The 57,671-nt window shown below is 61.3% G+C and carries 47 protein-coding genes, 1 tRNA gene and 2 pseudogenes (1 of these 50 only partly in view); 25 read left to right on the top strand and 25 right to left on the bottom strand.

All coding sequences use genetic code 11. From position 1 onward, the window contains the following. The first annotated feature begins 58 nt into the window (after positions 1-58). Both HYG82_RS36420 and HYG82_RS36415 read left to right on the top strand, forming a co-directional pair. On the top strand, positions 59-832 hold the full coding sequence (locus HYG82_RS36420) for an IclR family transcriptional regulator (RefSeq protein WP_179262386.1): 774 nt from the start codon (positions 59-61) through the stop codon (positions 830-832). A gap of 1,477 nt (positions 833-2,309) precedes the next feature. Then, positions 2,310-3,071, top strand: a complete 762-nt coding sequence (locus tag HYG82_RS36415; RefSeq protein ID WP_179262384.1) for an SDR family NAD(P)-dependent oxidoreductase — start codon at positions 2,310-2,312, stop codon at positions 3,069-3,071. 71 nt (positions 3,072-3,142) lie between these two features. Here HYG82_RS36415 and HYG82_RS36410 read toward each other — a convergent pair whose 3' ends face one another. Next, positions 3,143-4,114 (bottom strand): succinylglutamate desuccinylase/aspartoacylase family protein, encoded by a 972-nt coding sequence (locus HYG82_RS36410; RefSeq protein ID WP_179262382.1) that lies wholly within the window; start codon positions 4,112-4,114, stop codon positions 3,143-3,145. Positions 4,115-4,274: 160 nt separating this feature from the next. Between HYG82_RS36410 and HYG82_RS36405 the strand changes: the two genes are divergently transcribed. The 6 genes from HYG82_RS36405 to HYG82_RS36380 all read left to right on the top strand — a co-directional run bounded on the left by HYG82_RS36405 (position 4,275) and on the right by HYG82_RS36380 (position 11,983). Further along, the gene (locus tag HYG82_RS36405; protein WP_179262380.1) at positions 4,275-4,793 is read left to right on the top strand and encodes a peptidylprolyl isomerase; all 519 of its coding nucleotides are present in this window, start codon (positions 4,275-4,277) and stop codon (positions 4,791-4,793) included. A gap of 121 nt (positions 4,794-4,914) precedes the next feature. Next, on the top strand, positions 4,915-9,102 hold the full coding sequence (locus tag HYG82_RS36400) for a PAS domain-containing protein (RefSeq protein ID WP_179262378.1): 4,188 nt from the start codon (positions 4,915-4,917) through the stop codon (positions 9,100-9,102). Between the two features lie 73 nt (positions 9,103-9,175). After that, a complete protein-coding gene (locus HYG82_RS36395; RefSeq protein WP_179262376.1) occupies positions 9,176-10,126 on the top strand; it encodes an oxidoreductase in 951 nt (316 codons plus the stop codon). 262 nt (positions 10,127-10,388) lie between these two features. Further along, positions 10,389-11,147 (top strand): hypothetical protein, encoded by a 759-nt coding sequence (locus HYG82_RS36390; RefSeq protein ID WP_179262374.1) that lies wholly within the window; start codon positions 10,389-10,391, stop codon positions 11,145-11,147. A 195-nt stretch (positions 11,148-11,342) separates the two neighbouring features. Continuing rightward, positions 11,343-11,681 carry a ferredoxin gene (locus HYG82_RS36385; protein ID WP_179262372.1) on the top strand — a complete coding sequence of 113 codons (339 nt, stop codon included), beginning with the start codon at positions 11,343-11,345 and terminating at the stop codon, positions 11,679-11,681. 218 nt (positions 11,682-11,899) lie between these two features. Further along, a tRNA-Leu gene (locus HYG82_RS36380) sits at positions 11,900-11,983 on the top strand. Positions 11,984-12,320: 337 nt separating this feature from the next. Here HYG82_RS36380 and HYG82_RS36375 read toward each other — a convergent pair. The 5 genes from HYG82_RS36375 to HYG82_RS36355 all read right to left on the bottom strand — a co-directional run bounded on the left by HYG82_RS36375 (position 12,321) and on the right by HYG82_RS36355 (position 17,882). Beyond that, on the bottom strand, positions 12,321-12,494 hold the full coding sequence (locus tag HYG82_RS36375; RefSeq protein WP_235217721.1) for a hypothetical protein: 174 nt from the start codon (positions 12,492-12,494) through the stop codon (positions 12,321-12,323). Positions 12,495-12,690: 196 nt separating this feature from the next. Continuing rightward, positions 12,691-14,163, bottom strand: coding sequence for an aldehyde dehydrogenase family protein (locus HYG82_RS36370; RefSeq protein WP_179262370.1), 1,473 nt, complete (start codon positions 14,161-14,163; stop codon positions 12,691-12,693). A 103-nt stretch (positions 14,164-14,266) separates the two neighbouring features. Further along, positions 14,267-14,698: a hypothetical protein gene (locus tag HYG82_RS36365; protein WP_179262368.1), complete on the bottom strand. Its 432-nt coding sequence runs from the start codon at positions 14,696-14,698 to the stop codon at positions 14,267-14,269. A 220-nt stretch (positions 14,699-14,918) separates the two neighbouring features. Beyond that, a complete protein-coding gene (locus tag HYG82_RS36360) occupies positions 14,919-15,707 on the bottom strand; it encodes a DUF5806 family protein (RefSeq protein WP_179262366.1) in 789 nt (262 codons plus the stop codon). Positions 15,708-15,911: 204 nt separating this feature from the next. Then, a complete protein-coding gene (locus HYG82_RS36355) occupies positions 15,912-17,882 on the bottom strand; it encodes a beta-propeller domain-containing protein (RefSeq protein WP_179262364.1) in 1,971 nt (656 codons plus the stop codon). A 148-nt stretch (positions 17,883-18,030) separates the two neighbouring features. On the opposite strand from HYG82_RS36355, the gene HYG82_RS36350 reads away from it, so the two are divergent. Continuing rightward, positions 18,031-19,167: a thiolase family protein gene (locus HYG82_RS36350; protein WP_179262362.1), complete on the top strand. Its 1,137-nt coding sequence runs from the start codon at positions 18,031-18,033 to the stop codon at positions 19,165-19,167. Positions 19,168-19,418: 251 nt separating this feature from the next. On the opposite strand, the gene HYG82_RS36345 is transcribed toward HYG82_RS36350, so the two are convergent. Continuing rightward, entirely contained in the window at positions 19,419-19,736 is a 318-nt protein-coding gene (locus HYG82_RS36345) for a hypothetical protein (RefSeq protein WP_179262360.1), read from the bottom strand. A gap of 329 nt (positions 19,737-20,065) precedes the next feature. Here HYG82_RS36345 and HYG82_RS36340 point away from each other — a divergent pair, with 329 nt between their 5' ends. Together HYG82_RS36340 and HYG82_RS36335 are read left to right on the top strand one after the other, a co-directional pair. Further along, positions 20,066-20,392, top strand: coding sequence for a hypothetical protein (locus HYG82_RS36340; protein ID WP_179262358.1), 327 nt, complete (start codon positions 20,066-20,068; stop codon positions 20,390-20,392). 162 nt (positions 20,393-20,554) lie between these two features. Beyond that, positions 20,555-21,313: a TraB domain-containing protein gene (locus tag HYG82_RS36335; protein ID WP_179264568.1), complete on the top strand. Its 759-nt coding sequence runs from the start codon at positions 20,555-20,557 to the stop codon at positions 21,311-21,313. 36 nt (positions 21,314-21,349) lie between these two features. Here the strand turns inward: HYG82_RS36335 and HYG82_RS36330 are convergent, their stop codons facing one another. The 4 genes from HYG82_RS36330 to HYG82_RS36315 all read right to left on the bottom strand — a co-directional run bounded on the left by HYG82_RS36330 (position 21,350) and on the right by HYG82_RS36315 (position 28,534). Next, entirely contained in the window at positions 21,350-23,035 is a 1,686-nt protein-coding gene (locus HYG82_RS36330) for an aldehyde ferredoxin oxidoreductase family protein (RefSeq protein ID WP_179262356.1), read from the bottom strand. Positions 23,036-23,355: 320 nt separating this feature from the next. Beyond that, positions 23,356-25,242 (bottom strand): cation:proton antiporter domain-containing protein, encoded by a 1,887-nt coding sequence (locus HYG82_RS36325; protein WP_179262354.1) that lies wholly within the window; start codon positions 25,240-25,242, stop codon positions 23,356-23,358. 206 nt (positions 25,243-25,448) lie between these two features. Beyond that, positions 25,449-27,395, bottom strand: coding sequence for an AMP-dependent synthetase/ligase (locus tag HYG82_RS36320; RefSeq protein ID WP_179262352.1), 1,947 nt, complete (start codon positions 27,393-27,395; stop codon positions 25,449-25,451). A gap of 218 nt (positions 27,396-27,613) precedes the next feature. Further along, the gene (locus HYG82_RS36315; RefSeq protein WP_179262350.1) at positions 27,614-28,534 is read right to left on the bottom strand and encodes an MBL fold metallo-hydrolase; all 921 of its coding nucleotides are present in this window, start codon (positions 28,532-28,534) and stop codon (positions 27,614-27,616) included. Positions 28,535-28,689: 155 nt separating this feature from the next. On the opposite strand from HYG82_RS36315, the gene HYG82_RS36310 reads away from it, so the two are divergent. After that, positions 28,690-29,838, top strand: a complete 1,149-nt coding sequence (locus tag HYG82_RS36310) for a sensor histidine kinase (RefSeq protein WP_179262348.1) — start codon at positions 28,690-28,692, stop codon at positions 29,836-29,838. A gap of 9 nt (positions 29,839-29,847) precedes the next feature. Here the strand turns inward: HYG82_RS36310 and HYG82_RS36305 are convergent, their stop codons facing one another. Continuing rightward, entirely contained in the window at positions 29,848-30,765 is a 918-nt protein-coding gene (locus HYG82_RS36305) for a cation diffusion facilitator family transporter (RefSeq protein WP_179262346.1), read from the bottom strand. Positions 30,766-31,028: 263 nt separating this feature from the next. Between HYG82_RS36305 and HYG82_RS36300 the strand changes: the two genes are divergently transcribed. The 4 genes from HYG82_RS36300 to HYG82_RS36285 all read left to right on the top strand — a co-directional run bounded on the left by HYG82_RS36300 (position 31,029) and on the right by HYG82_RS36285 (position 33,342). Then, a complete protein-coding gene (locus tag HYG82_RS36300; protein WP_179262344.1) occupies positions 31,029-31,436 on the top strand; it encodes a CrcB family protein in 408 nt (135 codons plus the stop codon). Beyond that, the gene (gene crcB, locus HYG82_RS36295) at positions 31,433-31,873 is read left to right on the top strand and encodes a fluoride efflux transporter CrcB (protein ID WP_179262342.1); all 441 of its coding nucleotides are present in this window, start codon (positions 31,433-31,435) and stop codon (positions 31,871-31,873) included. The genes HYG82_RS36300 and crcB overlap by 4 nt, the downstream gene beginning before the upstream one ends. A 258-nt stretch (positions 31,874-32,131) precedes the next feature. Beyond that, positions 32,132-32,707, top strand: a complete 576-nt coding sequence (locus tag HYG82_RS36290; protein WP_179262340.1) for a magnesium transporter — start codon at positions 32,132-32,134, stop codon at positions 32,705-32,707. A 116-nt stretch (positions 32,708-32,823) separates the two neighbouring features. Beyond that, complete coding sequence (locus HYG82_RS36285) at positions 32,824-33,342, top strand: magnesium transporter (protein WP_235217907.1); 519 nt, start codon at positions 32,824-32,826, stop codon at positions 33,340-33,342. Positions 33,343-33,440: 98 nt separating this feature from the next. On the opposite strand, the gene HYG82_RS36280 is transcribed toward HYG82_RS36285, so the two are convergent. Continuing rightward, the gene (locus HYG82_RS36280; RefSeq protein WP_179262336.1) at positions 33,441-34,130 is read right to left on the bottom strand and encodes a hypothetical protein; all 690 of its coding nucleotides are present in this window, start codon (positions 34,128-34,130) and stop codon (positions 33,441-33,443) included. A gap of 503 nt (positions 34,131-34,633) precedes the next feature. On the opposite strand from HYG82_RS36280, the gene HYG82_RS36275 reads away from it, so the two are divergent. The 3 genes and pseudogenes from HYG82_RS36275 to HYG82_RS36265 form a co-directional block, all read left to right on the top strand. After that, positions 34,634-34,858: a magnesium transporter gene (locus tag HYG82_RS36275; protein WP_425495424.1), complete on the top strand. Its 225-nt coding sequence runs from the start codon at positions 34,634-34,636 to the stop codon at positions 34,856-34,858. A gap of 90 nt (positions 34,859-34,948) precedes the next feature. Further along, complete coding sequence (locus tag HYG82_RS36270) at positions 34,949-35,161, top strand: AbrB/MazE/SpoVT family DNA-binding domain-containing protein (protein ID WP_235217720.1); 213 nt, start codon at positions 34,949-34,951, stop codon at positions 35,159-35,161. Continuing rightward, positions 35,162-35,487: pseudogene (locus HYG82_RS36265) on the top strand (type II toxin-antitoxin system VapC family toxin); the annotation flags it as partial. 51 nt (positions 35,488-35,538) lie between these two features. Here HYG82_RS36265 and HYG82_RS36260 read toward each other — a convergent pair. Then, positions 35,539-36,919, bottom strand: a pseudogene (locus HYG82_RS36260) (RNA-guided endonuclease TnpB family protein). Beyond that, a complete protein-coding gene (locus HYG82_RS36255; RefSeq protein ID WP_179262332.1) occupies positions 36,894-37,055 on the bottom strand; it encodes a hypothetical protein in 162 nt (53 codons plus the stop codon). Before HYG82_RS36255 ends, HYG82_RS36260 begins: the two are co-directional and overlap by 26 nt. Before the next feature lie 56 nt (positions 37,056-37,111). Between HYG82_RS36255 and HYG82_RS36250 the strand changes: the two genes are divergently transcribed. After that, complete coding sequence (locus HYG82_RS36250) at positions 37,112-37,288, top strand: hypothetical protein (protein ID WP_179262330.1); 177 nt, start codon at positions 37,112-37,114, stop codon at positions 37,286-37,288. Between the two features lie 21 nt (positions 37,289-37,309). Here HYG82_RS36250 and HYG82_RS36245 read toward each other — a convergent pair whose 3' ends face one another. Continuing rightward, positions 37,310-38,524: a potassium channel family protein gene (locus tag HYG82_RS36245; RefSeq protein WP_179262328.1), complete on the bottom strand. Its 1,215-nt coding sequence runs from the start codon at positions 38,522-38,524 to the stop codon at positions 37,310-37,312. A gap of 121 nt (positions 38,525-38,645) precedes the next feature. Here HYG82_RS36245 and serS point away from each other — a divergent pair, with 121 nt between their 5' ends. Beyond that, a complete protein-coding gene (serS, locus tag HYG82_RS36240) occupies positions 38,646-40,025 on the top strand; it encodes a serine--tRNA ligase (RefSeq protein WP_179262326.1) in 1,380 nt (459 codons plus the stop codon). Positions 40,026-40,053: 28 nt separating this feature from the next. On the opposite strand, the gene HYG82_RS36235 is transcribed toward serS, so the two are convergent. Both HYG82_RS36235 and HYG82_RS36230 read right to left on the bottom strand, forming a co-directional pair. Further along, on the bottom strand, positions 40,054-40,191 hold the full coding sequence (locus HYG82_RS36235) for a hypothetical protein (protein WP_179262324.1): 138 nt from the start codon (positions 40,189-40,191) through the stop codon (positions 40,054-40,056). A 167-nt stretch (positions 40,192-40,358) separates the two neighbouring features. After that, a complete protein-coding gene (locus HYG82_RS36230) occupies positions 40,359-42,545 on the bottom strand; it encodes an elongation factor EF-2 (RefSeq protein ID WP_179262322.1) in 2,187 nt (728 codons plus the stop codon). A gap of 395 nt (positions 42,546-42,940) precedes the next feature. Between HYG82_RS36230 and HYG82_RS36225 the strand changes: the two genes are divergently transcribed. The 4 genes from HYG82_RS36225 (at position 42,941) to HYG82_RS36210 (ending at position 49,404) form a co-directional block, all read left to right on the top strand. Continuing rightward, positions 42,941-45,412, top strand: a complete 2,472-nt coding sequence (locus HYG82_RS36225; RefSeq protein WP_179262320.1) for a hypothetical protein — start codon at positions 42,941-42,943, stop codon at positions 45,410-45,412. Positions 45,413-45,627: 215 nt separating this feature from the next. After that, positions 45,628-46,383 (top strand): DUF5781 family protein, encoded by a 756-nt coding sequence (locus HYG82_RS36220; protein ID WP_179262318.1) that lies wholly within the window; start codon positions 45,628-45,630, stop codon positions 46,381-46,383. Positions 46,384-46,527: 144 nt separating this feature from the next. Further along, the gene (locus HYG82_RS36215) at positions 46,528-47,223 is read left to right on the top strand and encodes a DUF7504 family protein (protein ID WP_179262316.1); all 696 of its coding nucleotides are present in this window, start codon (positions 46,528-46,530) and stop codon (positions 47,221-47,223) included. Between the two features lie 252 nt (positions 47,224-47,475). After that, the gene (locus tag HYG82_RS36210) at positions 47,476-49,404 is read left to right on the top strand and encodes a CHAT domain-containing protein (RefSeq protein ID WP_343233065.1); all 1,929 of its coding nucleotides are present in this window, start codon (positions 47,476-47,478) and stop codon (positions 49,402-49,404) included. A gap of 423 nt (positions 49,405-49,827) precedes the next feature. Here HYG82_RS36210 and HYG82_RS36205 read toward each other — a convergent pair whose 3' ends face one another. The 7 genes from HYG82_RS36205 to HYG82_RS36175 all read right to left on the bottom strand — a co-directional run. Next, positions 49,828-50,436 carry a 30S ribosomal protein S7 gene (locus tag HYG82_RS36205; protein WP_179262312.1) on the bottom strand — a complete coding sequence of 203 codons (609 nt, stop codon included), beginning with the start codon at positions 50,434-50,436 and terminating at the stop codon, positions 49,828-49,830. 2 nt (positions 50,437-50,438) lie between these two features. Then, positions 50,439-50,867, bottom strand: a complete 429-nt coding sequence (locus HYG82_RS36200; RefSeq protein ID WP_049951550.1) for a 30S ribosomal protein S12 — start codon at positions 50,865-50,867, stop codon at positions 50,439-50,441. Between the two features lie 416 nt (positions 50,868-51,283). Continuing rightward, on the bottom strand, positions 51,284-51,709 hold the full coding sequence (locus HYG82_RS36195) for a NusA-like transcription termination signal-binding factor (protein WP_179262310.1): 426 nt from the start codon (positions 51,707-51,709) through the stop codon (positions 51,284-51,286). Positions 51,710-51,712: 3 nt separating this feature from the next. Continuing rightward, positions 51,713-52,906, bottom strand: coding sequence for a DNA-directed RNA polymerase subunit A'' (rpoA2, locus tag HYG82_RS36190; protein ID WP_179262308.1), 1,194 nt, complete (start codon positions 52,904-52,906; stop codon positions 51,713-51,715). Continuing rightward, complete coding sequence (locus HYG82_RS36185) at positions 52,899-55,826, bottom strand: DNA-directed RNA polymerase subunit A' (protein WP_179262306.1); 2,928 nt, start codon at positions 55,824-55,826, stop codon at positions 52,899-52,901. Before HYG82_RS36185 ends, rpoA2 begins: the two co-directional genes overlap by 8 nt. Positions 55,827-55,829: 3 nt before the next feature. After that, complete coding sequence (rpoB, locus tag HYG82_RS36180) at positions 55,830-57,659, bottom strand: DNA-directed RNA polymerase subunit B (protein WP_179262303.1); 1,830 nt, start codon at positions 57,657-57,659, stop codon at positions 55,830-55,832. Between the two features lie 6 nt (positions 57,660-57,665). Further along, positions 57,666-57,671, bottom strand: partial view of a DNA-directed RNA polymerase subunit B'' gene (locus HYG82_RS36175; protein ID WP_179262301.1) — the 3' end only. The gene runs 1,575 nt beyond the window's last position; the window shows 6 of its 1,581 coding nt (coding positions 1,576-1,581); its start codon lies beyond the right edge, outside the window; its stop codon occupies positions 57,666-57,668.

Here is a 57,671-nt window from a genome sequence, read left to right as displayed (position 1 = left end):
GAATTAACAGCGTTCAACAGAGCGAAACAATTTTATTTCATGTAAGAGAATTTGAAGTATGGCAACATCGGGAACGAACGGGAGGAAGCGGGTCGAGGCAGTGGTTAAAACGCTCGACGTTCTCGAAGCGTTGTGGCAGGCTGAAGGGGCCGGCGTCACGGAACTGGCCGACCGAACAGATCTCGCAAAGAGTACGGTTCACACCCATCTGATGACGCTCCACTCGAAGGGGTACGTCGTCCAGGACGAGGAGGAATACCGGCTCAGTCTTCGATTTCTCTCCTTCGGTGAGCACGTCAAACACGCTGAGCCGCTATACGAAGCATCGGACGGTCCTATCACCGAACTCTCGGAGGAAACCGGTGAGCGAGTGCTGTGTTCGACACATCAGAACGGGCTCGGGGCGATCATCAACGTCCGCAAAGGGACCCGGTCGTTTACGAGCGACATCGGCATCGGTACGCACACGTATCTCCACAATTCGGCCGGTGGAAAGGCCATGCTTGCTCATTTCTCCAAACAGCGGGTCGACGAGATAATCGAAGACTGGGGACTTCCAGCGTTCACCGAGGAGACGATTACCGATCGAGCGACCCTCCACGACGAACTCGAGGCGATTCGAGACGACGGCGTCGCATACAGTACCGGGGAGTACTTACCCGGCATCAGCGCGATCGGTGTCCCGATACTGGACACGGACGGAACAGTGTACGGGGCAGTTACCGTTGCCGGCCCCGAACACCGACTCGAAAACGAGTGGGAAGAAAATAACCTCCGTAATCAGTTGCTGTCGACAGCGAACACGATCGAAGTGAACATCATGTTCTCGTAGCCGTTCAATCAGTAAGAACGGCGGTCGAACGGCCACAATCGGGACGATCAATCCGTGAATCAGCGAGTCCGTCGCGGCGGCCAGTGCGTGACGACCAGGTGACCGAGGAGAGGCGGCCCCTCACTGACGAGCGGTATGAGTTACAGCCATACGTTTGTAATTGGGAGAGGGCGGCTACCCGGCGACCGATTTCGGACTCGCGTCGAGGGCCACTGGCGCATTCCCGGACTGCAGTCGGAACACAGGTCATACACTCCGCAATCACGGGACGGCTATATGACACAGGTAGTGAACCGCCTCGGGGCTTGACCCCGAGGCACTCGGCCTGCTCCGCCTGTAGAAACGAGGATAGAACGGATTGCATCGGCAGGGAACTCTATAGTAGTCGTTGAACAGAGATACCCCTCCCTCACATTGCTGCGGCCAGCGACTGCTCGCTGGCCGCGAATTCGCGAGCAGGGTGTGCAATGACCGTCAACGACTACTATAGCTGGAAGAAGAGAAACAAAGACAACGACTCGTCCGATCGATTCGTCTGCCCGTAGCCGGCTTTTCGTTCGGGGTAGCAAGACGAAAGCAGCACGAATTCGGATCGAAAACGGCACGATGCGTGGCTCACCCGACTGAACAAGCGGGACGACCCGACGGTTGTCGGCGATCCGTTGGAGACGTGCTAACAGTCGACGGTGAGAACGACCAGGTGACGGAAACGGTAGTCACTACAGTATCGGGTCGAACGGCTGGTAACCCGCGGCCACCGAGTTCGGGAGCGCACCACTCCGAAGACGACGTTACGGGACGCACCGGGATACCGGTGGTTCGAATCCGATAACCGGTCGGATCGGCGCGTTGATAGCGGCCACGGGAGATCTATCAACTGCAACATGGTGTTTTTACATATAACTACTAAACCAAACATGTATTATATTCTATATCTTTGGGGAGATTTCAATTACCCACATATTTCCCTTGTTGATTTCAACAATAATCCTCCAGAGGCCCTCTAGACGGTAAATATGGGTCAGAGGACGAGTTTCTGTCTTCGCGTCCCGTTTCACCGACAGATGCTTCGAGCAAGGGGACAGTTTGCTGCCCTCCAGGCATGCCGAACGTACAGCGCCGTCTTCCTGTGGGAGAACCGATCTCAGCAGTAACCGGCGACTGAGATGCCGAAGTAGCGCCCACTCACCCCAATAGTAACAGTACTATTATGTTTAGCCATAATTGTAAGTTTTCTAGAAAAATTTGGCGTACCCGTTACTCCGATATCGTACGTTCAGCGGAAACGGATCGATCCGTCGACGCTCGAGCAGGGGAAATGGAGAGGGTAATGGTGACGACCAGTGCGAAAAACGGAGGGGCTCAGAGAGGGGGAGTTTACCAGTGGTCGATCATAGCGGTCGTATCGGAAACAACGTCGATAATTGGCCGTCGAGTGATGAACGAATTTATGGGGTTGTTGTCCGATAGTGGACGTATGCGACTCGAACGGAAGACGGTAGTTATCACGGGTGCAGCCTCGGGAATCGGGCAAGCGACAGCCGAACGCTGCGCCGAGGAGGGTGCACGGGTCATCGTTACCGATGTCGACACCGAGGGCGGTCGTGCAGTCGCTGAGACCATTGAAGATGCCGGAGGAGAAGCCGAGTTTCACGAACTCGACGTTACTGACAGCGATCAGTGCCACGCAGTCGTCGATGCCGTCGCCGACGATTATGGTCTGGACGTGATGGTCAACAACGCCGGCACCGGTCATCCGGGCGGTAGTTTGGAGGAACTGGACGACGAAATCCGTGACTTCGTCATCGACATCAACATCAAAGGAGTCTGGAACGGCTGTCACGCGGCGCTGCCACACATGAAAGAGCAAGAAAGCGGCGCGATAGTCAACGTCGGCTCGCTGGCGAGTATTCTCGGACTCCCCAAGCAAGCGGCCTACTCGACGAGCAAAGCCGCGGTATTGAACATGACCCGAACCATCGCCGCCGAAGCGGGACCATACGGTATCCGCGCAAACGCCATCTGTCCCGGCTTTACCGACACGCAGATGCTCGAGGGGTATCTCGAACAACAGGACGATCCTGACGCGGCCCGCGAACGGATGGCAGCGCAATACCCGCTCAAGCGATTCGGCGAACCCGAGGAAATCGCGGACGCGATTCTATTCCTCGCAAGCGACGAGTCGTCGTTCGTCAGCGGCCATGGACTGGTCGTCGACGGCGGGTTCTCGACCAACTGAACCGGACTCGGCGTCTCCTCGATGACTTCCTACTCTGTATCACGCTCGCGAGCGTGGTGCCCGAGGGTCCGTTATTCATCGCGAATCAGTGCGACACTCGCGAGCTGGTCACCAGCGGTTACCGTCGCCTCTTGCGTGAGCGCATAGATGATTCCATCTCGATCCGCCGATGCCTCGTCCAACGGCTCGTAGCGCGTCGGGTGGTAAACCGTTCCAATCGCCGTCCCTTCCGGGACGAACTCGCCGACCTCGATCGAGGGGTTCGGCCGGAAAAGCCCGGACTCGCCGGCTGTGACCTGTCCGAGATGGTTTCGGGCGATGTGCTGATCACGGTCGGGAACGTCTCCGGGGAGGACATCGATGTACCGGCAAACGTCGATTAGCCCCTCGACGCCCTCCTTGACGACCGTCTCGAGGATCTGTTTGTTGTAGGCGAGTTCGGGCGTGATCGACGGGATTCCCTCGTCAGCGGCGGCGACGCGGAGTTTGCCCGCGAAGCCACGGCGGTGCCACTCGTCGGGGGCGTCCTCGTCGGCCTGTTCGGACAGCAAGAGGTCGGTTCCGAAGGCTTCGGCAAGTGATCGGGACCGCTCGTCGCCCTCGCGGTAGACGACGTGCGGAAGCATATTCGGACTGCCCGTGTGGAGGTCGACGATAGCGTCGGCCCCCGTGACGTACTCCCAGAGGCGAGCGGCCATGCGCTGGTGAAGACTACCGTCGCAATCACCCGGCCAGATACGGTTCATGTTCGGGTTGACGCTGTCGAGTTGTTCCGGTGTCGTGTAGGACACGCGGTCGAACGTCAGCGGGTTTGCGACGGGAACGGCGATTACGGTTCCCGACAGCGACTCGAGCGACAGGCGCTCGTGGAACCGTCGAAGCACCTCGGTGCCGTTTATTTCGCGGCCGTGCTGGGCCGCCTGCACGTACAGTGTCGGCCCCGGCTCGTCGCCACGATAGGTGTGGACGGTCGTCGTCAGTTCCACGCCCGACGGTAACCGCGCAAGTGTTACCTGTTCCCCCGTGTGCGTGCCGTCGCTCATGATCTAACGTTTCACGTCCGTCGGTATGTAGCTGCGGCCGGCCGTTACTTTCGACGCTCGAACCGGTCACGGCGACCGCATTCCGGGTGAATTAGTGCAAACGCCTGCCGTCACGACTCGAGACCACTATCGTTTTCAGTCGCCCCGTCGACGCCGACGTATGGGAGACGTTACTGCTACCCTGCATACGACCGAGGGCGACATCGAAGTCGAACTCTACGACGACCGCGCACCGCGAACCGTCGATAACTTCGTCGGACTCGCAACCGGCGGGAAGACCTGGACCGATCCAGAGTCGGGCGAAGAAGTCGAGGGCGAACCCCTGTACGATGACGTCGCCTTCCACCGGGTCATCGAGGGCTTCATGATTCAGGGCGGCGACCCGACCGAAACCGGACGAGGCGGCCCAGGCTACCAGTTCGACGACGAGTTCCACGATGAACTCCGTCACGACGACGAGGGGGTCCTGAGCATGGCCAACTCCGGCCCCGACACCAACGGTTCGCAGTTCTTCATCACGCTCGACGCCCAACCCCATCTCGACGATCGACATTCCGTCTTCGGACAGGTCGTCGACGGGATGGACGTCGTCCGCGAAATCGGAAGCGTCGACACCGACGCCAACGACCGGCCGCGAGAGGACGTCGTCCTCGAGTCAGTTTCAGTCGACTACGAGTAACCAGTCGGCCGTCGCCCCGAGTCGCCGGGGCCATTATTCTACGTTATGAACGGCAGACGAGTCGTGCCGAAAGGATACTGAACCAAGACGTTTTACACCCGCGCAACTGTGTTCGGGTAGAATGGGACCGCCTTCATCCACTGACGCGAACTGCCAAATGCGACTCCGCCAACAGGAGGTGGTGATGGAACTCTACCAGCAGGCGATGAAGACGGACGACGTCGACCGACTTCGACGCGATGCAGTCAGCGCCGTCGCGGAAACGATTGAGGCCGAGTACTGTGCCATACTCGAGTTATTACCCGGCGATGACGAAAGCGTTCTGACGGCGGGAATCGGGTGGGATGAGGAGATCGTCGGCACGACGGTGCCGATGAAAGACGACTCGCAGATTGGACAGACGGTCTCGGCCGCTGGGGCAGTCGTCGTCGACAACCGACGAGACGACGGTCGGTTCGCTGACTCGACGTTGCTCGCCGACAGTAACGTTCGCAGCGGAATCAACGTCCGTATCGGACCGACGGACGAACCACAGGGGGTTCTGGGAGTATATTCGACCGAGAAACGGGCGTTTGCCGAGTCGAGCGTCGAATTCGTCGAACGCGTCGCGGAACTCCTCGCGTCTGCCATCGAGACGAAGCCGAATCAGGGCGAACTCAAGGAAGTGTACGGACGCATTTCTGATGCGTTCTTCGCCCTCGACGAAGACTGGAAATTTACCTATCTCAACGAACGCGCACACGAACTGATCAACCCCGACGATCGATCGCTGCTCGGGAACAGTATCTGGGAGGAGTTCCCCGAGGGGCCGACCCGCGCATTCAAATCGAAGTACGAACGCGCGATGCGCGAGCAAGAGACCGTCGAATTCGAGGAGTATTACCCGGAACCGCTCGACGCCTGGTTCGAAATACGAACCTATCCGTCGGAAACGGGGCTTTCAATCTACTTCCGCGACGTCACCGAACGCAAGGGACGTGAACGCGAACTCGAGTTGTTTCGGACGCTCCTCGACCAGTCGACCGATAGCGTGCTGGTCATCGATCCGGACACCGGCCGGTATCTGGACGTCAATGAAACCGCCTGTCAGCGCCGCGGCTATTCACGAGACGAGTTACTGGACCTGACGGTCCCAGATATCGACGTCGAAATCGACGATCGGACGGCGTGGCAATCGTTCGTCGACGACCTGCAAACGAGTGGGTCGGTTACGTTCGATAGTCATCATCGGCGGCACGACGGGACGACGTATCCGGTCGAAGTCAACGCCACACACATCGAACACGACAGGGAATACGTCCTCGCGGTCGCCCGGGACGTGACCGAACGCCGAGAGCGAGAACGTGACCTCCGGCGGACCGAGCGTCGATTCGAAGCGATTTTCGAGGACCCGAACATCCTCGTCGGCCTCCTCGAGCCCGACGGAACGGTCATCGATATCAACCGGACCGCGATGGAGTACATCGACGCTGATCTGTCGGCGGTGACCGGCGAACTGTTCTGGGAGACGCCCTGGTGGGGAGCGGGGAGGGAAATTCAGGCCGACGTCAAAGAATGGGTCGAACGAGCCGCAAGCGGTGAGTACGTCAACTTCGAGGCGGAACTCACGCGACCGGGCGGACAACGGTACGTCCTGAACGGCGTTTTCAGACCCGTTACGAACGACGACGGCGACGTCGTTTCGATCATCGTCTCGGACAGCGATATCACCGAGCGTGTCGAGCGCGAGCGAGAACTGGAGGAGTCGGAACGGCGCTACCGGACGCTCATCGAACAGTTTCCGAACGGGGCCGTCACCCTGGTCGACGAGGAGATGCGATACCAGGCTGTCGGCGGAAGCCCCCTGAGCAGAGCGGGTGCGACGAGCGACGAGCTCGAGGGGAAACCGGTTCGAGAAGCCCTTCCACCGGCGTTGGCTGACAAACTCGTTCCCCACTACGAAGCCGCGCTGGACGGCGAAGGAACCGAGTTCGAGCTCTCGTCCGGCGACCACGTCTTCGACGCGCGCATCGTGCCGGTCCGCGACGACGACGGCACGGTGTTTGCCGCGCTCGGACTGTCCCAGGAGATCACCGAGCGCCGCGAATACGAGCGCCAGCTCGAGCAATCAGAGCAGCGCTATCGAACCCTCGTGGAGTACTTCCCCAACGGGCTGGTTACGCTGTTCGACCACGACCTCGAGTACACGCTGGCCGCGGGTCAGGGCTTCGCCCAGATTCCCGTCGATCCCGACGATCTCGAGGGCCGGAAGTTCCACGACGTCTGGCCCGAGGAGACCGTCGACGCACTCCAGCCGGCGTTCCAAGCCGCTCTCGCGGGCAGAGAACGGGCGGTCGAACTCGAGTACGCCGACCGTGAATGGGTACTACACGCGGTCCCGATCACCGACGAGCGCGGCGAGGTCTTCGCCGGAATGACGATGGCACAGGACATCACCGAGCAGAAGAGACGGGAACGCTACCTGCACGACGCCAAGTCGCAACTGGAAGCGGCGACAGAAGCCGGTGCGGTTGGGACCTGGGAGTGGGACGTTCAAGCCGACCAGATGGTCGTCGGTCCGTCGTTCGCCCGGACGTTCGGGGTCGATCCGGATGCGGCTCGTGAGGGCGTGTCGCTCGACCGATTCATCGAAGCGATCCACGAGGACGATCGCGAACGGGTCGTCGACGAAATCACGGATGCCGTCGAAACCTGCGACGAGTACGAAACGGAGTATCGCGTCCGAAACGTCGACGGCGAGATCCGATGGGTCTTCTCCCGCGGACACGTCGAATGCGACGACGAGGGCAACCCGACGACCTTCCCCGGCGCGCTCACAGACATCACTGAGCGCAAGCGGGCTGAACTCGAGCGCAAGCGTAACCAGGAGCAACTCGAGACGCTGTTCGAGGTCCTCCCGGTCGGCGTCGTGGTCGCCGACGCCGACGGCGAACTCGTCGAGGCCAACGACGCCGCACGAGAAATCTGGGGCGGAGACGTGTTCGACGCTGGCTCCATCACCGAATACGAAAAATACTCGATATGGTGGGCGGATTCGGGCGAGCTCGTCGAACCCGAAGAAACGACGATGAGTCGAGTCCTCGACGGTGAAAAGGTTCGGGAGCCGGATATCTTCGAAATCGAAGCCGTCGACGGGGAGCGTCGAATTATCAGGGTCGAGGGGATGCCGGTACGCGAGACAGCGGGCGACGTCACTCGCGGCGTCATTACGATCACGGACATCACCAAACGCCGCGAGTATCAGCAGAAACTCGCCGAAAGCGAACACCGCTATCGGACGCTCGTCGAGAACTTCCCCGAGGGATCGGTGGGGCTATTCGACGAGGACCTGACGTATACGGCCGTGGGCGGACAGCTCCTCGAAGAGATCGGCATCGATGCGAAAGACCGCGTCGGGAACAAGGTCGACGACATCCATCCCGATCCGCTGGTCGACAAATACGAGCCACACTTTCGGGCGGCGCTCGAGGGGGAGCACCACTCGTTCGAACTCGAACTGTACGACCGGCACCTGTACGCCAATACGCTACCCGTCAAAAACGCCAACGGCGATATCTTCGCCGGCATGGTCGTCGTCCAGGACGTCACCGAGCGCCGGGAGTACCAGCGAAAGCTCGAGGAATCGAACGAGCGCTTAGAGCAGTTCGCCTACGCCGCCTCCCACGACCTGCAGGAACCGCTGCGGATGGTCACGAGCTACCTGCAACTGCTCGAGAACCGGTACGAAGACGCCTTCGATGAGGACGGCCAGGAGTTCCTCGAATTCGCCGTCGACGGGGCCGAGCGGATGCGCGAGATGATCGACGCCCTGCTCGAATACTCGCGGATCGAAACGCGGGGCGATCCGTTCGAGCCGACCGATCTGGGCGAGATTCTCGACGACGTCATCGCGGACCTGCAGCTGCAAATCGAGGAGACCGATGCGGAAATTACGGCCGAAGATCTCCCCCAGGTCGAGGGCGATACCAGTCAGCTGCGTCAGGTGTTGCAGAACCTCCTCGGCAACGCGATAACCTACAGCGGCGACGGAGCGCCGCGAGTCCACATCGAGGCCGAACGGCGTGGCAGAGACTGGGTTATCTCAGTCTGCGACGAAGGGATCGGCATCGACCCCGAGGATCAGGAACGAGTGTTCACCATCTTCGATCGACTCCACAGTCGCGAGGAGTACGACGGAATGGGGATCGGCCTGGCCCTGTGCGAGCGGATCGTCGAGCGCCACGGCGGCGACATCTGGGTCGAATCCGAGCGCGGCGAGGGCGCAACCTTCTCGTTTTCCCTTCCCGCCTCAGACGACCACGAACGATGATGGACGCCCGCGGAACCAACTCGAACGCCGCGTACAGGGCGGTCATTTAGGAGTCGGCCGACGTAGGGCCCGTATGGGATGGACAGCCGCCGATATACCTGATCAGCACGGGCAAACGATCGTCGTCACCGGCGCGAACAGCGGGATCGGTTTCGAGGCGACCCGCGACCTCGCACGCAACGGCGCCACGGTGATCATGGCGTGCCGGAGTCTCGACCGCGGCGAGGACGCGGCACGGACCATCCGCGAAAACGGTTCCGACGTCGACCTCCGCGTCGAAGCGTGTGATCTGGGGTCCCTCGAGTCGATCCGAACGTTCGCGGGCCGGCTGGGGGACGAACCCGTCGACGTCCTGATCAACAACGCGGGAGTAATGGCGATCCCACGCTCGGAGACCGAGGACGGCTTCGAAACCCAGTTCGGCGTCAACCACCTCGGCCACTTCGCACTGACGGGGTTACTGCTCGACAATTTGGCCCTCGACGAGGACCCCGACTCTCGGATCGTCACCGTTTCGAGCGGCGTCCACGAGCGCGGTGAGATCGACTTCGACGACCTCCAGCACGAGCAGTCCTACGACAAGTGGGACGCCTACGCGCAGTCGAAACTGGCGAACGTCCTCTTCGCGTACGAACTCGAGCGACGGTTGCTCACGGCGAACGCGAATGCAAAGAGCATCGCCGTCCACCCGGGCTACGCCGACACGCGACTGCAGTACCGCGGCCCGGAGCAAAGCGGCAGCCGCCTCCGGAAAGCCGGGATGTGGATCTTGAACACCGTTCTCGCACAATCGGCCGAGAAAGGCGCGCTCCCGACGCTCTACGCCGCAACCGATCCGGACGCCGAGGGCGGCGCGTACTACGGCCCCGGCGGCTTCCAGAACATGCGCGGGACTCCCGAGCGGCAGGCTTCGTCGGATCGCTCCTACGACGAGGAGACGGCCCAGCGATTGTGGGCCGTCTCGAGCGAGTTGACGGGCGTCACGTACGACCTCCCGGAGCCGGAGGTCGAAATGCAGGCCTAACTGGCCCGCGACGACCGTCGTTCGTCGCGTCGCGATTTCAGTCCGGTGGCCACGTGTAAGCACCGGCGTATCACCGGCAACGCTGTCGACGAGCGATGGTCGAGTTCGGATTCGGGTCGGAACGATCGACATGGCGGCCGCGGTGACCGCTACAGCGGCGGCCGTACCCGCTCGCTGCCCTTTCGGCCGTCAACTAGCAACTCCTATACCCGATCGGGCGGATACCATCCATCCACACGCTGTACCGAGGTCGACCCCATCGATGAGCCATTCCACGTTTCGACCGACCCATACGGTCGTCTTCGGCGCGATCGACAGAGGGAGCGAGCGCGCAGCCACAGCTGACGCGATCACGGGGGCCGCCGCCCACGCGGGCCGCGTCTGTCTGCGGATCGACTGCGACTGCTTCGTCGAGGAATATCCGGACCGTATCGATCGATTGCGAACCACCTGCGATCGCGTCACATCGGCTGACGCGAACTACGACGATTATTGCACGCGCGAAGTGAACGAGACACCCGTCGTCCACGATATTCTCACCGTCGAAAGCTGGCATCTGTACGCGTGCGTCCAGCACGTCCGTCTCGATCGTGACGGAGAGACCGTCCTCCTGTATAACGCCGATCACCGACAGTTCGATATCGACGGCGATGCCGTGCCGGGGGCGCTGACCGAAATCGAGACCGCGTTCGACGGCGTCGCCGCCGGCGTCCTTCCGAAGCGTCCCCTCTGCGAGTGGGTGGTCGACGGCACACGCTACGTGCTGTCTCCACCGAGTCTTTGCGTCGGAAGCGCGTGTTTCGGGCTCGAGAATCTCCGAAACGTCACGATCGATCCCGGGACGATGACGATATCTCTCGAGTGGGCGTCGTCGCGGCCGTCGAACGCGATTCTCGCCGCGATCACCGGCTTGGTCGAGAGGATCGGTCCTGATCGCCCGACGAAGATCGAGTTCAACTCTCGGGAAACGTTCGAAGCAGCCGAGGATGGGTTCGAAACAATCCTCGCCGCGATCGGATAGTATTCGCACGGCGCATGGAGTGGTGTTCTCATCCGCGAACACCACGGACGACGCGGCGGTCGCTCGGTTGTCGAATTCATCGCGGACGTAAACGGGCGTCCGGTTACCACCGAGACCGCTCAATCGAGGCCGGATTCGGTTCCGTCGTTCGCGCCAACCGTAAGGCGAAAGACCGGTCGGCCGAAGTATAACGCAATGAGCGACGACGGCATTCAGCGTGCCAGCGACGTCGGCTCGGCCGACGCCCCGCCGGTCGAAGAAAAGCCCTACAAGATAATTTTCGAGGCGAACAAGTGCTTCGGCGCGGGCAAGTGCGCCGAAGTCAGCGACAACTGGGAGATGTCCATCGTCTCGGGCATAGCCCAGCCCACGGAGTATTTCTTCGACGAGGACGACCTCGAGCACAACGTTCGCGCCGCCGAAGTCTGCCCGGCAAAGAAAGACGACGGCTGCATCCACGTCATCGACCGGCGGACCGACGAGGAAATCGCGCCCGATCCGAACGGCGACGGGACGCTGAGCGTCGACTGGTAGCACTGCCGACGGACGCGATCCGGAGCTGTGATGGCGGGCACAAACGAGACGAATCGACAGCCGTTGCTGGGACGGCGCTTTTCCATCAGCGGTCTGGAGTTTTAGACGGTAACAGCCCCGATTAGGGGTTCTCAAACCGAACGCCCACTGCATTCTCCGTGACGCGGACATCGAAACGCACATTCCAACCCGGCGACAACCATCGAGTGCGCTTCTGTGCGAGGGTAGCCAAGCAGGCCAACGGCGGTGGGCTTAAGACCCGCTCCCGTAGGGGTCCTTGGGTTCGAATCCCAACCCTCGCATATCGACGCGGTCGATTCGTGAGTGGCGACTGGGGTAGTCGTGATTTGTAGCACGTCAGCCGCAGCGTCAGAATAGCGTGAGGGGGAGCGTCTGAAGGTGGTTCGAATCGGACGACCGTCACATCGCTGTCGAACGTATTCCACGAGCGACGGCGAACGAAACGTCGGCGTCCTGTTCGGCGCGAGGGTCCGCGATTGACGTGAACAGATACTCGGCGGCGGTGAACTGGATCGGGACTCGTCCCCGAGACACTCGGCTTACCCCGCCTGTAGAGAGCGACTCGTCAGTACCACTTTCTGGCTTCGTCGCTCGAGACGACCACCGCAGACTGGCTTCTTACTGCATGTCTTCGACCGATCGGACGGTATCCGACATGATCCATGCCGTGTCACTATCCGGATCCTCGAGACAGATCGCGAAAAACGAGTCACGTCCATCGTCGACAGTAATACGGTACCCACGACTTGTTAGCGTTCGACCCTCGTCGGAGACGGATTCAGGGGAGTTCACATTTGCCCTCAGAGACAACAGCGGATAACGAACACGATTTGGAACGACCACGGCGCGACCCACGATCACGGCGCAACCGACGACTACGACGCGACGCAAAAACACGGCTAACACGAGAACGGGCAGACATCGAGTAACGGAAGCGACGTTCGTTTCTCGTTGCTGTTTTCTCCGTCGACTCCTCGCGAGTAGCCCCTCAGAACGGATACTCGCGCGGCTCGTGTTGAATCGAGATCCACTTCGTCGTCGTCACTTCCTCGAGGATCTGCTCGCCGTTGTAGCGGCCGATCCCGGACTGTTTCATCCCGCCGAACGGAACGTGGGGTTCGTCGTTGACCGGCTGATCGTTGATGTGGATCATTCCCGTCTCGATCCCGTCTGCGACCCGGCGAGCCTGCTCCATATCCTCACTGTGGACCGATCCCGAGAGCCCGTGGATCGTGTCGTTGGCGAGTTCGATCGCCTCCTCGTCGCTCGCGTAGGAGATCACGGGTGCGAGAGGGCCGAAGTGCTCGTTGCAGGCCGCGGCCATGTCGTTGTCGACGTTCGAGAGGACCGTCGGTTCCACGACGAGGCCGTCGTGTTCGCCGCCAGACTCGAGCGTCGCTCCCGCGTCGACTGTCCGCTCGACGTACTCTATGATCTGGTCGCGCTGGCTCTCGTCGATGATGGGGCCGACAACCGTGTCGTCTTCGGTCGGATCGCCGGTCGGCAACGACGCGGCCCGATCGGCGAGCGCGTCGACGTAGTCGTCGTACAGCGATTCGTGGACGAGGTGACGATTGGTCGAGATGCAGATCTGGCCCTGATGGAGAAACGAGCCGAAAACGCCGCCGTCGACGGCCTGCTCGAGGGCTGCGTTCTCTGTCACGACGTGGACGTTGTTCCCGCCGAGCTCGAGGGCGGGGAGCGCAGCAGTACCGGCTGCCTGCTCGCCGACGCGCTCGCCGATCTCGGTCGAGCCGGTAAATGCGAGGACGCTCGGGATTTCGTGACCGGCGATCGCGTCGCCGATTTCGGAGCCGCGACCGGGAACCACGTTGATAATCCCCGCCGGAACGCCGGCTGCCTCGAAAATTCGCGCGAGTAGCAAGCCGCCCGTAATGGGGGTGTTCGAAGCTGGTTTGAGGACGACGGCGTTGCCCGCTGCGATCGCCGGTGCGACCGCCCGCATCGAGAGATGAAGCGGGAAGTTCCACGGTGAAATAACGCCGACGACGCCAACGGGTATCCGTTCGGCGATGTTCTCTTTCCCCGGCGTGATCGAGTCCGCGTGCTGACCATCCATCCGAAACGGGTAGCTGGCCGCCTGCTGCATCATCCCGCGGGCGGTCTCCAGTTCAGCCTCGCACTTGACCTGCGTGCTGCCGGCCTCGAGCGCGAGCAACTCGGCGATTTCTTCGCGGTGATCGCCGAGGAACTCGAGAGCGGCGTTGATCACACCAGCTCGCGCTTGCGGCGGCTGGTCGGCCCACGCCGCCTGGGCCTCGGCGGCGATCTCGTAGGCTCGGTCGACGTCGTCTTCGGTACCCGCCGGGACGGTCGTGATCTCCGTGCGCGTGTACGGGTTCTCGACGGGGATCCCGTCTCTCTCGCCGCTATCGATCCAGTCACCGGCGATGTACAGCGAATTCCAGCCGTCATCGGGCGCCAGAGGCAGGTCGGTCATACGAGACGGTATCCTTCGAGTCGGCAAAAGGAGCACACTCGCAGGTGCAACGAGCCTCGAATCGGGATCGAACGCGCGTCGACCTCGGACTGGCTCCGCGGTCTCAGGAGAGGCGTCTCGGAAGCAACACTGCGAGCGGGAAGTATATCGCGACTGCGATCACGAGCGCCACGAGGATGCCGAGGAGAAGATTCTCGGAGACGAACCGCCACCCGAATAGCGCGATGCCCGCCGGCGGGAGCGCGAGTCCGGCGGCCGCTCGGTGGAAGCCGCGGAGGCGAGTCCCGACGTTCGTCGGTTCGAGGTCGTCGACATCGCGTTCGTCGTCGTCCGTGATCACTGCGGGGAGAAACAGGAACGTTCCGAGACCGACCACGAGACCAACGAACGCGCCGAACGACGGGTTGTCGAACAGCTCGAGGCTAACGTATGCGAACACCGGAACGTCCACGATACCGGCACCGAGCGCGATCAGTCGTGGCGACACTCCCCCTTCGTCGAGAGAATCCGACTGTGCGTCGCGTGAGTCGTTCATCGTATTCCGACCGATTCGCCACAGACATATTATAGTTCTCTGTCTCTCTGTCCGCTGTTGACGCTCACGGCGGATCAATACGCTCACTCGACCGAAAACGCGCCGTCGTCTTCGCAAGCTCGAACGGGCTCGGTCGCGGTCGAGGCGACACGCTCGGACAGGCGATTCGTCCGACAAACCGGAAACACCACCGTCGACGGACAGAGGGACGGAATCGGCGCTAGTCCTCGCTCTCGGCGATGTCCTCCGCGCGGAGTTCCTCGCTGGCCTCGCGGACCTCCCGCATCACGCTCGAGATGCGCTCCTCGGCCTCGAGTTCGTCCTCGACCGAGAGATCGACGCCCTCGACCTCGAGGAGGAACTTTGCGACTTCCGTGGCTTCGTACATCACGTCGTCGAGTTCTTCGGCGGTAAAGAAGTCGCACATCGCGCCGTAGAGGAAGGTTGCGCCGGCAGTCCGGACTTTCTCCTCGAACGAGGAGCGGGCCTGATTGACGGCCTGTGGCGTGTATGTATCGGTCATGAAGGGGATGAGTTCGGGCAGATTCTCCCCGATTTTGGTCATCTCGACGCCGGTTTCGGTCCGGAAGTCCGAACAGAGCCGCGCGATCGCCCACTCGCGGGCGGTGATGTATGTCCGTTCCCGCAGGAACTCGTTGACCCGCTCGTACTCCGCGCCGTCCATTTTCTTGAACCGAGCGTATTTCTGGACGTCTTCGGGGACGTCGTTCTCTTGTGGATCGGGATCGGGGACGGCCGGCATCGACGAGTCGGCGTCACTCGTGGACGACTGCTCGTGGTCGTCCGCCGCGGAAGACGTATCGTCTGCGGAGGGACTCGTTTCGTTTGCCGTTTCAGCGTCCGTCTCGGGTACCGCCCCGTCCGACGGTTCCGCGTCCGTCGAGGCGTCCACCGCAGTACCGCTCGAGTCGTCGTCCGTTCCGTTCGGTCGATCGGTCCGTTCCGGGCGGTCGGAGTCGGGTCGATCGACCGTCTCGTTGCCGTCCATGAGGTGGCATTGCCAAACGGCGGGCAAAAGGGTTCCCCTCCCCGCGGTCGACCGCGACGACCCGATCGCCGGTCGGACGGCCGGGACCGATAGCGGGCCGGGACCGATAGCGGGCCGGGACCGATAGCGAGGCTGATCCGATAGCGGGCCGGGACCGATAGCGAGGCTGATCCGATGCCGCCGCGACGGTTGGAAACGCGTCCGTTACAGTTCGAGTCGCTGCTCCACCGTCCAGGTCGTCTCGTCTAAGACGACCGCCCGGTTCTCGCCGAAGACGTAGAGGTAATCGTCGACGTACATCGCTCGCGTCCCGGGACCGCCCAGATCGACGCGGGCGACCTCCTCGAGTTCGCCGCCTGTGTAGTCGAACACGTAGCTCTGCTCGCCGCCGGGCATGAAGAAGACCCCGTGGGCCTCGTCCTGCAGGAATGCGGTGTGCGTTCGGCTCACGGCGCTGTAGCGCTCTCCGGTGAGAACCTGAGAGTCCAGTTCGAGCGGGTTTTCGGGATCGCTCACGTCGAAGAGGGTGGCCTTGGGTCTGCGGTCTTCCTGCCCGATCCCGAGGACGAGGTTGTCCTCGAGCGGGTGAAGGTACGACGAGAAGCCCGGGAGCTTGAGCTCTCCGTCAACGGACGGGTCCGTGGGGTCGGAGAGATCGAGCGTGTAAAACGGATCGATCTCCCGGTACGTGACGACGTAGCCCTCGTCGCCCTCGAAGCGGACGGAGTAGATGCGCTGATCGACGCCCAGTCCCGTCACGGAGCCGACGGTCTCGAGGTCGGAATCGAGGACGTAGACGTCGTTCTCGGAGTCGATTCCGTGGGTTCGCGGAATCGTCGTCGCGATGCGGAGGTGGTCGTCGTGTTCGTCCATCGAAAACTGGTTGAGCGGCGTTCCGGGGACTTCGCCGTTGGCCTCGGCTGACAGTTCGCCGTCGATGCCGATCCTGACGATCCCGGTCGTCGTCAGTTCGCGGTGATGAGCCGCGATGTAGTCACGCAGTCCGTTCTCGAACGCCTGACGGGCCGCTCGACGTTCGTCGTCGTCCATCCGGGCGTACCAGTCCTCGAGAATCGCCTGCAGTTCGACGGCTTTGGCGCGCTTCGAGATGTCGAGATCGTCGAGGGCGGCGACGCGAGCGCGGGCGTCTGTGTCGAGCAGGTCGGAGCCGTTCTCGCTGTCGAGGAAGGCTCGCCGTAGTTCGTACCCGTCGGTCGAGCGCGTATAGGAGAGGTAGATGCCGTTTTCGGAGACGTACGTCGCCGACAGAGAACTCGAGCCGACGACGCTCGCTTCGCTCTCGAGCGATCCCGTCTCGGGATCGACGCGGGCGGCGGTGTAGACGGCATCGGCATCGGCGGGCGCGGCCGGGCGAACCACGTCGGTGCACTCGATAGCCGTGTCGCCGTACGGAACTATCGGACACGGGTCGCTGTCGGGCCGATCGACGAGAACGAGATAGAGGTCGCCGTCGTACAGACGGGCGGTGTCGATCGACGCCTCGAGGTCCTTGCGCCACGTCTCAGTTGGGTTTTCGGGGTCGCTCACGTCGTAGCCGGCCGCCTGCTCGTCGCCGAGGACGACGAGAGTATCGTTCGTGAGGAGGAGGTCGCCGGAGATCGGAATCGACCCCACGGCTCGTGGCGTTGCGGGATCGCTCACGTCGACGATCGACGTCTCGTCCCACTTTGACGTGTATCGATAGGAGGCGTAGTAGACCGACTCGCCGTCGGTCTTCAGAACGTCCGGTTCGTCGAGTGCAGCCTCCTGAACGTTCGTCTCGGAGTGTCGTGGTGCGTCGCTGTAATCCCCCGCTGTCGCTTCGTCTCCGCCGGGGGCCGATCCAGCAGGGGACCCGGGATCGCTAACCGGTCCATCCTCGCGTGCCATATCGGTTCCATCCCCTGCACCGACGCCATCCGTGGGAACGACGTCAGTCGGTCCGCCCCGACGGACGCTGCTCGAGTGGTCGCGGAAGAACTCGTCGAACGCCTCGTCGGACGCGAAGGTCGTCAGTTCGGGTTCAGTCATCCCAGCGAGGGAACTACGATCCCGCTCGAGGTCGGCATCGACGGGACGGTCGTCGGCGAACAGCCCGGCGACGCCAGCACCGACGACCGAGCCCACAAGCAATGCTGTGAGAGCGACCGCGATCAGCTTCGTTCGATCGGACATATGCCTGTCAATGGCATGCTATACTAAGGCGGCTCCGCTAGGTAAAATGGTACTTTCACCCAGTAACGGTCGCAGTCATTCTGTAAACGATTTGCCCGCCTCCTCGAGTTCGACCGGACTTAAGTTCGTGTGGGACATTCGATAGTACATGTCACAGACACCAGTCGTTGTGAAGGCAGTTCGGACGCCACAGGGGAAAGAAGACGGCGCATTCGCCGACGTCCGAAGCGAGGATCTCTCGGTACCACTGATCGACGAAATCCTGGCCGAAACCAGCCTCTCCGGCGAGGAGATCGACGATCTGATGTGGGGCTGTGCCCAGCAGCGCGGCGAACAGGACAACAACCTCGCCCGCGTCATCGCCGTGCTCTCGGAACTCGGGGAAGACGTCCCGGCGACGACGATCAACCGCTGGTGTGCCTCCTCGATGCAGTCGGTTATCTCCGCGTCTGACGCCATTGCGGCCGGCAACCGCGACGCCATCATCGCCGGTGGCGTCGAGAACATGAGCCGCGTTCCGATGGGCGAGAGCTACGGCAGCATTCACCCGCGGCTGGCCGAACTGTACGACCTCGGCGACCTCCAGATGGGAATGACCGCCGAGAAGGTCGCCGAGGAGTACGACATCTCCCGCGAGGAACAGGACGAGTACGCCGCCCAGAGCCAGCAACGTGCGGTCGAAGCCACCGAAGAGGGCCGGTTCGACGACGAAATCATTCCGATCGAGACCGACGAGGGTACCGTCGACGAAGACGAGGGAATTCGTCCCGGCACCACCGCCGAGAAACTCGCCGAACTGCCGACCGTTTTCAAGGATGACGGCACCGTTACGCCCGGTAACGCCTCGCAGATTTCCGACGGCGCATCTGCCCTGCTCGTTACGAGCGAGGCCTTCGCGGACGAACACGACCTCGAAATCATGGCCGAAGTCGGTCGGAACAACGTGGCCGGCGTCGATCCGACCGTCATGGGCATCGGCCCGGTCCCGGCGACTCGCGGCCTGCTCGAGCGAAACGGACGCGACATCGACGAGTACGACCTGGTCGAACTCAACGAAGCCTTCGCCAGTCAGACGCTGTACTCGCGCGACGAACTCGGCATCGACCCCGAGATATTCAACGTCAACGGCGGTGCGATCGCGATCGGTCACCCGCTGGGTGCATCGGGTGCTCGCCTGCCTGTCACGCTGATCAACGAACTCCAGAAGCGCGGCGGCGGCCTCGGTCTGGCGACGCTTTGCGTCGGCTTCGGCCAGGGTGCGGCGATAGAGTTCGACGTGAACTGAGCCGGACGGGTGCCTTTTTGGTCCAGGTTTTGCGAGACCGCTCGCGAACGTAGTGAGCGACGCGGTCGAGACAAAAGGTGGTCGCGCCAGGGTGCGGCGATAGAGTTCGACGTGAACTGAGCCGGACGGGTGCCTTTTTGGTCCAGGTTTTGCGAGGGAAACACGGTTCGAAGGGGCCGAGAATCGGGATGAAACGGTGATACCGTAAACGGGGCTGCGACGCAGCCGACCGAGATGATCGTCGGACGGGTCTATCCGAGCCGGTCGAGCCACCCGAGACCGGCCGCGAACGGGTCTTCGAGTGGGGCCACTGGGTCCTCGGGGAGCGCTGTAAACGCGTCCTCGAGTGCGTCGCTCTGCGCGCCGTCCGGATCGACCTGCTCGGTAATCTCGGTCGAGTCCTGTGTGGCTTCGTTGGCCGACTCTTCGACGACGGTCATCGAGTCGTTTTCCGTGGTCGACTGCTCCTCGGCGGCCGCTACCGCACCCGTCCCGACGACCGCTGCGAGCAGACCGGCCGTGATCACGACGATAAGTATCGTTCCGAATCGATTTCGTCTCCGAATCATGATATGACTGCCCATCGAGGGCAACGTGTCTGGTTATTTCTATTGGAAATAAACCGTGCAGACCGTTCGCCGCCGGAACGACTGATTACGACGACGAAAACGGGTTCAGGATGCCATACACGACCGGGGACGAACCCGGCGCAACCACGACCGATCCGAACGGAGACGATACGGCGGCCATAGCGTTCGCCTAACGAGCGTTGGCGGTCCGAAAGCCGTAGTGTCGCTCGAAAGAATGCGTCTATCGCCCCTCCCGAACAGGCCCTGTCGAACCGAGCCCCCACTCCGCATGTCTGCCCGTTTTATACTCTCGAGCCGTACGCTCGCACATGAACACGGGCCCCCTCGCGATCGTCGTCGGGATCCCGCTCGCCTGGCACCTCGGCCTGACCGCCGTCGCATACTACGACGCTGGTCGTGTCGGTCTCGAGCCGCCGAGGAAGTGGGCGGCAATCACGTTCTGTCTTCCGATGATCGGCTTTTTCATCTATCTGTTCGAGCGCAGCGAGCTCTCCTACGAGCCGGAAAACGACCCCTACCGAGGGAACAACTTCAACATCCATCCCTCACGGGCCGACGACAGTCCGCTCCCGTCGCGAGGCGACGACAGGCTCTCGCCAGCGGATGACGAAGACGACGAGCATAGTAGACGGTGAAACGATGTACCCACCGCTCGTAGTGGGGCGGTCAGCGAAGACTCGCTGGTCGCGAATTCGCGGGCGGGACGTGCACTGACTTTTACCGACGACTATACCACCGGCCGTCGATCCGGCACGGGTCGTGGCTTCAAGCCGGTGGCCGACGAACGATCGACCGAGATGTCCGACGACGGCACCATCACCCTCGTCCCCAGCGTTCACTTTTCGGAAACGCACCGCCGCCGCGTTCGAGCGACGATCCGCGAGACTGACCCCGACCTCGTCGCCGTCGAACTCGACGAAACCCGCTTTGACCGCCTCGAACAGAACGATCGCCCAAAACCAAAGGAACTGGCCCAAGAGTTGCCGCCGGCGACCGCTGTCGCCTACAGGGCCATGCAGGCGATTCAGCGAACCGTCGTCCGGCTCTACGGGCTCGATCCCGGACAGACCGACATGGAAGCAGCCATCGAAACGGCTGCCGAACGGGACACCGACGTCGCGCTGATCGACGAACCGATCGTGGAAACCATAACCGAACTCTCGAGCCGACTTGGGCCGGAGACGCTCCCGAAGATCGCACTCCGAATGGGAGCGATGGGACCCGAAGAGTACGTCAATCAGGTCGACATGCTGGCGCTGCCGCTCAAAGACGTGCACCACGGCGACGACGTGCAACCGGCGATCGACCATCTTCGGTGGCTCCTTCCGGAGGTCGCAACCGTGCTGATCGACCGGCGCGACCGCGCCATGGCGGAGCGACTCGACGTGCTTCGGCGTGACGGCTACGACGTGGTTGCGGTCATCGGTGCCGGGCACCACAACGGCGTCGAGCGAATCCTCGACGAACTCGAAATGAGGGCCGCAGACGGATCGCCGGCAACGACGGTCCCGATTCGATCACCTGCGCGATCAGTGACCCGAATTCCGATCCAGTGACAAGGTGGAAACCGAAGGGCCGGTTATCCGCCTCGCTCAGTCGTCAGCCGGCGCACCGTGATCGCCGTCGAACGCCGCCGACGGAACTGTTCCATCGTCGTTCCACCCGCGCTCGTCGTAATACTCGGTGAGACCCTGTTCGAATTCCGGAATTTCGTAGGGAAGCCGGTCGTCGTCTCGGTCGAAGCCGCGCTGGTTGTTGAAATGACGCTCGAGCGTGACGACCTCCGCGCCGACGCGAAGCAGTTCCTCGTAGTCGGCGTCCAGTAACGTCTCCATTCGCTCTTCGGTCATGAAGTCCCGCGAGAACTTACAGAACACGGCGCTGTCCTTGATCGCGTTTGCGTTCTCGAGTTCCACGAGTTTCGGCGGTTTGTCCTCGAGGCCTTCCTTGTCGAAGGCGTCGTCGGCGTCTACCAGCGGGTACTCGTAGGGATAAAACTCGGCGTACATGTGGTCCGCGCCGCGATTGGAGGTGGCGAAGGCCAGTCCCTGACCGTTCAACGTGCGGCCGTCGTGGGCGGAGAATTCCATCCCCTTGACCGACCAGTTTTCGACGCCGAGTTCGTCGTGGATGCGATCGACGCCCTCGGCGAGTGTGTCGCCGATACCTTCCCTGTGAGCGATCTTCTCGACGAGGTCGTGGATGAGGTCGGCGTTGCCGAACTCGTCTTCGCTCTCGAGGTACGCCGAGACGACATCGCCGGCAGAGATCGTATCGAGCCCGTACTCGTCGCAGAGTTTGTTCGACTGCATCACGTCGACGATGTCGTCGATGCCGGCGTTCGAGCCGAAGGCCATGACCGTCTCGTACTCAGGCCCTTCGGTCTCGAGGCCCGACTCCTCGTCACGGGTCGGCAGCTTGCAGGCGAACGCACACGCCGAGCAGGTCCCCTTCTTGTACTTTTTCTCCTCGACGCGGTCGCCGCTGATTCCCTCGACGCCTTCGAAGGAGAGGGCAGAAAAGTACCGCGTCGGCAGTGCTTCGACCATGTTCGCGTACTCCGTGACCGAAGTCGTCCCCTGGGCTTTCATCGGATGTTCCGCCTGGGCGGCTTCGCCGTGAATCTCCATCTGAAGCGGCGGGATCTCGACCTCGCGAGTCGAGTCGCCATCGAAGGTGATCGCCTTGACGTTCTTCGATCCCAGAACGGCACCGAGTCCGCCGCGACCGAAGGCCCGCTCCTTCGAGGTCATGATCGAGGCGAAGCGAACTCGGTTCTCACCCGCGGGGCCGATGACCGTCGTGTGATCGGAGCCGAGTCCGTGTTCGTCCTCGATGTATTCGCAGGTCTCGGAGACGGTCGCCTCGGCGAGGTCCGGCACCGCTTCGAACTCGACCCCGTCGTCGGTGACGTGGACGACGACGAGTTCGTCGCTCGATCCGGTGATCTCGACGGCGCTGTAGCCCGTGCCGGTGAAGTTCCGCGAGAGGAACCCGCCCGCGTTCGACGAAAGCAGGCCGTTGGTCAACGGCGAGACGCCGGTCGCCGACATCCGGCCCGTAAAGCTCATCGTCGAGTGTTGCATCGGCCCCGTCGCGAAGTACAGTCGGTTCTCCGGCCCCAGCGGGTCGGCGTCGAACGGAACCCGGTCGTGGGCGAGTTTCGTCCCCAGCGCCCGTCCACCGATGAACGACTCGAGGACGTCGTCGATCTCCTCGGTTTCAGCCGTCCGATTGCCGACGTCGATCGAACACAGCGGTCCCCGTGCGTGATTCATGGTACGACAGTTTAAGACACGTGCGCAAAACGGTACCGGTTTTTCCGGCCTCGTGACCGCCTGTATCGAACGGCCGCGAACCGACTGCGGTGACCGTCTCCACGAGCGTTAATCCCCCTGTGGAATCTGCTCTCGCCCATGTCCCGCTCGGCAGAGCGACACGAGAAGACGAGTCATGACGACATCTCCGAGTAACTCGAGACGCTCGAAACGACGGTCGATACTGTCGACGAACGGACTCTCAGTCGCCGGACCGTCGCGGTCGCTGCCAGCCCCGATCGAGCCACAGCGCGAACAATCGCCGCCGAGCCGACCCTACCCTACACCGGTTTTCCGCACTGCTTGATGGCCTCGTGAACCGCCTCTGTCCGGCCGATGAGGGTGATGTGATCTCCCTCCTGAAGTTCGACCTCGGCGGACGGGACCTCGTTGGTTCCGTTCCGGCTCACGAGCGCGATAAGGACGCCGTTGGGCAATTCGCTTCCCACATCGACGATCCGCTCGCCGATGAGGTTTTCGTCGGTGACTTCGATCTCCTGGACGTCGCCGGAGCGGCCGAGTTCTGACATCCAGTTCGAGAGCGCGGGCCGTTCGATCACATTGTCGATCGCCCACGCTGTGGACTCCGCCGCCGAAATGGTCTCGACACCGAGATCCTCGAACGCGGCCGCATTCGATGGATTGTTCGCGCGAGCGATCACCGTCTGAACGTCGAAGTGCGACTGTGCGAGCTGTGCCACGAGGAGGTTTACGTCGTCGTCGCCGGTCGCCGCGACGACGATACGGGCGTTGTCAGCCCCCGCCTCGCGTAACACGTCGACATCGGTTCCGTCGCCCTCGCGGGCGGTGAACCCGTCGTTGCGGAGTTGCTTGAGGGTCGTCCGTTCCTCGTCGATCAGGACTACGTTTTCACCGCGCGCTTCGAGTCGTTCTGCCAGCGAGCGACCGACGCGGCCGCCGCCGATGATGAGTACACGCATGGGTATCACGTCGAGTTTCTCTGCGATCTGGCGGGCGAATCCACCCTCGAGGACGACCGTCACGAGGATGACGAGAAAGACCGTCCCGACGAGCAGGTCCGCACCGGCCTGATTTGTCGGTGCCTCGGACGTCTGCAACCGGATGGCAAAGAGCGTCGCGACCGACGCCGGAATGATGCCACGCGGCCCGACGAAGCTCATGAACAGCGTCTCCCGGAACGTAAATCGATCGCCCCGTGTCGTAAGAAAGACAAGCAGCGGTCGCAAGACGAACATCACGACCACGACGACGGCCACGCCGCCGAGCCCGAGCGCGAACAGCTGATCGAACTCGAGCAACGCGGCGAGGGTGATGAAGACGAACGAGAGAACGAGCAGCGTAATGTCGCCTTTAAACGCCGCAATGTCTTCCTCGTAGGGGAGGCCGGCATTGCCCAGTATGAGTCCGGCCGTCGCCGCAGCCGCGACGCCCGCTTCGGAAAAGATGTAGTCGGCCGAACCGAAGGCGATGATCGCTCCAGCCAGCGTGAGTAGCCGCGCGTTTTGGGGTGCGTTGTCTGGAGAGAGATCGACGTACTGGAGGACCGCCCAGACGACCGCCGCGACCACGACACCGACGAGCAGCCCCGTTCCGAGTCGCTCGGCGAATAGTTGGAGATAGACGTCGGCGGTCAGTTCGCGAACGGTCATCGCCTTGAACAACACGACAGCCAGAATCGCCGCCGTCACGTCGTTGACGATTCCTTCCGTCTCGAGGGTTGCCGCGACTCGATCGCGGACGGGGACCACCTTCAAGATCGGGGTGACGACCGTCGGCCCCGTCGCGACAAGAAGCGCGCCGATCAGCAGCGCGATGTCCCAGTTAGCCTCGAGGAACACGTGAACCGCGACGGCGGTCCCGGCAAGTGCGATCGCCGCACCGATCGTCGTCAATCGCAACACGGCCGACGGTGCCTGTTTGATTTTTTCGATCTTGAGGTGGAACGCACCCTCGAAAACGATAATCGCGACCGAGAGGCCCACGATCGTGGAGAGACCGCTGCTTCCGCCGAGGGCGTCGACGGTCAATACGCCGAGTCCTTCCGGACCGATCAGGACGCCGGCGGTGATGAGAAAGAGGACACTCGGGACGCGAAATCGGGCCGAGAGGAGCTGCGAAACGACGCCGAGTCCGACGATCGCAGCGACCAGTATGAGTAGATTTCCGCCCGCCTCTGCACCCGTCATAATCGAAACTGTCGGTCTGCGAACGATCGACACGACGATACTGATGACGCGTCCATTCGTGTCAGCAGAAACAGTCCAGACGGTTAACTCCTGCGAGAATCGGCGGACAACTTGCGAGAATACCACACACGATACACGGTACGCCAAACCGGTCGTAACCGCCGTCGTTCGATCGACTCGAACGTCTCGACTTCGATTCTCGGAGATCAGGCATCCGCGTAAATCCGGTCGACGCGGTCCTCGAACCGCTCGAGGATGACGCGACGTTTCTTCTTCATCGTCGGCGTGAGCATGTCATTTTCTTCCGTAAACTCCTGTGGGACGAGTTCGAACTGTTTGATCGTCTCGTGTTTCTCGAATTTCTCGTTGACCCGATCGACTTCCTGCTGGATGTGTTCGCGAACCCGTTCGTCGTCGCACATCGCCTGCGGATCGTCGGGAAGGTCGATATCCTCCTTCTCGGCCCACGAACGAACGTGATCGGTGTTCGGGACCAGCAACGCTCCGATGAACTTCTCGTCATTCCCGACGACCATCGCCTGTTCGACCACCTCGCTCGCCGCGAACGCATCCTCGAGCGGACCCGGTGCGACGTTCTTCCCCGTCGAGAGGACGATGATCTGCTTGACGCGGTCGCGGAACTCGAGGTAGCCGTCGGGACGGATGTGGATGATGTCTCCCGTGCGGAACCATCCGTCTTCCGTGAAGGCGCCCTGAGTCGCACCGGGTTTGTTCCAGTACCCCTGCGTAACGTTCGGTCCGTTTACGAGGAGTTCTCCGACCTCGCCAGGGTCGCCGGCGAACGCCTCCTGGTCGGCGACGGTTTCGTCGACTTTCACGTCGACGTTGACGAGCGGCGGTCCGATCGTCCCGACCCCCACCGCCTCGGGTGGGTTCGTCGAAACGACGGGAGCGGTCTCGGTCAATCCGTATCCCTCGTAGATCGGCAGTCCCATCGCGTGGTACAGTCGACAGAGTTCCGGCGAGAGACTCCCGCCGCCGCTGATGAGCATTTCGATCTCGCCGCCCAGGGCTTCCCGAACGGACGAAAAGACGAGTTTGTCGGCGAGTGCCTGCTTCGCTTTCAACATCGGTCCGGGTGAGTCAGCCTGCTGGTACTCGACGCCGACGTCGGTAGCCCACCCGAAAATCCGTTCCGAGACTCCCGACCCGCTGGCTTCCTCTCGGATGGCGTCGTAGATTTTCTCGTAGACGCGCGGGACGCTCGTGGCCGCCGTCGGCTGGACGACGCTGAAATCGTCCTGGAGCGTATCCGGACTCTCCGCGTACGCGACGCACGCGCCGCTTGCAAACAGGACGAAGTGTCCGGCCGTTCGCTCGAAGACGTGGGACAACGGCAGATACGACATCGCCAGCGTCTCTTCGTCGATTACCGGAATATCGTCGTCCTTGTCCGGACGTGGCCCGAAGCGCTTCCGAACGCCGTTGACGTTCGACCGGAAGTTGCCGTGAGTCAACTGGACGCCTTTCGGCTGGCCCGTCGTCCCGCTCGTATAGATCATGCTCGCCAGATCGTCCAGTTCCGTCGCGTCAATTCGATCCTCGTACGCATCGAGATCGAACGTCTCCTCGCCGCGCGCGTAAACCTCGTCGAGGGTCAATACGTCGTCCCGGTCGTCGTAGCCGGCGACATCGTCTATCGAGACGACGAACTCGAGATCGAGATCGTCCTCGACTTCGAGGACCCGCTCGAGGAGGGTCTCGTTTTCGACGACGACACCGTCGGCGTCGGGATCGTCGAGCAGGTACCGGACCTGATCGGGCGACGAACTCGGGTAGACCGTCGTGATGACCGCGCCGGCCCCGAGCAAGGCGAAATCACACTGTGCCCACTCCATCCGCGTGTTCGAGAAGAGACCGATTCTGTCCGCCGTGTCGACTCCCAGATCGAGAAAGCCGGCGGAGAGTTTCCGGACGATGTCTCGCATCTCGGCGTAGGAAATCGTTCGGTACTCGCCGGATGCCGCGGCAGACAGGACTGAGTCGGTCAACGAGCGATCGTAGATTCCGCCCTTGTATTGCTGTGCTGGACGATTCGAATTTCGCTCGGCCGACTCCTCGAATAACCGTGCGAGCGTCGTTTCCCCGATGACCTCGTCCTCGTGCTCCCGTTCAGCATCCCTCCAGTCCATATTGGTGTGGGAGTTGCCCCCATGGTATAAAATGTGAGGAAATGGAATTCATCTATCCATGTGTTTATTAATTTCAATACGGTCAACAAAAAATGACTCAGCGGCTCGCTGGCGGTCAATTTGAGTGCACTGGATAGTTACCAATACGCTAAATGGATGTGTAATTATGTACAGCGTATCTTCGAGAACCGCCTCGGATTCGTCCGGTGAGACGCCGCTCAACTTCGGTGCTCGAGGTATCCGAGTACACCGCGCGCGTTCATCGCCGCTTCCGCGCTCGATTTTTCTTCGCCCCAGACGTCGTCCATCGCGCCCGAGGTAGCGAAGTGGTCGATGACCGCCTCGTCGTCCGCAAGTTCGTCGCGTTTCGCCTCGACAGCCGCGACCCACTCAGTCAGAACGGTGGCGTACTCCTCGAGCGCCTGTTCGGCGTCGTCGCCGACGAAACGCGGGCCGAAGTGCGGATAGAGAAATACGTCTGGGTCGAGTTCTTTGAGGGTCTCGAGGTCGTCGAGACACTGCTCGAGGTCGAACTGAGACGGCGGGGAGGTTTCCCGAATCATCTCGACCTCGGGCACCCAGATGCCGGCGGCGTCGGCGACGAAGACCGCATCGTTCGTCGGGTCTTCGAAAACGACCTGATGAGGAGCGTGGCCGGGAGCGGCATGGACGACCAGTTCGTGGGCGCCGAGGTCGATGACGTCACCATCCTCGATCGGGACGACACGTTCCGCCGGAATCGACAGTGGTTCGACGTAGTACTCCCACTGGTCGCCGACAGCGTTTTTCGTTCCCGCGACCAGCTGCGACGGGTCGACCAGATGATCGACACCGATACCGTGAACGTAGACGTCGGCGTTCGGATGCTCACGGGCGAGAAAGCCCGCACCGCCGGCGTGATCGAGGTGAATATGAGTGACGGCGATCACCTCGAGGTCGTCCCGCTCGATACCGACTTCCGCCAGTGCGTCCTCGAGCAAGTCGAGGTTAGTTCCGATACCAGTGTCGACGACGGCGGGACGCTCGTCGTCGATAATGTAGACGGCGCCGTACTCGCTCGTTTCGTACATCCCCGTGTCCAAATAGTAGATGTCCGAACAGGAACCGGTTGTAACTTCACGGACGTCTCCGACTTCCATATCGGTACCCGGATAGCGAACGGGATAAAAGCTCCCGTCGCAGTCTGCCGAATCTATCACGTTGATGCGAGCCGTTACAGACTTTACACACCGTACTCTTGCACATAGTAGATGCTTCGAACCGTCGCGAAACCAACTCCGCCCCCGGCCACGAGATGAGCCACGATACGTCGGACCGTATCACCGTACGGCCATCTTCTCGGTGGCTCCAGCAGGAACACCGTCTTCGACTCGTAAGCTGGTTCAGCGCCCTCTCGTTTTTCGTCCTCGTCGGCTGGTGGATCGCATTTCTGGACGTGGTCGACGTAACGCTCTTTCTGGTCAGCTTCATTTCGGCTGGCGTTCCTGCGCTCGGGCTAATCTGGGGTTGCCATAGAGTCGAGCGAAGCGACATCGAGACACGTCGATATCCCCGGATCGCCCAGTGGTGTATCGGCGGGGGAATCGGCTTTCTGGCTCTCAATTTGCTGACGATGGTCTTTTTCCCGTGGTATACGCTCGTCGGAAACATCTACTGGGCTCACTTCTCGGTGAACGTGGGTGCAGTCGGCGGCTTCGCCATCGGCTACGTCGAAGCGCGCGCCATCCGACGAGAGGTAAAAGCGACGGCCGCCACCGTTCGAACCGAGCAACTCGAGGACGAACGTGAACTCCTGACCTACCTGAACGACCTCCTTCGACACGAGGTGCTCAATTCGTCCCAGATCATCGGCGGCCACGCGTCGCTCGTACGGACGGACTGCGACGACGAGCAACAGCGTGACCGCCTCGAAACGATCGAACGCGAGAGCGAAAATCTCGTCGAAGTCATCAGGGACGTGCGAGCGATGTTAGACGCCAATCGAGGGTCCGAAACCGGCACCCGTGTCGACCTCGCCGCGGTGCTCGAGGCGCAACTTGTCGACTTCCGTGCCCGGTTCGACGACGCCGTCTTCGAGACGGACATCCCGAGCGAGGTGCACGCCAGTGGCAATCAGGGCGTGCGGTGGATCTTCTCGAATCTACTCGAGAACGCGATCGTTCACAACGACAGCGAGACGCCGCGCGTACACGTGGCCGCGGATGCGACGGCTGAGACGGTGACTGTCACGGTCGCCGACAACGGCTCGGGCATTCCCGAGGGGGAACGGAGAACGCTGTTCGAACGGCGGACGGACAATCACGGCCTCGGACTCTATCTCTCCGATATCCTCGCCCACAGATACGACGGAACGATCGAACTCGATGAGACGGGGCCCGACGGGAGCGTCTTCGTCGTGACGCTGCCGCGTTCGAAAGACGACACCGCGGGCGCTCTCGGATGAGACGACTGATCAGTGCTCGTCGGCCGACTCCTTCCACTCGCCGATACCCGACGGGTCGAGGTGGACGTGGGCGTCTCCGACGTCCTCGAGGCCACGCAGACGAGCGACCAGTTCCGACTCGATGTCGTGTGCGTCGCGAAACGGCATGTCGCCGTCGACCTCTACGTGGACTTCGACCTCGAGAGCGGTTCCGTCGTAGAACACGGCAAGATCGTGGACGCCTTCGACGTCCGGGTGGCGGCGGAGAGCATGCGTGATTTCGCCGCGTTTTTCGGGGCCGGGTGCGGCGCCGATCAGGTAATCGACGTTCTCCTTGCCGATCTCGATGCCCTGGTAGATGACGAGCAGACTGACGAGACCGCCGGCGACGGGGTCGAGCAGCGGATAGCCGGCCAGAACGCCGAGCACACCGGCGATCGCTGCGATCGAGGTGTAAATGTCGTTTAGACAGTCCCTCGCGAGCGCCGCGAGCGCGGGCGATTGCAGTTGCTCGTTGATTCGAACGGTGTAGCCGTAAACGAGGTACATATCGACGATAGCGAAGCCGAGCGCAGCGAGCAACAGGACACTAAATTCGATCTCGGTCCCGGCAACGAGCCCCTCGATGGAGCGGTAAAGCAGGTTGAGCCCGAGCAAGGCGATGACGGCACCGACGAACAACGCCGTCAACGGCTCGATTCGGTCGTGCCCGTGCGGGTGGTTGGTATCCGGCTCGTCGAACGCACTCCGGCCCCAGACGAGAACGACGACGCTCGCGACGAGATCCGCGAGCGAGTGCGCTGCGTCCGCGAGCAAGGCGACGCTGCCGAAGGCGAGTCCCGCCGCTCCTTCGGCGACGATTTTGACGACGTTACCTAACACGTTTGCCCACGACGCTCGCGCGAATCCGCTTCGGGCACCCGTGACGCCAGCGTCGTCCGTAGCCATGGATCGGTTTAGAGGCAGTCTAACCTTGGGTCTTTTCCTTCCGTGGAGGGTCCGGTGATCGACGACAGACTCAAATCGGTGATCCACATCCAAACCAAAGGCCGGCTTTCGCAACGCTCATAGCAGTTCCATGAGAGGGCCGACATATCTGGACGACGGGCCCCTCAATCTAAGCGGCGGGTCGGTGGCACCGAGGTCGGACCAGCGTGTGTCGCCACCCGCATCGGGTGATAGATCGCCGACGGCCCTCGTCCCACCCAGCCATGGCAGACGACCATCCACTCATCCGACTCGAGACGCTCGCGCTGATCGCAGTCGGCGGCTTCGCCGGCTCGAACCTCCGGTTGTTGGCCATGGAGTTGCTCTCGGACGTTCCATCGATCGTCCTCGTCAACGCCGCCGGAAGCGCGGTGCTTGGCTTTCTGGTCTACGAGGCCGAGTACGCGGGTCACATCGGATCGCGAACGCGGACCGTCTTCGCAACGGGCTTTCTCTCCTCGCTGACGACCTACAGTACGTTCGCACTCCAGACGGCGTTCGCACCGTCCCCGGTCGCGATCGTCGGAATCGTCGCCGCCAACTACGGCCTCGGAATCGCGGGCGTCCTCGCAGGACGAACGGTCGCACGTCGACTCGGCCACCTGCATCCTACGGGAGGTGAAACGGCGTGAGCCCGAGTGAAACCGTCGTCACCGGGGATCTGATCGCAAACGCGCTGGTGACGTTCGATCCCGATCCGGCACACGTCGTCGGGACCGGCGGCGCGATCGGTTCGGTCCTTCGATACTTGGTCGGCCAGCGGGTCTCGAGTCGCGTCCCGAGCGCTCAGTTCCCGCTCTCGACGATCGTGGTCAACGTCGTCGGCAGTTTCGTCTTCGGACTGGCCGTCTTCGCGGGCGCGGGGAACTCGACGCTGCAACTCGTTGGAACCGGGGTCTGTGGCTCGTTTACGACGTTCTCATCGTTTTCGGTCGAGACGGTTCGGCTCTACGAGCGCGGGGACCGAGCTCTCGCGGTCGGCAACGCCGCTGCAAACCTCGCGTGCTCGCTCGCAGCGATCGGCCTCGCATGGGGCCTCGTCGCCGCCGGCGCTGCCGGACCGCTCTGAGAGGGGACTCACTCGAGCCCACACATCTGACGCATCAGTAGTCAAACGGGAACACACTGCCTCGGTACGGAAGTGGCGAATGAAAATCGGCGAGCACGGATGAGTGTGAGACGGTGATCTGTCCGAATAAACGATCTATCCGAACATTCACCGCATGTTCGCATGCGTACAGGAACGGTACCAATCCTTACAGATTCGATCGATATCCTCGAGTTTGACCCGCGGTAGGTTTATGTCCGGACTTCGTTATACGCCGCTATGGAGGCTCGCCAAACCGCATGGCGCATCTACCGCGAGTCGCTCCCGATCCTCGTGGTCAGCCTCGCCGGCGGAATCTTCGCGGGGTCGGTTCTCGGCTCCGAGGGGATGACGAACGGATTCGAGCGGTTTCCGGGCATGTTGTTGTTACTTCCCGCGTTTCTTGCGACCCGCGGCAACGTATACGGCGCGCTGGGGGCGCGCATCTCGAGCGGCCTCCACCAGGGGATGATCGATCCCGAATTTTCGTGGGATCGCCGACTCATCAACGCGATCGCAGCCTCCTTCATCAACGGGATCAGCGTCTCCATCTTCATCGCCGTCCTCTCGTGGGGGATCATGCAGGTGCTGGGACGCGAGTCCGCCAGACTCGTCGAACTCATCTCGATCATGTTAGTCTCGGGGGTTTTGACCTCCACCACGTTGATCTTCGGCCTGCTGGCGCTCGTCTTTACGGGCTACAAGTACGGTCTCGATCCCGACAATCTGATCGGCCCCATCGTCACCACGCTCGGTGACGTCTTCGGCGTCGTCTTTCTCTTTACCGCACTCACCGTCGCGGGGGTGTTGTTCTGATGGCGGCCACCGAACCCGACGACACGCTCGCCGCCACACGCTCCGATAACACGAGTGACGCTACGGATTCCGACGACACCCTCGGCACCTGGTCGATCCGCAACATCGTCAGCACGATGTTCCCCATCCTGATCGTACTCTCGATGCTCGAGATGGGGTCGGGATACGTTCTCGAGGAACTCGAGCGAACGTACCTCGAGAACCCGACGCTTCTCGTTCTCGTCCCCGTTATGATCGGCATGGGCGGCAACCTCGGGGCAATCCTCTCGTCTCGACTCTCGACGCGGCTCCACCTGGGACTGCTCGAATTCGATCCACGGAATGAAGTGCTGTGGACGAACGTGACGGCGATCCTGGGACTGGCGGCGACCGTTTTTTCCGCGCTCGGCGTCGCGGCCTGGGTCGTCGGCCGGATCATCGCCGAACCGATGCCCCTCGTAGATCTGTTCATCATCTCGATCGTCAGCGGAATGCTCCTCTCCGTGATCGCGATCGTGTTGAGCCTCGTCGCGACCTACATCTCGTACACTCGAGGACTGGATCCGGACGACACGACGATCCCGGTGGTGACGAACCTCTGTGATATCTTGGGCGTGATTGTGCTCTCGGGGGTCGCACTCGTCGTGTTGAACTGAATCGTTTTCGATATCGAAACGATTCTTCTAATTAAGTCTTATATAGACTACCCAAATTGTGAAAATGCATTCCGTTATACGATCGAAGATGTTAGTTTTTATTGTTTACAACACCCCGTTTTAACCCACTTACAATTACCGATAACGCAGTTAGAACATTCGACCTTCTTTTCATTTCGGCTCCAGCCACGGAGGCCACAGCAGGCTATACAACTCGTGCAAAATCGCATGTACGGTGGGCCGCATTCGTTCGAACTTGCCTCTGTACTTGCAGTTGATGCACGAAGTTCCTCTCCCTGATATGAATTATCAGGTGCATATACGATTTCCGCACCGTCCTTTTTGTGAAGATAGGCGTTTGGTATAAAATCAGAAAGAGGAAGCATTATTTCTAGTCTATTCCCATCAAGCGGGATATGGTAGTTATACTGCTCGATATCGCCGTTAACCCGCAATCGTTCGATACCCCCCGGCAGAGATTCGTCAATTAATTCTTCAAATGGTATTGCTTCAATTGACGATTCGGTAAAATATCCGTCAGTAACTAAGCTCTCGAACAATTTCGAGGAAGTAATCTCTTCGAGGGTATCCTTCGCAGATGCGATACTGAAATCCACAGACTCGACGGTCGTGTCAGAGTGTTTTGGGTTTCGGGATTCGGTTGCGGACACGGATCCGCTCAGACCAATTGACGAGATTGCTCCTGTTGCTATTCCACGGAGTATGTCACGTCGTCTACCCGAATTCCGTACTGCACCATGTTGCGATCGGTTGTGTTCTTTAGACATTGTAATTGGTTACAAGACCCAATCTATTAAATGTATCTACTGAAAATTGTGTAAATATAATCACACAATCCGTTATTTGGTAAAACAGCCGCCTATAAGAACATATATATTCATCAAAATTTTATGTTGTGAAAGTCATTTTTATATTGGTGCGTGACACAACTATTGATGATGGTCATAGGTATCCACTGGCGCACGTGGACAGATATTGGAATGATAGCGTTCTTTATCCTTTTCGTTTCGATGGTTGCAGAATCAACGCTTGGAACAGTGAACAGTACTCTCAGATCGATCGGCATTTCACCGATAGTATACACTCGAGTATTGCTCGCCATTACGACGGTCTCACTGTTCATGACAGTGATCATGCTCTCTCGAGAAGATGATTTAGATGGGGATCAGCGGTGATCGAACAGGAGATGAAAATTGCGCGGCATTAGCGAGATTCGAAGCGTCTCGTTCAGGCAAAGGAGAAATGCTCCTGTGATTGCAGTATCCTCTCGCTGCTCGCGCCATTTCAAACCGGAGTTAGTTACGGAAAATACGTCACAGCGATCATCGTCATGCCATTCCCCTTGATCGCGATCGCGTTGAGCCTCGTCGAGCCCTACATTTCGTCCACCCGGGGGCCCGATCCGGACGACACGACGATCCCGGTGGTGACGAACCTCTGTGATATCTTGGGCGTGATCGTGCTCTCGGGGGTCGCACTCGTCGTTCTGAATTGAATTCCAGAGACACATGTGGAGAAACATGTAAGGCGACAACACCTGTATCGATGCGTATGGTCGCCGAAGAGACTCCCGAAGAGACCAAAAGTGAGCGACCGCGGGATGGTAACGATCCCTGCGGAGATTCGTCGCCACCTCGGTATCGACGCCGGCGATAAGCTCCGCTGGAACGTGACCGAGGACGAGACGTTGGCCGTCGAGATCGCACACCAACGCGAAGGCGTGTTCGATGACTTCGAGCCGGTCGACGCGGGACACACGAACGCAGTCGAGATCGAAGGCGACTTCGGTGACGAGTGACTGTCGATCCTCCTGGATACGAACGTTCTCTTCGCCACTGCCAGTGCCCGTGATGAGTATCACGAGACGGCACGGGATATCGTCCGCGGCGTCGACCACGGCGAACTCCCGGCGGCGATAGTGACGAATTACGTCCTCGCCGAAACGCTGAATCTGACTCGAGAAAAGCTCGGCTCTGATGCAGCGAACGCGATACTCGACCGGCTTATCGAAGAGACACACTTCGAGATCGTCCACGCGCCTCGAGTTGACTTCAACGCTGCACAGGCGCTTTCCGTCGGTACCCGGCACTCTCCTTCGTCGATGCAACGATTGCGGCATATGTGACATCCTCCCCGCCGTAAACGGCGGGGCTTCCCCTACGAGAGGAATGCCAGTCAGTCGTCGTCTCCAGAACCGAAGGTTCTGGCGGGCTGCACGAGACTTTCAGTCTCGTGAACGCTGGCAGTGGGTTCCGACTCTTGAGACGATGTGAGTGTCATCTGCGAGGGTGTCTCGCTCTGCTCACACTGAGTCGTGGCCGTGTCACTACGGCTCCCGTCCTGTGGCGTCGAAGGAAATCGAAGATTTCCTGACCATTGGAAGACTTGGTCTTCCAAGAAGTCATCGCCTGCCTGTTTCCACGGCAGGCTCTCTCCCCACGGGTCTACGCGACGTGCAATGTTCCGCACTCGCGTTGATGTCCGCCTGAAACGTCGATACGTGGCACTCAGGGTTCTTGCACTTGAACTCGGCTTGCTGGAGCCGATTCCCAATATGCTTGCACGAGTGGCACGTCTGCGAGGTGTACTGCGGGTGAACGTATCGGACCGGAATTCCCGCGTCTCGTGCCTTGTCCTCGATACGTCCCTGCAACCGAGCGAACGCCCACGAGTGCAGCCGTCGGTTCATATACTTCCCGTAGTCCAGCGACTCACGGATGTATGCCAAGTCCTCCATCACGACGACGGGGTTCTCGAACTGTTTGGCGTATTCGACGGACTTCCGAGACGCCTTCTCGATGATGTCCGTGAGCCGGTTCTGGTAGTACGATAAGCGTTCTTCGACCCGCCACTCCGAGGCGTCTCGTTCTTGCAGGCGCTTGAGCGTCGTGAACATCTCCTTGCGGAGTCGCTTGGCTTCTTTCCCGTTGATGAGCAACGGCTTGGTGGGAGTGGCGTGCTGGAGGGCACAGCCCGTGACCAGCATCGACTCACCAATATCGAACCCAACCCGAGTTGGTTCCTCGGGTAGCTCGGTCGTCTCTTCGACCTCGTATTCGACGGTGACGTGGAGTGTCCACGTCTTCCGATGTTTCTGCAAGCGAAGTTCGCCCACCTTCGTACTCGACCCCTCATCGAGCAGGTCGTCCCACAGTTCCTCTTGTTCGGGGTTCAATCGGAGGGGTATCCAGAAGTTGGTTCCACGACCGGGTTGCGGAACGTTCCAACAGATTTCGTACTCGCGCGAGGAGTCACGGTCGAACTTCCCGGCTCGATTGACGAACCGGAGCGGGTGTTCGTCGTCTAACTCCTGTGCGTTGTACGTGTCGTGGAGTTTCGGGACGTAGGATTTGAGGGCGTCTTTCGCCTGGTACGGCAGGTTGTACGGCGTCACCACGTCGTTCGTGGCACTCATCGTCGTACAGTCTTGCTCGAAGGCGTCGTGGAGTGCGTGACGGTATTCGGACAGCGTTTGCTGGAGGCGTTGCTCTTTGCACCGCGTGGGTGGTGCGAGCGTGGCCTCCAGTGTTTTATTCGCTGTCGGAGTCGTTGACATCGTAGCCTTCGGATTCGAGTGCTTTGCGGAGGAGTTCGGGGTACGCGCGTGAGTGGCGTATCCCGTGGTCACGGGCGTATTGCTTCACGGCTTCGTGAAGTGGCCCGCCACGCTCCATATCGAAGTCGGCTCTCATCCGACTAAGCGTAAGGAGTGACGTAAGTTAAAGAGGACGGTCGGCATTCAGGCCAAGTGTCAGAACGTGGTTCGAGTGAGCGTATCGGATTCCCTCCCGTCCTGAAGGGCGGGATTCCCTCCTTGCGGAAGATGGACCGAACGAACGTCGACTACCTGTACTCGTTCGATACCGACTTCGACGCCATCGATGGACTCGTTCGACTGACCGCCCCGAGCAATCCGTTTACCTGACTGACTCATACCGACGGACAGTCACGACGTCGCAGACGCTAACTCGCGGAACGCGGCCGCGGCGGTCCGCGTCCCTTTCGAGATGAGCACGTCGCCGCCGCGCAACTCGGCGTCGCCGTCCGCGACCAGCAGCCATCCGTCGTCGGGACGACGGATGGCGATCACCGACATCGTCGAATCGGCGTCGGGGACACCCGCCGTCACCGCCGTTCCGTCGAGTTCGCTTCCCGGTTCGACCGCGACGCGGGTGATGATCTCGTCGCTCTCCTGGACGGCCAGTTGAACGACCGGGTGGACGTCGATGTCCCGAAGGACGCCTTCGCTGATCTCGATCGCGGCGTCGCTGATCCCTTCCGTACTGCTTCCCAGTTGGATCAATCCGCGCAGGACGACCGGATCCGCCGCGTCGGCGGCCGCTCTGAGCGTCCAGGCCTCGAACCGAGACTGCATCGCGTCGACTTCGACCTCGAGGTTGCGAACTTCCTCCGCGAGTTCCTCGCTGTCGAACAGCACGCTGCTGTAAGCCAGATCGACCGCGAGTTCGGAGAAGTCCTTCATGTGGACGATCGTGTCCACGGCCCGCTCCAGGTCGTCGATGTCGGGCGTTTCGACGATCGGCGCCTCGTATTCGTCACCAGTAAGCGTCTCGTATACGTCTCCGATAGCCGTATCGGGTCCGCGGAGGAGCGCCACGTCGTCGGCCTCGATTCGCGTCTCCGGCCCCGGATTGAGTAGCCAATCGTTCCCTCGCCGGAGCGCGATCGCTCGCACGCCCGTCTTCGACTCGAGGTCGATGTCCGCGAGCGTCCGCCCGGCATAGGGTGCGTCCGCGGCGACGATCCCACGAACCAGCGTCTCCGTCGCGTCGGGAAGCGCCGCTCGCATGGCTTCCGGCAATCCGGTCTCGTCGAGGACGACTTTCGCGATGTCGCCGGCGGCGTCGCTGATCCCATCCGCCGCGCCGACGATGCCGAGGACGGGAGCGAGCTGTTCTGCATCGGCCGGTTTCCGTGCGGCCATCAGGAGGCTCATCCGGGCACGGAGTTCCAGGATATCCATCCGCTCTTCCAGCCGAAGCACTTCGGTCGCGAGTTCCTCGCTCCGGTGGAGGACCGCCGAGTACGAGAGGTCGATCAGCAACTCCGCAGTGTCTTTCATCTCCACGAGCACGTCCTTGACGCTGACCGGCTCGTACTCGATCGGCGCCGACGACGTTTCACCCTCGAGCGGGTCCATACCTCGAGAGACGGAGGCCCGCGGAAAAAGCGTTTCCCGCCGACGGTCGTCCTCGGCTCCGATCCGGCGACGCGACCTTCCGACACGGTTTTGCCCGGGCACAAAGAACGCACGAGCAATAATGCTCGACCGGACGTATCTGCGCGAAAATCCCGACGAGGTACGCGATGCCTTAGAGAACCGCGGGGCCGACGTCGACATAGACGAGGTCCTCGAGATCGACGAACGCTGGCGGGAACTGAAAGCCCAGGGGGACGACCTGCGCCACGATCGCAACCAGATAACCAAGCGGATCGGCAAACTCGTCGCCGAAGGCGAAGACGAAAAGCGCGAGGAGGCCATCGATCGATCCCGAGAGCTCAAAGCCGAGATCGAGGACGTCGAAGCCGAGGCCGCCGACCGCCAGGAGGAACTCCGAGAGCGGATGCTCGAAATTCCACAGCTCCCCCACGAGAGCGTCCCGCTGGGACTCGACGAACGGCACAACGTCGAAGACCGGCGCTGGGGCTTCGACGACTTGCGCGATCTCCCCGACGAAGTGACGCCCCATTACGACCTCGGCGAGGACCTAGACGTCATCGACGAAGAGCGCGCCGCCAAGACGACCGGCTCCGGCTTCTACTTCCTCAAGGGCGACGGCGCTCGCCTCGAGCACGCCCTGATCCAGTTTATGATGGACATCCACCGCGAGCAGGGATACGTCGACCTGTTCCCGCCGGTCCCAGTCAAGAGCGCATCCATGCGCGGCACCGGTCAGCTCCCGAAGTTCGCAGACGACGCCTACCGCCTCGGCGGCAGCAACGAGGAGGAATACGACGACGAGGATCTCTGGCTCTGTCCCACGGCCGAGGTCCCGGTCACGAACATGTACGCAAACGAGATCCTCCTGCAGGACGATCTCCCGCTCAAACATCAGGCGTACACGCCGAATTTCCGGCGCGAGGCCGGCGAACACGGCACCGAAACCCGCGGCATCGTCCGCGTCCACCAGTTCAACAAGGTCGAACTCGTCAACTTCGTCGAGCCCGAGGACAGTTACGACCGCCTCGAGACCCTCCTCGAGGAGGCCGAAGAAGTTCTCAAACAGCTCGGTCTTCCGTACCGCATCCTCGAACTCTGTACCGGCGATCTGACCTTCGCCAGCGCCAAAACCTACGACATCGAAGTCTGGGCCCCCGGCGACGACATGGACGACGGCCCCGAGGACGGCGGCCGCTGGCTCGAGGTCTCCTCGGCATCGAACTTCGAGGATTTCCAGGCCCGCCGCGCCGGCCTTCGCTACCGTCCCGAGCGCCACGAATCGGCCGAGTACCTGCACACCCTGAACGCATCCGGGCTGGCGATCCCGCGGGTCATGGTCGCCGTCCTCGAGTACTACCAGAACGAGGACGGGACGGTGACCATCCCCGAGCCCCTGCGGCCGTACATGGGCGACAAAGAAGTCATAGAGGGACACGAGAAGGTCGGCGAGAGCGCGTTGGGAGCCGGCGAGCGGGAGTAACAAACGGAAACTGAACAGCGGTAGCTCACTATTCGAACGCGTTTCGCGCCCGCCGGAATCTGGCTTCATCACGGCCGCCGAACCGCTCGGCTGCGTTTCGTGCGTCTTCGACCTCGTCCGGTGAAAGTATTCCCACGAGACGTTCCGGTTCCGGCTCTCGAGCCATGGTCGCGTGGGATTTGAACGTCCAAAGACAAACGTCAGGCGATAATTTGGACTGGCAGTCCAGGTATTGTACCGCGAGCGTCGAAGACGCGAGCGGCTTTTTTGGGGCAGATTTTTACAAGCGGTTTGAGCGAGCGACGCGAGCGAAAACCCGCAGTAAAAAGGTGCTTAGATGTAGTCGACCGCAGGCGGCAACTCGAGTTTCATGCCCTTGCGCTCGCGGATCTCCATGATCTTCTCGCGCTGGAGCGAGTCGGACATGACCTCGAAGCCGGCATTTTCGGTGTTCCAGGAGGCACGACCCTCGGTCGCAGAGCGGATGTCGCTCGCGAAGCCGATCATTTCGCCGACGGGTGCGATCCCCTCGACGACCATGAGGTCGCCTTCCTGGTACATGTCGTCGACGCGGCCACGGCGACCCTGAATCTCGCCGGAGGCAGCGCCCATGTGGTCGTTCGGCACGTCGATGCGGACGTCCTGCATCGGCTCGAGCATCTTGATCTGGCCGTCGATAAGCGACTTGTGGACGGCCTCGCGGGTCGCGGGAATAACCTGTGCCGGACCGCGGTGGATGGTGTCCTCGTGGAGTTTGGCGTCGTGCAATCGGACGAGCGTTCCCTGGACCGGCTCGTTTGCCAGCGGACCGTTATCGAGGGCCTCATCGAGCCCCTCGATGAACAGCTCCATCGTCTCGTTTAGGTGCTGGATACCCTTCGTCTGATCGAGCAGAATGTTCGAGCCGTGGATGTGCTCGACCTCCTGGGAGTCGTCTTTGTCCATGCCGGCTTCCTGCAGCGCCTCGCGGCGTTCCTGCTCGGGCATGTCCATCGAAGCCTCGCCTTTCTTGATCGTCTCGACGATTTCGTCCGACAGCGGATCGACGGAGATGTAGAAGCGGTTGTGGCGGTTAGGCGAGATACCCTCGACCTGGTCGCTGGAACGCTGGATGGCCTCGCGGAAGACGACGATCGGTTCGCCGGTGTTGACCGGGATACCCTGGTTCTTCTCGATACGCTGAGTGATGACTTCGAGGTGGAGTTCACCCTGTCCGGAGATGAGGTGTTCGCCGGTGTCCTCGTTGATCGTAATCTGGATGGTGGGGTCCTCCTTGGACACTTGCCGGAGGGTCTCGATGAGTTTCGGCAGGTCGTCCATGCTCTGGGCCTCCACGCTCTTCGTGATGACCGGTTCGGAGATGTGTTCGATCGACTCGAACGGAGTCATCTCGACGCTGGAAACGGTCGAGCCGGCGATGGCGTCCTTGAGGCCGGTGACCGCGGCGATGTTCCCGGCGGGAACTTCCTCGACTTCCTCGCGCTCGCCACCCATGTAGATGCCGACGCTCTGGACACGATTCTTGCCCGCGGTCCCGGAGACGTACAGCTCCTGGCCCTTCTCGAGCGTCCCAGAGAACACGCGACCGGACGCGACTTCGCCGGCGTGGGGGTCCATCGCGATGTCGGTGACCATGAAGACGACGTCGCCGTCCTCGTCGACAAGGCGCATCGATTCTGCGAGATCCGACTCGTCGTCACCGCGCCAGATACGAGGAATACGCCGAGGCTGGGCGTCGACGGGGTTCGGGAAGTGCTCACAGACCATGTCCAGAACGACGTCCGAGAGCGGCGTCCGCTCGTGGAGTTCCTGGCGCTTGTCCGATCGCTCGAGTTCCATGATGTCGCCGAAATCCATGCCGGTTCGCTGCATCGACGGCATCGAGACGCCCCACTTGTAGAGCGCGGAGCCGAAGCCGACGGTACCGTCCTCGACGGAAACGGTCCAGTCGTCGACGTCGTCTCGCTCCTCGGTCATGCCGCGGATGAGTTCGTTGACGTCGTGGATGACCGAGAGAAGCCGCTGTTGCATTTCTTCCGGTCCCTCCTGCAGTTCGGAGATGAGGCGGTCGACCTTGTTGATGAACAGGGTCGGTTTGACGCCTTCGCGGAGTGCCTGGCGCAGCACCGTCTCCGTCTGGGGCATCGCCCCTTCGACGGCGTCGACGACCACCAGTGCACCGTCGACGGCGCGCATCGCTCGGGTGACGTCGCCACCGAAGTCGACGTGGCCTGGCGTGTCGATGAGGTTGATGAGGTGGTTGGTCCCCTCGTACTCGTGGGTCATCGAAACGTTCGCCGCGTCGATGGTGATCCCGCGTTCCTGCTCGTCTTCTTCCGTGTCCATCGCGAGCTGTTCGCCGGCGGTCTCGTCGGAGATCATGCCGGCACCGGCGAGGAGATTGTCAGAAAGTGTCGTTTTTCCGTGATCGACGTGAGCGGCGATGGCGATGTTCCGGATGTTCTCCGGTTCGTCCATCAGCCGTTCACACTCTTGGACGATCTTCTTGCGTCGGCCCATATACACCCCAATACCGCCAGCGGGGTCAAAAGGGTAGTGTTTCGTCCTCGCCGGAATTCGTCGTCTTCCCCCGTCCGAGCGCCGGAAAGTCACGTTTGCGTGAGTGAATACCACGCAGTTAGCCGTCGCCACCACCCTGCCTGTTTCGCGATCATGTCACTCGAACGTTCGGAGAGGTCGGTGCACGAAGTTCACACCACGAAAGCGGTCGTAATAGGTCACCGCGTGAACAGGTACACGAACGTTCACGACGTGAACTGAGTTCACGAGGAGAGTATATCCTGCCGTAGTGGGAGAGTGAATCAGGACGCGAAAAGTGGACGAACGCGGCGGATTTCAGTCGGTTTTCGGCTCTTGGCGTTCGCACGGAGATTCGCGTCGGACAACGACATACCATGACAGGAACCAACGACCCAACCAGTCGCCGATCGCTCTTGCGGGCGTTCGGCACAGCATCGATCACTGGCGCAATCGCCGGCTGTTCGGAACGTGCACTCTCGTCGTCTGAGGGGGAGCAAACGCCGGACGACGCCTCCGATACCGACGCTGACCCCGAGTCCGACGACTCGGCCGATACCGGCGGCGACGAACCGACTTACGGAGCGTGTCCCACGGGCGAACTCGACACGGATTGCGACGCCGTCGAGGTTTCGGCCAGCCTCTCGAGCGATACGGTGTGGGGCGAGGAGTGTTCGAACTACCACGTGACCACCGAGATCTGGGTCCGCAACGGTGCGAACCTGGCGATCCGGCCGGGAACGACCGTCACGTTCGCGAGCGGCTCGTCACTGCAGGTCAGAGAGGGATCGAGTCTGACCGCACAGGGGACGTGCGAGGCTCCGATTCGGATGACCGGGGAACAGGAGACGCGAGGATACTGGGGCGGACTGGTCTTCTACGGGTCGAACAATCTCGACAACAAATTGCGACACGTCATCGTCGAGTACGCGGGTGCGAGCCGGAGCCACCACAGCGTACGGAAGGCAGGTATCGAGTTGCTCGACGCTCGTGCCGCCTTCGAGCGATGTACGATCCGCGAGAGCGCGGGTGAGGGTATCTATCTCAAATACGACGCGGCGCTCGACGCGTTCGATCGGTGTCTCGTCACTGCGAACGCGACGGCCGCGGCCTGTCGCGATCAGAGCGCCCACCAGTTTGCCGGCAAGAGTCAGTACACCGGCAACGACGACGACCGGATTCACGTGGCGCCGACGTCCGGCGGCATCTCCGAATCAGTGGACGTGGAGTGGGGAGTCACCGACGCCCGGTACGTGCTGACCGGCGTGACCGACAACTACGGTCGCCTCACGATCGAACCCGGCGCGACCGTCAGCTTCGAGCAAAACGCGGGCCTCAACACGCGAAACGGCGGGAGTCTCACCGCCGTCGGGATGAACGAAGACGAGTCGGTCGCTCCGATCACGTTCACCGGCGAGCAGAAGACTCGCGGCTACTGGCGCGGACTCCAGTTTCAGGACAGCGACCGCACGGAGAACCGACTCGATCACGCAGTCGTCGAGTACGGCGGCTCCGAGTCTTTCCACCACAGCACCGTCGCCGCCAACGTCACCGTCCGCTACGGGTCACGGCTCAGCGTCACCAACACCACCGTGCGCGAGGGTGGCGGCTACGGCGTCTGTTTCAGCTCGAACGAAACCGTCGACGCGTTCCACAACAACACGGTCACGAAGAACGCGGACGGCGCTGCCTGGGTCCGGACCCCGAGTTCGGTCTACTTCTCCGACACGAGCACCTACACCGGCAACGACGACGACCGGATCGACATCGTGCCGACCTCGGGCGGACTTCCCGAGACGATCTCGGATAGCTGGGAAGCCGTCGACGCTCGCTACGTAGTCACCGGGACGGTCACCGTCTACGGCGACCTCACGATCGAACCCGGCGCGACCGTCAGCTTCGATCAGGACGCAGGCCTCGACGTACGTGACGACGGGAGCCTCACTGCAGTCGGCACGAACCAGGACGAGTCGGTCGCTCCGATCACGTTCACCGGCGAGCAGAAGACCCGCGGCTACTGGCAGGGCATCCAGTTCTGTAACACCGATCGGACCGAGAACCGACTCGGCCACGCGGTCGTCGAGTACGGCGGCTCAGAGTCCTTCCACCACAGCACCGTCGCCGCCAACGTCACCGTTCGTGCGGGCTCCCGCCTCAGCGTCGATAGTTCGACCATCCGCGAGGGCGGCGGTTACGGCGTCTGTTTCGGTTCGAACGAGACGATCGATTCGTTCCACACCAACACCGTCACGAGGAACGCGAGCGGCGCCGCGTGGGCCAGAAGTACGAGTTCGCACTTCTTCCCGGATACGAGCACCTACGTCGGCAACGACGACGATCGGATCGACGTTATCCCCACGAGCAGCGGCATCGAGGAGGGATCGACCGTCACGTGGCAGGGCGTCGACGCGCGATACGTCGTCGAGGACGTTCTCGATGTCCAGGGCGATCTCACGATCGAGACCGGTGCGACCGTGAGTTTCGAGAGCGACGCGGGACTACAGGTCTGGTCGACAGGTAGCCTCAACGCAACGGGGACTGCCGACACGCCGATTACGTTTACGGGCGAGCAGAAGACGCCAGGCTTCTGGCGAGGGCTCTCCTACCGAGAGAGCGACCGGGTCGAGAATCGGCTCATCTACGCAGTCGTCGAGTACGCCGGCTCAGGGAGCTTCAACCACCGGGTCGAGCCCGCGAACGTGGCGGCCTACATCGGAGCGCGGCTACTCCTCGAGAACACGACGATTCGCAACGGAGCGGGGTACGGTCTCTACACCAACGCGAGTAACGTGACGACGGTGGCCGTCACCTACGAGAACAACGCCCTCGGTTCGGTGGGGACTGCCTGAATCCGAATCACCCACGCCCTCCATCCCCCGCTCCATTCGGGTCACGCACTTCGTATCGTCTGATCCACGCGAGTGACCGTCCGGGCCGTGTGACCGTCCCGACCACCGTTCCCGACGACACTGTCACTCGACGTATGAAGGCGTGAAACGACGGTCTGCGCCATCTGTCCGCAGCCGTCACTGTAATAGCGATGGAGACCTTGGGACGTATAAGCATGGATATACGCGTCCAGGGCCCGGGTCCGACCGCACCATTTCTCAGCGCCCGGGACCTCTTCGAGACGGAGCACGACCTCTCGCTGCCAGTCCACGTCCACCTGCGGGACGATCCCGACGAACGGACCTGGGCCGCCCACTACGACGATCATCACGTCCTCAATATTTCGAGGCAAGCCGCGTCGTCAGCGATGGCCCGCGAACTCGCCCTCCACGAGTTTTCCCACATGGCCCGCCACGAACAGCGACACCCCTCCCACACGCAGTCGACCGAAGAAGTGCTCTACCTCGCACTGGCCGGCCGCAGCGTCGAACGGCGTAAGCTCTCCCACTGCTATCAAATCGCCAACCACATGAAAGACATCTACGCCGACGACATTACGCTCTCGGTCGGTCCCGGCGAAAAGCTCCTCTCGTTTCTCGAGTCGAGTCTCGCGACTGCGGTCGCCGACCGCCCCGACACGCCGCCGCGCCCGGGGCTCGAGCGCCTCTCCCCGGGCGCCGATCCCGAAATCACGGCGGTGAACGCGGCCTTCGCGCTCGCGCTCGCGGAACGACATGACCTCATCGAAGAGGATCACCGGCTCTACGACCTCGCCCACGCGGCAGCGATGGACGCCCCCGAAATCGAATTCAGTGAGTTCAAGCGTCGGTTCCGCGAGCTCGCCCGCGAACCGGATGCAAGTACCTACCGCCAGGTGCTCGTCGACGCGACCCGCTCGTATATACGCGGTGAGGGTCCGGCCGCGGACTGAACGAACCCGATCACGGATACGATTCGGTCGGCCGAGTCCGTCCGGAACCGCAAGCCGACGGTGTCCAGTGGCGGATCCGACGACTTTACACTTCAACCCGAACATTTATTGTTTGATACCATATATTGCTGGAACATACCAGTGATGTTCGCGGAACCGGACCGCGCGGGGACAGACGACGATGGCTTTGCCAACGAGCTATCACGGTTAAAGCGTCAGGGTGCGTGTGTCCTCGTTATCGGCTCCGTCCGACCCAGCCAACGACGAGATGCGTGTCGACGGCTACTCGGACAGGGGTCGGAAAAAGCCCGCCGACGTGTTCTCATCTCGACAACTGGCGATTTCCGACAGCTTTCGAATCTAGCCGGCGCAATCGATTCGGAAACGCTGTCGTTCATCAACTACGACGTCCAGGCCCGCAGCACCGCCACGAATAGTTCCACGCCTGGAGAGTCCATCACGTCGACGACCGAGGTCGACGCCCTCGCAGACCTCGGCATGGCCATCTCAAACGCGATCGAGTCCTTCGAACGCGACGCAGACGGACTTGAGCCCGCAGAGGTCAGGGTCGGCGTCGATTCGTTGTTACCGTTGCTCGAAGAGTACGGCCGACAGCGCATCTTCAAATTTCTTCATCTGATCAACGGTCTGACGCGAGACGTCAGCGGAATGGCGCACTATCATTTACCAGTAGAACCAAGCGCAAGAATCGTCCCCGTTCTGTCGCCGCTTTTCGACGTGGTCGTCGAATTGCGGGAACGAAACGGCGACACCCAGGAGCGGTGGATGATCGGTGACGGAGCGCACTCTTCGGGATGGCTTTCGGTGAACCCGAAATAGAGAACAGAGCCGTCGCTGCGTCCCGTCCCTCGCTCGTTCCGAACTGAAAGCACACGACGAGGAACAGCCCGACAGACACCCACGAACCGATCATCCGTTTCGATGAAACCGGAATTCGAGCCGACACGAACGGGAGTCGAGATTGTCGATCCGATCGAACGCCACCGGTATCGGTTAACGATAGACGAGCCGAGTTCCCTCCAGCCCGTGTCAAACGATCGGATTCGATTTCCGGTGGAAACAGTAGTACAGGTGACGACCGATACGATTGCGCTACCGACGACCGACCACGTCCTGGTTCGCGACTCCGACGGGACGATGCGAGCAACGGTCCATCCGACCGACGGAGCGGAGTTCCCGTCGGATGAGTACATACTGGATATTTCCGGTCCGCTGAAGGTCTACGCCGACGTTCACAGTGCGGTTCGGATTTACTCCGATGCGGAACGGACGCACGTCGCGTTCGACGATGCGACGCAGGTGATCCTCGGCGCCCGGTCGTTCCACGAGCGGCCAGCGGGGACGATTGCGACGACGTCGAATCCGATCGACGTCATGGCAGCCGTTTCTGCGTTCGGCTCGGCGTTGAAGACGACGTCGCCCGAACGTTCCTATCCGACGCTCCGCGGACATCCGCCGCGACTCGAGCTCGGAGACGAGCTACGAATTCCCGACGGCTTCGAGCGAACTGACACCGGCGTTCGAATAGAAGTTCCCGCGTCACTCCGAGACGTATTCGTTATCGCACCGCTCGCGTACTATCTCGGCGCGGACGTCCGTTCCGGCTCGAGTCCCCAGATCGCCATCGATACCGGTTTCACGTACGCTCTCAACGGAGACGACGGGTTCGAACACAACGTCGAGCGAGTAATGAGACAGGTGTTTTTTCTCGATTGCCTGGTTCGAACCACGGGAACCACTCAGCTCCCGCTGCACGAACGCAAAGCGGTCGAATCGCTCCTCGAATTCGACTTCGAAACAGCGTATCACCAACCGCTCGACGAACGGCTCGAGACCTACCTCGACGTGTCGTTCACTGCTCTGGAGCCGTCTCTCCCCGACTGGCAATTCGAAACGCGGCTGAAGCCGACCGAGGAGCACGTCGAGTTCCTTCCGTTCGTCGCGAACGCTCTCGCGGTCGTCAGTGTGGAAAACGGGAGTACGACCACGGGTCACCGGCAGCCAGCCGTCGAAGAAGCAATCGAGGAGTTTACTCGAGACGAGTTCGGCCACCGATCACTGTTGCGAACCGCTCGTGGCAACGGGATCGTCGCACCGTCGACACAGTCACAACAGCGTTCGACGTTGCAACAAGCCTGGACCGGTATCGACGGTTCGGAGATCGTCAGTACCACCCCGCTTGCCGCCTACGAAAATAGCATCGGCCGAACGCCGAAAGACGGCCCGCTCGAGATAGCGGCCGTCTGCAACGATCAGGACATGCTCACGGAACTCGAGAACGTCAACAACACGTATGGAACGCGCGAGGAATTGCCGTTCGAGATTACGGTTCATCAGGACCTCTCCCGAGACGAACTTACGGAAGTGCTGGCGACCGACAGCGACTTTTTCCACTATATCGGGCACATCGACGACGCGGGATTCCGGTGTTCGGATGGGGTACTGGATGCGACGACGCTCGATTCCGTCGGCATACAGGCATTCTTGTTGAACGCGTGTCAGTCACACGATCAAGGACTGGCCCTCGTCGAGGCCGGAAGCATCGGCGGGATTGTGACACTCCAGAACGTCGTCAACAGCGGTGCAGTCAGTATCGGAAGTACGATCGCTCAATTACTCAACCGCGGCTTCCCACTCTACGCAGCGCTGGATATCGCTCGGCAAGCAAGCGTCGTGGGGCAACACTACGTTATGGTTGGCGACGGGCGAACGACGATAGCGCAGGCAGAAACAGGGGTGCCAAATGCATGTACCGTTACGCGAACAACTGACGGGCTTGTCGCAGAGATTATCATGTACACCTCAGCAGAAATCCGACGGGGGTGTGTCTTCTCACCGTACCTCGATCCAGTCACGACGTACTACGTGCTTCCCCGAAAAACGGGAAACATTCGTGTGACTGAGGCAGAACTCATGGAATTCTTCGATACGGGTCAGTTCCCAGTTCTCCTCGACGGGACGATTCACTGGAGTGACGATATCGTCTCGATTGGACGCTAATCTCATGGCCCCGTAAAGAGACCGCCGTTTACTGTTGTGCCACGCCATACCTGTGCCAGCAACCGGTGGTCCACACTCGAGAAACGCATCATCTATCGATACTGTACCGGATATTGTGTAGTGGTCGGGCGCTCCAAATATTGTCCAGTTTCGGCATATATCATTCTTCAAGATGGACTATATGATAATGAACGTATTTTAATATCACATACAGAATGTTAATAATATCATTCCGGAACCTGCCGGTCGAAAACCGGTGGCGCACAGTTCACCCAGTCGACCAGTGGGACGGCGATCGGTGCGACTCATCGATTGGGGGACACGTATGCGAACTCGCCACCGGAACCGACTCGCCGAGCAACGAGACGACCTCATAGACCTGTCAGAAGAGGTGCCGCTCGACGAACAAAAACGTAAATCGCGTTACCGTGCGGCTGCCGCAACGCGCTCTTTCTCTTCTTTCTGGCTGATCGCGTAGGTCTGGACGTCGTAGTTGGCCCCGCCGATGAGTTGGCGAGCGATAGCTTCCTCGACCGACGTCGCTGTCTTGAACGAAGCGTTTTGGACCCCTTCGGCGAGGAACTTCAGCGCCTGATCGACTCGCCGCTGCGGAGCGACGTCGACAGCTTTTGGGACCGAAATGCCACCGTATTTCAGGCGGACGGTCTCCTCCCGCGGGGCGGCGTTTTCGACGGCCGTCACGAGGACCTGAACGGGATTTTCTTCGGTGCGTTCGTTGATGATATCGAACGCATCACGGACGTAGTTGAGCGACTGCTGTTTCTTGCCCGTGTTCTCCTCGGTCTGCATCAAACGATTGATGAATCGTTCGACGATCGAGACCTGAGACTTCTTGAATTGCTTGCTGGCATGGCGACCCGCGGTGTGGGCGACGGGGGTGACGGTGATATACCGCTCGGTCGAGGGGTCGTCGTAATCGATTTCGCCGATTTCCCACGTGCCAAAGAGCTTCGCGGAAACCTCTGCACCGCCGGCCGGCGCATCAGGGTCGGGTTGGTCTTCTGCAGCCATCGTTATCGCACCGGTTTCTCGGCGTTTCCGCGAACGAGTTCCTTCATCGCGACGCCGTTGACCTTGTCGACTTTGTAGTTGACGCCGGAAAGGTCACCCATCGCACGACCCTTCGCCCCACCGATTCCGGCGATGGTGACTTCGTCGTGTTCGTCGATGAACGAGATGGCGCCGTCACCGGGACAGAAGGCGGTGACTTGTTTTCCGTTCTTGATCAGCTGTACCCGGACGCACTTTCGGATCGCCGAGTTGGGCTGTTTAGCCTCGATGCCGACCTTTTCGAGTACGATACCGCGAGCCTGGGGTGCACCCTCGAGGGGGTCCGACTTCTCGCGAAGTCCACGGGCGCGACGCGCGTAATCCGAGTCGGACCACCGCTGATTCTGGCGGTCCTTCTTGAGCTTGCGCGCGGCGTATTTGCCGTTTGCCATAGTACCCGTCGCTATCCGACGAAGGCACTTAAGCGACCCGTTTCGAATCTCCGTTACGGCTCGAGAATCGACGATGGGCCCGAACGAAGGAATCTGAGCGGGTTTCATCACCGAACAGTTGCTCTCGACCGGTCCGTGCCGTTGCTCGAACCTGGTGTCGACCCTGACGGACCAAGCGCCTGCGCGGAGTCGCGTTCGGATCGTAAGCAGCGGTGCCGGTCGAAGACTGGAAACGGATCCGATTGGGACAGTACCGTTCGTTTCCACCGACCGACGAGATCAATACCGCGAACGAAACGACGGCCGAGAGTACCGTAGACGCACAGAACGACCGCAATACCACGACCGAACGCGAAAATAGCTCACTCTCGAGTCGCTGATCCGGCCTACCGAACCACCCGCTCCCAAACCGGCGGTCAGATCAGCTGTACGTCGTCGATATCGAAATGGCGCTTCGCGAGGGTGCGTGCGGCATCGATCGTTCGTCCGTTCGTACCGATCGCGACGCCGTGATCGTCTTCGGCTACCTCAACGTAGGCGACGGTATCGGTATTCTCGCTGATGGTAACGTTGTACACGGCCGCCGGTGCGAGCGCGTTTGCGACGAATTCCTCGGGATCGTCCGACCCTTCGATGAGACGGACCTGTGCATCGATGCGCGCCTCGAACCGTTTTACCGTTCGGCCATCGGGGCCGATCGCCTCGCTCATCCCACCGCGTTCGACGACGATCAACAGCCGATCGCCGCCCTCGGTGACGAGACAGTCTCGGCCGTCGACGCCGGTGACGTCCTCGAAGGCGGCCAGGAACCGCCGTGCGGTATCATCGAGGGTTACGCCCATCGATCAGTCGGCCTGACTGCTGCCTGACGTGGTCGATCCCATTCGGAGGTCGACGTCGCCGGTGCCGAGCTTGATCGGCTTGCCGACGATAACGTTTTCCGTGACACCGTCGAGATCGTCGATCTCGCCGTGGATTGCAGCATTGAGGAGGTGGTTGACCGTCACCTCGAATGCGGCACGAGCGAGGACCGACTCCTTCGAGCCCGAGATACCGTGGCGCCCGATCGACTCGATCTCGCCGCGGTTGGTCATGATGTCCGCGACGAGCATCAGATGGCGGACGTTTACGTCGTCCAGCCCCTGCTCGGCCAGCGTGTTGTTCGTCTCCTCGATGATCGCTTCGCGCGCCGCCTCGATACCGAGGTTACGCCGGATCTCGTGGATGTTGTTACACGTCGTCCGCGAGGCATCGACGCCCTCGATCTCTAAGACGTCGCCGAACGCCGATCCCTCGGTGTAGAGGACGAACTCTTCGCCCTCATCGAGTTCTTCGCGACGGATGACGACCCGAGAGATGTCTTCGATACCCTTGAACGTGATATCGCGAAGTTCCTCGACGAGTTGCAGCAGGTCCCGATACGAGGGTTCTTCCGGACCGAACTCGATCTGGGTTCCCTGTTGGACCGTACTGACGCCCAACGAGTCCTCGATGATTTCTGCAACCTCTTCGGGCGTGATCATCCGCTCTTTTAAGGTGTCCTGATTGAGCGAAATCTGAACGCGCATGTCAGCGACGTTCGTCGAGACGTCGCCCAGTGCGAGAATCTTCGTCGCCTCGATCTTCCAGACGACTTCGTGAGCGCGCTCGCGCTCGGTCGCGTACTCGCCTTCGAGGTAGACGGTCATCATCGGCGTGTCAGGAGTCTTCCGGGCGTCGACCAGTTCGATCAATCGCGGCAGCCCCTGGGTCACGTCGATCTCGGCGACACCCGCATAGTGGAACGTGTTCATCGTTAGCTGAGTCCCGGGTTCGCCGATCGACTGGGCCGACACCGTTCCGACGGGGTCGAGCGGGTCGACCCGGGTATCCAGGTAGCGGGTCTCGACCGCCTTGGCGAGTTCGTCGGCGTCCGCGACTGTCGCACCGTCGCGGGCCTCGAGCGTTTCGTAGACCTCGTTTTTGAGCCGCCGCGGGAGGTCCGTGTCCTCGACGACCGCGATCGTGTCGTCGTCGACGTCGTAGCTGACCTCAGTCATCGGAGGTCACCTCCGTTCCCTCGGCGAGCCGGTCGTCGGCGTGTTCCGAGAGGTTCGTCGGTCGCGGCCTCGATCCGAGGAATTCCTGTTTTTCGGCCTCGGATGCGAACTCGGAGTCGAGCACACGGTCGGCGATATGTGCGACGTCGATGTTGTTCTCGTCGCCGGAAGACACCTTGACCGGAGAGGTTCCGTCTTCACCGAACTCGAACTGGACGATCGTATCCGACGTATCGCGAACGGTGCCGTCGTATTGCGTCTCGAGTTCGGAGAGGGCGTTGATCAGCCGGCGCTGCAGGTAACCGGATTTCGACGTTCGGACCGCAGTGTCGACCAGCCCTTCGCGACCACCCATCGCGTGGAAGAAGAATTCCCGCGGAGTCAGGCCGCTCGTGTAGGAGTTCTCGACGAAGCCGTGTGCCTCAGCAGACAGGTCGTCCGGCTCGTAGTGTGAGAGGGTGCGATCTTCGTATCCCCGATTGATCCGCTCGCCTCGGACAGCCTGCTGGCCGACGGCACCGGCCATCTGGGTCAGATTGAGCATCGACCCACGCGCACCGGAGTTTGCCATGACGACGGCGGGATTGTCGTCCTGGAAGTGCTCGTCGGCGATGTTTCCTGCGTTGTCACGCGCACGCGAGAGCGTTTGCATGATTTTCATCTCGAGCGTCTCGTCGATCGTTCGGCCGGGGAGACTCTCCAGTTCGCCCCGCTCGTAGGCCTCGATCAGTTCTTCGACGCGGTCGTTAGCGTCGGTGATCGTTTCGTCGATACGAGACTGGGCCTCCTCAGGGATGGTCTCGTCGTCGATACCGATCGAGAACCCGAAGTGCATGATCGCCCGCATCGCCAGGGTCGACACCTCGTTGATGAAGATCCGCGAGCGTGTGTTGCCATAGATCTTCGTGATCGTGTCGACGATCTCGCCGCCGAACTCGCCGACTTCGTCTTCGGCGATGGTACCCTCGATCAACTGGCCGTCTTCGATGACGACTTCGTCGCCGACGGTGCCGGTGAACTCGAGGGAGAGGTCGTCGGGCAGGAGTTCGGAGAAAACGTCGTAACCCGTCCAGAACGGCTCGCCCTCGTCGTCGATTCCGCTGGGGTCGGGCAGTTCGTCGATCCGGGTGGCACGGAGCAGATCCAGTGCTTGCGTCTCGTTGAACCGGGGGTTGTCGTTGGTAAGCAGGTACATCCCGGAGATGTGGTCCTGGATGGCTCCGATGATGTTCTCACCGAAGCGCGGGCTCAGGATCTGCTCTTGAACGCGCATGAGGACGCGCGCCTCGGCGCGCGCTTCCTCGTTTTGCAGCGCGTGCATGTTCATCTCGTCGCCGTCGAAGTCAGCGTTGTACGGCGGACAGACGACGGTGTTCAGGCGGAACGTCTTGTACGGCATGACCACGACCTCGTGGGCCATGATCGACATCCGGTGGAGCGATGGCTGACGGTTGAAGATGACGATGTCACCGTCGATGAGGTGGCGGTTGACCTCCCAGCCGGCTTCGACTTTCTCCGCGAGTTGCTCGCAGTTCTTTTCGGTCACCTTCAGCCGTCGACCGTCGGGTCGGCGGACGTAGTTCGCTCCGGGATGGCCCTCGGGGCCGTTCGAAACGAACCGCCGGGCGTCGGCCAGGTTACGCTCGGTGACGTTCATCGTCTGGGTCATCTCCTTTGCAACGCGGTCCGGAACGCCGACTTCGTTCAGCGAAAGCGTCGGGTCCGGCGAGATGACGGTCCGAGCGGAGAAGTTGACCCGCTTTCCGGACAGCGAGCCGCGGAAACGACCCTCCTTCCCCTTGAGCCGCTGAGAAAGCGTCTTGAGCGGTCGGCCAGAACGGTGACGGGCTGGTGGCGTCCCCGAAATCTCGTTGTCCATGAACGTCGTCACGTGGTACTGGAGGAGCTCCCAGAGGTCCTCGATGATCAGTTGGGGTGCGCCCGCCTCGCGATTCTCCATGAATCGCTGGTTGATCCGGATGATGTCGACTAGCTTGTGCGTGAGGTCGTCCTCGGATCGCTGACCGTTATCCAGCGTGATCGACGGTCGAGCGGTAACAGGCGGCACCGGGAGGACGGTGAGGATCATCCACTCGGGGCGGGATCGCTCGGGGTTGATCCCCAGCACCTCGATGTCTTCGTCCGGGATGTTCTCGAACCAGTCCCGGATGTCGCTCGGCATCAGCTTGTTCGTGTCCTCTTCCGTGAGGTCGATGTCGAGTGCCGTTTCGATGGCCTTGCGCTGACTCTCCCGCGGCCGGAAGGAACCGGAGAGAATTTCGTTGACTCGCGTCAGTTCGATATCGGTCTTTTCGGCGAGTTCGTCCGGCGTCGTACGGTCGACGCCGGCTTCCTCGTCGCCCTGCATTGCACCTGCGATGCGCTGGGAGTACTCGCTCGTGAGTACCTGCTGGACCTCGTAGTAGGTCGTCGGCTTCTCGTGGTCGATGTCGTACTGAATCTCGGCGCAGAACGGACATCGATCTTTCTTGCGCGCCTGTCGAATCGCGGCCTTGGTCACGTCGTTTAGGTCCCGGCTCAATTTCCGGGACTCCTCGAGTTGGCCGCGGAACTCGTCGCGTTCGTCCTCGGTCAGCAGGAGCCGCGAACACTCTCGGCAGGTTCCCCGCAGAAGCCGCCGGATGAGCTTCGTGAAGCCGACGTGGATAACCGGCGCGGCCAGTTCGATGTGACCGAAGTGGCCGTTACAGGAGCCGGAGTGTTTTCCGCAGGTCTTGCACTCGAGGCCGGGGTCGATGACGCCCAGCCGTGGGTCCATAAGCCCCATGTCGATGGGGAAGCCGTCGTCGTCGTAGGTGTCGGCGGTGATGATCTTCGTCGCGCTCATCTCCCGATACTCTTCGGGCTCCATGAGCCCGAACGAGATCCGTCCGATGTCTTTTGGTGTACTGTTTTGCATGATTTAGACGGCGTCCTCCAGTTCGAGTCGCGGCGCGATACCCAGCGCTTTCATTTCGTCGAGCAAGAGCTTGAACGCGTAGCTCATCTCGATCTCGTGGATATCGGTCTCTTCGTCGCAGTTCGGGCAGTAGACGCGCCGTTGTTCGACGTTTTCGACAGCGCTCATCCCACAGTTCGCACAGACGTGGATGAACTCGCGGTCGGACTCGTCCAGCAGTCGTTCCTTGAGCGTCATGGCCGCTCCGTGGCCGATGAACACGTCGCGTTCCATCTCCCCGATACGCAGTCCGCCCTCGCGAGCGCGACCTTCCGTCGGCTGGCGGGTCAACACCTGCACCGGCCCGCGCGAACGGGCGTGCAGCTTGTTCGAAACCATGTGGTAGAGCTTCTGGTAGAAGATGACTCCGACGAAGATTTCGGCCTCGATCTTTTCGCCGGTGATCCCGGAGTACATGGTTTCCTTGCCGGCGGAATCGAAGCCGGCATCTTCGAGCCCCTCTCGGAGTTCATCTTTGTCCTCGCCGAGGAACGGCGTCCCGTCGACGCGACGGCCTTCCATCGCGCCGAGTTTCCCGCCGATCATCTCGAGGATGTGGCCGACAGTCATCCGCGAGGGCAACGCGTGGGGGTTCAACACGAGGTCGGGGACGACGCCCTCCTCGGTGAAGGGCATGTCTTCCTGCGGTGCGAGGTGGCCGACGACTCCCTTCTGGCCGTGCCGGCTGGCGAACTTGTCCCCGAGTTCGGGAATCCGCTCGTCGCGTACCGAGACCTTCGAGAGTTTCGACCCGTCTTCGCCCTCCATGAGGGTGACGGTGTCGACGATCCCCGACTCGCCCGAACGCATCGTGACTGACGTTTCGCGGCGCTTCTGGGGCGAAAGGCCACCCATGTCGTCGGGTTCCTCGAGGAATCGCGGCGGACTCGTCTTGCCCAGCAGAACGGAGTTCTCGTCGACGTCCGTCTCGGGGTTGACGAGGCCGTCCTCGTCGAGGTGATTGTACGCTTCTTCCCCGCGAGCGCCGCGAACGTCCTGGCTCGGTATTTCGAAGCGGTCCTCCTGCCCGCCAGGATACCGCCGTTCCTCGCCCTCGTAGGTGCGGAAGAAATGCGAGCGGGCGAGTGCTCGCTCGACGCTGGCCTTGTTCATGACCAGCGCGTCTTCGATGTTGAACCCTTCGTAGCTCATCACGGCGACGACGAAGTTCTGCGCCGCCGGGCGCTCGTCGTAACCGATCTGTTCGGTCGTCTGGGTTTTCACCATCGAGAGCTGCGGATAGTGCAGCAGGTGCTGGCGCGTATCCGGCCGAATCCGATAGTTCGCGCTCGGCAGTCCGAGCGACTGCTTGATCATCCCGGCCCCCATCGTAATGCGGGGACTTGCGTTGTGCTCGGGATACGGAATCATCCCTGCACCGATCGAGAAGATCAGCGACGGGTCGATCTCGAGGTGCGTGTGTTTTCCAGTGAGATCGTCTTCGTCGACAGCGACCAGAATGTCCTCTTCTTCCTCGGCATCGATGAACTCGATGTAGCCGTGATCGACGAGGTCCTCGAACTCGAGGTCGCCGTCGTGAAGCGCGTCGATTTCCTGGTCGGAGATGCGAGGTTCACCGTCCTCGACGACCAGCAGCGGCCGCCGGGCTCGGCCCGCGTCGGCGTTGACGATCACTTCGCGGGTTCGGTCTTTCACCGACACGTTGACCATTTCGCTTACGTCGCCGATGCGTCGTGCTTCGCGGATCTGTTCTGCGAGTTCGTGTGGATCGGGATGGGTCCCCACCAGCGACCCGTTGACGTAGACTTTCGCCTCTCGTTCTTGACTGCTCATGATTGCTTAATC

It is taken from the genome of Natrinema halophilum, assembly GCF_013402815.2.
Taxonomy (GTDB): domain Archaea; phylum Halobacteriota; class Halobacteria; order Halobacteriales; family Natrialbaceae; genus Natrinema; species Natrinema halophilum.
The sequence above is the reverse complement of the archived record's forward strand: the minus strand, read 5'-3'. Positions and strand labels throughout refer to the sequence as shown.

Bases quoted from the DNA above. Each gene is read 5' to 3' on its own strand.
- HYG82_RS36395 (WP_179262376.1), top strand. From the start codon at position 9,176: ATGGGATGGACAGCCGCCGATATACCTGATCAGCACGGGCAAACGATC.
- rpoB (WP_179262303.1), bottom strand. From the start codon at position 57,659: ATGAGCAGTCAAGAACGAGAGGCGAAAGTCTACGTCAACGGGTCGCTG.
- HYG82_RS36390 (WP_179262374.1), top strand. From the start codon at position 10,389: ATGAGCCATTCCACGTTTCGACCGACCCATACGGTCGTCTTCGGCGCG.
- HYG82_RS36340 (WP_179262358.1), top strand. From the start codon at position 20,066: ATGAACACGGGCCCCCTCGCGATCGTCGTCGGGATCCCGCTCGCCTGG.
- HYG82_RS36310 (WP_179262348.1), top strand. From the start codon at position 28,690: ATGAGCCACGATACGTCGGACCGTATCACCGTACGGCCATCTTCTCGG.
- HYG82_RS36420 (WP_179262386.1), top strand. From the start codon at position 59: ATGGCAACATCGGGAACGAACGGGAGGAAGCGGGTCGAGGCAGTGGTT.
- HYG82_RS36350 (WP_179262362.1), top strand. From the start codon at position 18,031: ATGTCACAGACACCAGTCGTTGTGAAGGCAGTTCGGACGCCACAGGGG.
- HYG82_RS36215 (WP_179262316.1), top strand. From the start codon at position 46,528: ATGTTCGCGGAACCGGACCGCGCGGGGACAGACGACGATGGCTTTGCC.
- HYG82_RS36235 (WP_179262324.1), bottom strand. From the start codon at position 40,191: ATGGCTCGAGAGCCGGAACCGGAACGTCTCGTGGGAATACTTTCACCG.
- HYG82_RS36405 (WP_179262380.1), top strand. From the start codon at position 4,275: ATGGGAGACGTTACTGCTACCCTGCATACGACCGAGGGCGACATCGAA.
- HYG82_RS36410 (WP_179262382.1), bottom strand. From the start codon at position 4,114: ATGAGCGACGGCACGCACACGGGGGAACAGGTAACACTTGCGCGGTTA.
- HYG82_RS36200 (WP_049951550.1), bottom strand. From the start codon at position 50,867: ATGGCAAACGGCAAATACGCCGCGCGCAAGCTCAAGAAGGACCGCCAG.
- HYG82_RS36325 (WP_179262354.1), bottom strand. From the start codon at position 25,242: ATGACGGGTGCAGAGGCGGGCGGAAATCTACTCATACTGGTCGCTGCG.
- HYG82_RS36305 (WP_179262346.1), bottom strand. From the start codon at position 30,765: ATGGCTACGGACGACGCTGGCGTCACGGGTGCCCGAAGCGGATTCGCG.
- HYG82_RS36335 (WP_179264568.1), top strand. From the start codon at position 20,555: ATGTCCGACGACGGCACCATCACCCTCGTCCCCAGCGTTCACTTTTCG.
- HYG82_RS36415 (WP_179262384.1), top strand. From the start codon at position 2,310: ATGCGACTCGAACGGAAGACGGTAGTTATCACGGGTGCAGCCTCGGGA.
- HYG82_RS36285 (WP_235217907.1), top strand. From the start codon at position 32,824: ATGTTCCCCATCCTGATCGTACTCTCGATGCTCGAGATGGGGTCGGGA.
- HYG82_RS36385 (WP_179262372.1), top strand. From the start codon at position 11,343: ATGAGCGACGACGGCATTCAGCGTGCCAGCGACGTCGGCTCGGCCGAC.
- HYG82_RS36315 (WP_179262350.1), bottom strand. From the start codon at position 28,534: ATGGAAGTCGGAGACGTCCGTGAAGTTACAACCGGTTCCTGTTCGGAC.
- HYG82_RS36245 (WP_179262328.1), bottom strand. From the start codon at position 38,524: ATGGACCCGCTCGAGGGTGAAACGTCGTCGGCGCCGATCGAGTACGAG.
- HYG82_RS36280 (WP_179262336.1), bottom strand. From the start codon at position 34,130: ATGTCTAAAGAACACAACCGATCGCAACATGGTGCAGTACGGAATTCG.
- HYG82_RS36320 (WP_179262352.1), bottom strand. From the start codon at position 27,395: ATGGACTGGAGGGATGCTGAACGGGAGCACGAGGACGAGGTCATCGGG.
- HYG82_RS36365 (WP_179262368.1), bottom strand. From the start codon at position 14,698: ATGAACGACTCACGCGACGCACAGTCGGATTCTCTCGACGAAGGGGGA.
- HYG82_RS36205 (WP_179262312.1), bottom strand. From the start codon at position 50,436: ATGGCTGCAGAAGACCAACCCGACCCTGATGCGCCGGCCGGCGGTGCA.
- serS (WP_179262326.1), top strand. From the start codon at position 38,646: ATGCTCGACCGGACGTATCTGCGCGAAAATCCCGACGAGGTACGCGAT.
- rpoA2 (WP_179262308.1), bottom strand. From the start codon at position 52,906: ATGACTGAGGTCAGCTACGACGTCGACGACGACACGATCGCGGTCGTC.
- HYG82_RS36220 (WP_179262318.1), top strand. From the start codon at position 45,628: ATGGATATACGCGTCCAGGGCCCGGGTCCGACCGCACCATTTCTCAGC.
- HYG82_RS36225 (WP_179262320.1), top strand. From the start codon at position 42,941: ATGACAGGAACCAACGACCCAACCAGTCGCCGATCGCTCTTGCGGGCG.
- HYG82_RS36355 (WP_179262364.1), bottom strand. From the start codon at position 17,882: ATGTCCGATCGAACGAAGCTGATCGCGGTCGCTCTCACAGCATTGCTT.
- HYG82_RS36185 (WP_179262306.1), bottom strand. From the start codon at position 55,826: ATGCAAAACAGTACACCAAAAGACATCGGACGGATCTCGTTCGGGCTC.
- HYG82_RS36330 (WP_179262356.1), bottom strand. From the start codon at position 23,035: ATGAATCACGCACGGGGACCGCTGTGTTCGATCGACGTCGGCAATCGG.
- HYG82_RS36255 (WP_179262332.1), bottom strand. From the start codon at position 37,055: ATGAGAGCCGACTTCGATATGGAGCGTGGCGGGCCACTTCACGAAGCC.
- HYG82_RS36290 (WP_179262340.1), top strand. From the start codon at position 32,132: ATGGAGGCTCGCCAAACCGCATGGCGCATCTACCGCGAGTCGCTCCCG.
- HYG82_RS36360 (WP_179262366.1), bottom strand. From the start codon at position 15,707: ATGGACGGCAACGAGACGGTCGATCGACCCGACTCCGACCGCCCGGAA.
- HYG82_RS36400 (WP_179262378.1), top strand. From the start codon at position 4,915: ATGGGACCGCCTTCATCCACTGACGCGAACTGCCAAATGCGACTCCGC.
- HYG82_RS36300 (WP_179262344.1), top strand. From the start codon at position 31,029: ATGGCAGACGACCATCCACTCATCCGACTCGAGACGCTCGCGCTGATC.
- HYG82_RS36195 (WP_179262310.1), bottom strand. From the start codon at position 51,709: ATGGGCGTAACCCTCGATGATACCGCACGGCGGTTCCTGGCCGCCTTC.
- HYG82_RS36370 (WP_179262370.1), bottom strand. From the start codon at position 14,163: ATGACCGACCTGCCTCTGGCGCCCGATGACGGCTGGAATTCGCTGTAC.
- HYG82_RS36345 (WP_179262360.1), bottom strand. From the start codon at position 19,736: ATGATTCGGAGACGAAATCGATTCGGAACGATACTTATCGTCGTGATC.
- HYG82_RS36230 (WP_179262322.1), bottom strand. From the start codon at position 42,545: ATGGGCCGACGCAAGAAGATCGTCCAAGAGTGTGAACGGCTGATGGAC.